This window comes from Allorhizocola rhizosphaerae (genome assembly GCF_003426775.1).
Lineage (GTDB): Bacteria > Actinomycetota > Actinomycetes > Mycobacteriales > Micromonosporaceae > Allorhizocola > Allorhizocola rhizosphaerae.
In genome coordinates this window covers 1-55,403 of sequence record NZ_QJUG01000014.1, presented here as the reverse complement: position 1 = coordinate 55,403, position 55,403 = coordinate 1, and the positions used below count along the sequence as shown (strand labels likewise).

Genomic DNA, 55,403 nt, shown 5'->3' with positions numbered 1-55,403 from the left:
GCCACGAGCGTCTGCGCGAGGTCGGTCTGGGTCGAGCCGGTAAGCCTGCGGCCGTCGCGCCACGCGCCGTGCCCCCGGGCCGCGGTCCACACCCGGCCCGTGGCCGCGTTGTGCACGACCCCCGCGACGACCTCGCCGTCCAGCTCGGCCGCGATCGAAATGGCGTACTGCTCGATGCCGTAGAGGTAGTTGACTGTCCCGTCGATCGGGTCGACGATCCACCGCACCTGGCTGTCGCTGGACGCCGTGCCCAGGTCCGTGCCGAGCTCCTCGCCCAGCATGGCGTCGCCCGGCCGCACGGCCCGCAGGGCGTCGCTGATCAGGCGCTCGACCGCCGTGTCGGCGGCCGTCACGACGTCGGTGATGGTGCTCTTGGTGCCGAAATCGGTGATCGCCTCGGCGCGCATTCGCTGCGCCATGGCCGCCGCCTCGGCCGCGATCGGTACCGCTATTCGCAAAAGCTCTTGTTCGCTCAGGCCCACTCTTGCCATCCTGGCAAAACTGGGCGGGCCGCGCCGCCGTCAGTTACCTACGACACGGCGCTACAATTCACGCCTGCCAAGTGCTCACGCAGAAATCGCCTCGCCTCGGAAGGTCATCCGTGACTGAAGCTCGCCAGATCGGCGTAGACGTACGCTCGCTCACCGACATGCTGATCGCCCAGGCCGCAGGCCATGGCGGCAGGCTGACCCCGGCGCAACTGGCGAGTTCGGTGGAGGCCGCCGCGGTGACCCCCGCACAGACCAAGAAGTTGCTGCGCGCCCTTTTGGAGGCCGGCGTGACCGTCGAGGTGGACGACTCGTCCAACAACAACCGTCGCAAGGTGGCCGCCGCTCGCGCTGCCACGCCGGCGTCCAAGGCGACGACGGCCAAGACAACCACACCGAAGCAGGCCAAGTCGGCCGCCGGAGCGCCGGGCGCGCCCGGTGCCGCCGTCGAGGACAAGCCGGAGAAGCCCGTCAAGGCCGACAAGCCGGCGAAGGCGACCAAGGCCGCGGCCAAGAAGACCGCCCCCGCCGCGGAGAAGGGCGACAAGCCCGCCGACGCCGACAAGCCGGCCAAGGCCGCGGGCGACAAGCCCCTGAAGGCCGTCAAGGCCCCGGCGAAGAAGGCGGCCAAGGCGGCGACGCCCAAGTCCGACAAGGTGGAGAAGAAGGCCGACGAGGCCGGTGCGCCGAAGCTCGAGACCGACGAGCCCGACGGCGCGGAGCTCGATGTCGAGGATCTGGCCGCCGAGCTCGAAGACGTGGTGGTCGACGAGCCCGCCGAGCTGGTGCAGGCCGCCGAGGCCGACGCCGAGCAGTCCGACGACTTCGAGTGGGACGCGGAGGAGTCCGAGGCGCTCAAACAGGCGCGCAAGGACGCCGAGCTGACCGCGTCGGCCGACTCGGTGCGCGCCTACCTCAAGCAGATCGGCAAGGTGCCGCTGCTCAACGCCGAGCAGGAGGTGGAGCTCGCCAAGCGGATCGAGGCCGGTCTCTACGCCTCGGAGCGGCTGCGAGTGTCCGATGAGGAGGGTGTCGAGCTCTCCCGTGAGCTGCAGCGCGATCTCATGTGGGTGTCGCGCGACGGCGAGCGGGCCAAAAACCATCTGCTGGAGGCCAACCTGCGCCTCGTGGTGTCGCTGGCCAAGCGTTACACGGGTCGCGGCATGGCGTTCCTGGATCTGATCCAGGAGGGCAACCTCGGCCTGATCCGCGCGGTGGAAAAGTTCGACTACACCAAGGGCTACAAGTTCTCCACCTACGCCACGTGGTGGATCCGCCAGGCCATCACCCGCGCCATGGCCGACCAGGCCCGCACCATCCGCATCCCCGTGCACATGGTCGAGGTCATCAACAAGCTCGGCCGCATCCAGCGCGAGCTGCTCCAGGATCTCGGGCGCGAGCCCACCCCGGAGGAGCTGGCCAAGGAGATGGACATCACGCCGGAGAAGGTCCTGGAGATCCAGCAGTACGCTCGCGAGCCGATCTCGCTGGACCAGACGATCGGCGACGAGGGCGACAGCCAGCTCGGTGACTTCATCGAGGACTCCGAGGCCGTGGTCGCCGTCGACGCGGTGTCGTTCTCGCTCCTGCAGGATCAGCTGCAACAGGTGCTTCAGACCCTTTCGGAGCGTGAGGCGGGGGTTGTCCGTTTACGCTTTGGGCTTACCGATGGACAGCCGCGCACGCTTGACGAGATCGGCCAGGTTTACGGTGTGACCCGCGAGCGGATCCGCCAGATCGAGTCGAAAACCATGTCTAAGCTGCGGCATCCCTCGCGCTCGCAGGTGTTGCGCGACTATCTCGATTAGTCCGTCAGGCGTATCGACCAAACGTACCGATCTCGCGACTGAGCGTATGTCCGCTCGCGGGTGGAACCCGTATCGGCTCGCCATGTGATCGTTGACGTGGCACGCTTGTGGGGCGGCAGACTGTCCGCAAAGCAACACCCCAGGTAGGCTTCCGGTTCGGTACCTGCCGACCCAGGCTCCACCTGTGACCTAGGTCCCCCGTGGTCATATTGGGAAGTCGTTCAGTAGCACCGATGTTGAACGATGCGTGGGTAGGAGCAAGCTGATTGAGATCTTGAGCAAATCATCGGTGACGACCAGAGGAGGAAGGCGATGACCCAGACCCTCACGCCGCCGCCAGAGGCGACGGCCATCCCTGCCGCCGATGAACGGTGCGACCGCTGCAACGCGGCGGGCAAGTTGCGCGTGAAGCTGGCCGGTGGGGGCGAGCTGGTGTTCTGTGGACACCACGCGAACAAGTACGCAGACGACCTAGTCAAGATCGCTGTCGAGGTTTCGGCAGACCCCGAGTTCACCTGGCGTGGCTCCAACAACTGATCTTGAGGCTTGACGCAAGGGCGTGTCCTTCCCCAAGGACACGCTCTTGCTGTTTCCACAGCGGCTGAGGTTGAACGCTTCACGATCAACCTCAGCCGCGTCAAGATCACGGCTTCGCCTGAATACCAAATCTGCGGGAGTCGCAGCAGGGCCTATAGCCAGCGGCCGTCGCGCATAAGGTCTCGGTCCTTGAGCTCGTTGACCTCGCGCCACGCCTGGATCAGCCGTGGCCTGACCCGGAAGTACGGGTAGTCGCCCTTCGCCTGGCGCGGGTCGAATCCGGCCTTCGCGGCGAACGCGTCGCCGAGCTCAGTGGGCATCTCGTGCCGCTCGATGGTCTGCACGGTCCCCTCGATCAGGACCACGTCGCGCACCAGCCCGATACCGATCCGGACCAGCCCGCTGGAGCGCAGGTTGCGTGCGGTCGGGTTCTTCACGGCCGTGGACAGCAGGAGCGTCGAGCCATCCCACAGGAACGACAGCGGCATCAGATAGGGCGTGCCGTCGGGTGAGGCCGTGGCGATCCACCCGTCGACGTCGTGTTCGAGCCGGTGGAGCGTGTCTTGCTTGCGTTGCTGGAGCGTGCGGGGCGGAGGGTTCACGTTTCGGATCATGTCACATGCGCCCCGGCCGATCTGTCAGTAGTTCTGCGAGCGCGGGCCGGAGCGGGCCGACGAGGTGTGCCCCGAGCAGGACCGTGCTCGCCGACTCCGTCGGGCTGGCCCTGCTCGTCGTGCTGGACACGCTGGAGCCCGCGGAGCGCCTGGCATTCGTGCTGCACGACATGTTCGCGGTCCCGTTCGACGAGATCGCCACGATCATCGGATGCCGCCCGGCCGCCGCCCGGCAGCTGGCCAGCCGGGCTCGCAGGAGGGTCCAGGGCGCCCCCAGAGCCCGACCAGCGCGCCAGCGCCGGGTCGTGGACGTGTTCCTGGCGGCCTCGCGCCGCGGGCAGTTCGACACGCTGCCGGCCTGCTCGACCCCGACGTCGCGTTCCGCCCGGCCGCGGCGGCGCTCATGGGCGGCCCCGGCCAGGCACGCGGCGCCGAAGCGGTCGCGGGCTTCTTCTCGGGTCGTGCGCAAGGCGCCGAACTCGCGATGTTCGACGGCGGCGTCGGCGAGCTCGTCCGCACGCCCGCCCACGGGCAGCGTCCGCATCGCCCTGCGGTTCACGGTCCAGGACGACCGCATCATCGCCGTCGATGTCACGGCCGACCCTGAACATCTGTTCAATGTGGACTACACGGTGCTTTGATCTCGCACGGAAATTACAGCGACTGGATCATCGCGATGCGCTCTTCGAGTTGCTCGATGGTGGCCTGCGCGCTGGGCGGGCCGCCGCATCGGGTGCGCAGCTCGGAGTGGATTTTGCCGTGGGGCAGGCCCGTGCGGTGGTGATGCGCGGCCACGAGCGCGTTGAGCTGCCGTCGCAAGTGGACACGGCGCTCCGCCGCCGACATGTCGCGCACCATTTCCCGCTGTGGCTGCGCGGGTGCGACCGTCTTTGAGCGCCGCACGGAGGCCGCCTGCTCGGCCTGGCGCTTGGCCAGGAGCACTGCCACCTGCTCGGCCGTGAGCAGGCCGGGCAGGCCCAGGAACTCCTCCTCCTCGCGCGTGCCCGACTGCGCCGGCAGGCCGAATGTCGCGCCGTCGAAGATGACCTGGTCGAGCTCAGCGGTGGCGGACAGCGCCTCCCAGCCCTTGGTCAGCTCGTCGCTGGCCTTTTCGGCCTTCTGCGCCTGCTCGAGAAGGAGATCTTCCTCCTTCTTCGACGGCCCGCCGAGCACGTGATCGCGCGCGACCTCCATTTCGCTTGCCAGGCCGAGCAACTGCGGCACGCTGGGCAGGAACACGCTCGCGGTCTCACCGGACTGGCGGGCCCGCACGAAGCGCCCGATCGCCTGGGCGAAATAGAGCGGGGTGGAGGCGCTGGTCGCGTACACCCCGACGGCCAATCGAGGGATGTCGACGCCCTCGGACACCATGCGCACCGCGACCATCCACTTCTCCGACGGGGTCGCCGAAAAGGAAGCGATCTTGTCGGACGCGCCCTTGTCATCAGACAGCACGACGACCGGCTTCGCGCCCGTGACCCGCTCCAGCAGCCGGGCGTATGACCGGGCCGCCTGCTGATCGGACGCGATCACCAACCCACCCGCGTCGGGCATGCCACCCGCCCGTAGCACCGAAAGGCGCGCATCGGCGGCCTTGAGCACCTGCGGCATCCAGTCGCCGCCCGGATCGAGCGCCGTGCGCCACGCCTGGGCGATGAGGTCTTGCGTGAGCGGCTCGCCGAGCCGGACCGCCAGCTCGTCACCCGCGCTGGTGCGCCAACGGGTTTCGCCGGAATAGGCGAGAAAGATGACCGGCCGCACGACGCCCTCGGCCAGCGCATCACCGTAGCCGTAGACCGAGTCGGCCCGGCTGCGCAGCACTCCCCCGCCCACCTGCTCGTAGGTCACGAACGGGATCGGGTTTTCGTCGGACCGAAACGGCGTGCCGGTGAGCATCAGCCGCCGCTCGGCCTGCTCGAACGCGAGCTTCACGCCGTCGCCCCAGCTGCGCGAGTCGCCGGCGTGGTGGATCTCGTCGAGGATCGCGAGCGTGCGCCGGGTGAGCGTCCGTCGCAAGTGGACCTGCGGGGCCATGCCGACCTGCGCATAGGTCACGACAACCCCGTGGAAGTCGGACGAGGTGTGCACGTCGGCGTTGCGGAAGTTGGCGTCGAGCTGGATGCCCACCCGTGCCGCGGCCTTGGCCCACTGCAACTTCAGGTGTTCGGTCGGGGCCACGACCGTGACCCCGTCGACCGTGCCGTCGGCGAGCAACTCGGCCGCGATGCGCAGCGCGAACGTCGTCTTGCCCGCACCGGGCGTGGCCACCGCGAGGAAATCTGGGCTGCGCCGCCTCAGGTACTCGAAAAGGGCCTTACGCTGCCAAGCACGAAGGGGCGGAAAGGATTCGAGCACGAGGAGGGAGTCTACTGGTCGGCGGTCGCGTCGGTCGCACCGCTCAGCCGGGGGCGCTGGGCTGACCAGCCGCGCAGCAGCGCAGTGAGGCGCACCACGAAGATGAGCACGCCGGCCAGGTCGGCGATCAGCAGTGCCCAGCTCCGACCGTCCACTTGCGAGAAGTTACCCGGGGGTGGTCAGGTAGGCGCGGATGTTGGGCAGGCTGCTGTCCGTGACGCCGTAGAGTGCCCAGGGTTTGGTCAGCACCTGCCGGTCGGGCCCGTTCATGCCCATGAGCAGGCGGGCGAAGCGGGTCGCGGCACGGCCGTCAAACATGATCCAGTCCACGTAATGGTCGCCCGGGTAGAGCTCCGGCACGAGGCAGTCCCACTCCGGGTCGTTGGCGTACCCGAGCACCCACACCACATTGGTGACCTCAAGCTCCTCGAACCGCTCCCGCACGCGCTGCCACATGGCACGATATTCGGCGGCGGTGCCGGCCTCGCCCGGCTGGTCGTCACACCCGTCCGCCCTGGTCACGCCCGACTCCGGGGCGTGGTGCAGGGCCAGGAAGATCTTCTTGGGCGCGATCGACTCGATGGCGGCGGCCGCCTCGTCAATTTGCTCCGGCGTCACGTCGGCCCACCTTTCGGTGGGGCGCCAATTGATCAACAGGTGCGCGTCTTCCGTGGTGGTGATGATCGACGGAAACTCGCCCTCGATCGCATCGACCCATCCGATGTCGGAGGCCGGCCAGGGGCGGCAGGAGTTGACCAGAATCGCGCTGGTCACGCACGTGGTCGTCGTCGCCGCGGCCGGAGCGGGCGGGATCGGCTCCGGCTCCTCAAGCAGAGGTGGAGGGGTGGTCGCGGTGGTCGCGCAGCCTGCGGTCAACGTCGCGATCAAAATCGTGATGAGGGGGTACCGGCGGAGCACTTGACTTCCTCTCGCAGCCCTCCGGGGCCAGGGCTGCGATAAGGAAGTTACCTAAGTTAAGCGAAGTTGACCAGGCCCTACTCGGAAAGCGACTCGTAGATTTCCTTGCACTCCGGACAAACCGGGAATCGATTGGGGTCGCGGGACGGCACCCACACCTTGCCGCACAGGGCGACACAAGGCGTGCCCTCGATCATCGCCTGCATGAGCTTGTCTTTATCGGTGTAGTGCGACAGCCGCTCGTGATCACCTTCGTCGAGCCGATAGTCGACACGCTCTTCAAGGATGGTGCCTGTATTGGGCGAAGAAGTTGGCGTAGTCACTCACACATTCTCTCAGGTCGGCGCCTCAACTCCCAGTGTGATTCGATGGAGTCATGATCCAAGTCGCTGATCACGTCGCGGAGGTCCTGCGCGCGGGCGGGCCGGTCGTCGCGCTCGAAAGCACGATCATCTCGCACGGCCTGCCCCGCCCGGACAACCTGCGCATCGCGCACGAGATCGAGGATGAGGTGCGCTCGCATGGGGCGGTGCCCGCGACGATCGGCATGGTCGAGGGCCGCATCGTCGTCGGGCTCTCCGCGCACGAGCTGGAGCGGCTGGCGAACTCCGACCACGTGGCCAAGCTTTCCGTGCGCGATCTGGCGATCGCCGCCGCCACGAAGGCGGACGGCGCGACCACCGTGGCGAGCACGAGCGCGATCGCCCACGCGGCCGGGATAAGGGTGTTCGCCACCGGCGGGCTGGGCGGCGTGCACCGGGAGGCGTTCGACGAGTCGGCCGATCTGGTCACGCTCGCCCGCACCCCCATCGCCGTGGTGTGCGCGGGGGTGAAGTCGATCCTCGACATCGGCGCGACGCTCGAACGGCTGGAGACCCTGGGCGTCGGCGTGGTCGGCTACGGCACGAACCGCTTCCCGGGCTTCTTCATCACCGACAGCGGGCACCCGCTGGACTGGAGCCTGGACACGCCGGGCGAGATCGCTTCCGTGCTGCAGGCCCAGGCCGCGCAGCGGGTCAACGGCGCGGCGCTGGTGGTTGCCAACCCGCTGCCGGACAGCGAGCAGCTCGATCCGGCGCTGCACGACCGGGTACTGGCCGAGGGTCTGTCCATTGTGGAGCGCGACCGGGTGACGGGCAAGAACGTGACGCCCGTGCTGCTTTCGCATTTCCATGCGGCCACGCAGGGCGCGAGCCTCGCGGTGAACGTGCGGATCATCCTGCGCAACGCGGCGCTCGCGGCCCAGATCGCCGTGGCCCTCGCGACGTCTTCCAGCAGCGGGTCTGCCCGGATCGCTGCGCACCCGGACACACCCGCACAAGAGCACGGCTTCGCCTGAACTGTGTTTCCGCAGCGACAAGCGTCGGATCGCTTCGCGCCCGATCCTTGTCGCACAAGAACACAGCTTCGCCTGAACGGAGTTTTTCGCATGATCGTTACGGTCGGGGATCTCGTCACGGACGTGCTGGCCGTGTTGCGCGCGCCGCTCGCTCCGGGCTCGGACACGCCCGCCACCATGCACGTCTCCGGCGGTGGGCAGGCGGCCAACACGGCGGCCTGGCTGGCGTGGCTGGGGCAGCCCGTGACGTTCGTCGGCGCGGTCGGCGACGACCAGGCGGGCCGCGACCGGTTGGCCGAACTGCACGCGGCCGGGGTGGGCACCCAGGTCAGCGTGCGGCCGGGGGCGAGCACGGGCAGTATCGTGGTGCTCACCTACCAGGGCGAGCGCACGATGATCAGCGATCGCGGGGCCAACCTGCTGCTCGCACCGTCCGATGTGGACGCTGCACTGGAAATGGGCGCGACCCATCTGCATCTGTCCGGATACACGCTGCTGGACCAGGCCTCCCGCCCCGCGGGCCGGGCCGCGCTGGCCGCGGCGCAGGCCCGAGGCGTACGCACCAGCGTCGATGCGTCGTCGGCCGCGCCTTTGCTTGCGGCGCAAGGGTTCCTGGAGTGGGTACAGGGCGTGGACCTGCTGATCGCGAACGAGGACGAGGCGGCGGCGCTCATCGGCAGTGAAGATCAGGCCGCCAAATTGGCACACGCCATCGGCGCCTCGGCCGTCGTCAAGCACGGCCCACGCGGCGCCACCTGGGCCGGGCCGGAAGGAGTCATGCACCTGCCCACCGAACCGGTCCACGTGGTGGACGCCACGGGAGCGGGCGACGCCTTCGCCGCCGGACTGCTCGCGGGCTGGTCATACGCCAACAGCGTCGAGATCGCCCTGCGCGAAGGGTGCCGGCTGGGGGCCCAGGCGGTAGGGCACGTGGGTGCCCGCCCGCCACATGAGTGACAGTATGAAAGGTATGAAGCGGGCCGCCCCCATCCTGATCACCGACGCGAAGATCTCCCAAGAGGAGGAGCTCCGCCGGCGGGAGCGGCGCTACATCCTGATGATGGGCACGCGGGCGCTGTGCCTGATCCTCGGCGCGGTGCTGGTCATGCTGAAGGTCCCGCTGCTGGGTCTGTGGCTGCCGCTGTGCCTGGTGGGGATGGTCCTGCTGCCCTGGCTCGCGGTGATCCTGGCCAACGACCGCCCGCCCAAGGACCAGCACCGGCTCAAGCGCTACCGCAACAACACGGCTCCCTCAAACGCGCTGCCCAGCCAGGCGAGCGGCCGCACGATCGACGCCGACTGACGGTCAGGCCGCCTGGCTCGTCAGCCGGCCCGCCAGACGATCGGCGCGCTGGGACCGCTTCTCCTCGAAACGGGTGGCGCCCTGGTCAAGCTCGGCCATGAAGCCGGCCAGCTCCTCGCGCGCCGCCTCGCCGTCGCCGCTCAGGCCGGTGCGCCCGAAGATGTCGAGCTGGCGCAGGATCGGTGTGAGCACCTCGTCGTGGTGGATCCGGAGGTCATAGATGCCCGCGAGGGCGATCTGGACCGATTTGCGAGCGAAGTTTTCGATTCCATGGCCCGGCATCTGGAACCGCGTGACCACGTCGGTGATCGCTCGCATGGTCGCGTCGGGTGCGAGCTCGAACGCGGCCGTGAGCAGGTTGCGATAGAACAGCATGTGCAGGTTTTCGTCCGCCGCGACCTTGGCGAGCAGCTGGTCGCAGATCGGGTCGCCGCTGACCCGCCCGGTGTTGCGGTGTGAGACGCGGGTCGCGAGCTCCTGGAACGAGACATACGCGATGGAGTGCAGTGCGCCGCCCGTGTGGTCGGAGGTGAACCCGCCGCCCATGTGCACCATGCGGGCCCGCTCCAGCGCGATCGGATCCACCGCGCGGGTGGTCAACAGGTAGTCGCGGATCGCGATCCCGTGCCGGCCCTCCTCGGCGGTCCAGCGGTGCACCCACGTGCCCCACGCCCCGTCGCGCCCGAAGAGGACCGCGATCTCGTGGTGGTAGCTGGGCAGATTGTCCTCGGTGAGCAGATTGACGATCAGCGAGGTGCGGGCGACCTCGGACAGGGTGGACTGGCCGGGCTCCCACGCCTGCCCGCCGAGCACGCCGTCGAAGTCGCGCCCCTGGCTCCACGGCACATACTCGTGCGGAAACCACTCTTTGGCGGTCGCAAGATGGCGGTTGAGGTTGGTTTCGACGACGGGTTCAAGCTCGCGCAGCAGGGCTGGGATCATGCTAACCAACGGTACCGTAACCTACGGTCCCGTAGCCACCTGTTCCCGGGCCTGATCCAAGAGTTTGGCCATCCGTTCACGCAGCAGCGGCGTGGCGTCCTCGCGCCGGCTCACCGCCAGCGGCTCGCCGACGACGATCGAGATCGGCACATGTCGCTGGAGCAGGTTGCGTGGCCTGCCCTTGGTCCACAGCTGTTGCGTGCCCCACAGCGCCATCGGGATCAGCGGGACCCCTGCAGCGCCCGCCATCCGGGCGGCCCCGCTCTTGAGCTCCTTCACCTCGAACGTCTCGCTGATCGTGGCCTCAGGAAACACACCCACCACCTCGCCCGCCTTGAGCGCGGCCAGCGCGGCCTTATAGGAGGCGAGACCGGCCTCGCGGTCCACCGGGATGTGGTGCATCGCGCGCATCAGCGGGCCGGCGATCCGATTGGCGAAGATCTCCTGCTTGGCCATGAACCGGACCAGGCGCTTGGACGGCTGCGCGGCGAACCCCGCGAAGATGAAGTCGAGATAGCTCACATGGTTGCTGGCGAGCACCGCGCCGCCCGCGCGCGGGATGTGCTCGCCGCCAGTCACCGTGATGCGCAGATCCATGACCCGGAACAGCGTTTTGGCCAGCCCGATGACCGGCGGATAGACCAGTTCTGCCATGGTGTCAGACCAGCCTGACCCGCACGCGGCGGTTGGCCTTGCCCTTGCTCTCCACCTTCACGATCTCAAGCTTGCCGATCTGCTTGGTCGACGCGACGTGCGTGCCGCCGTCGGCCTGCACGTCCAGACCGACGATGTCGACGATGCGGATCTCCGTCTCGTCGGCCGGGATCAGGTTGGACTGGGTGCGGATGATGTCGGGCAGCGCCAGCGCCTCGTCGCGCCCGAGCACCTTCGTCACGACCCGGCGGTCCTCGGCGACCTCCCGGTTGACGAGCTCTTCGAGCCTTGCTTTGAAATCGGGGGGTACCTCGGGGAGGTTGAAGTCCATCCGCGCCTCCCCCGGCTCCATGTTGCCGCCGGTCACCAGGGCGCCAAAGTCACGGAACACGACCCCGCACAGCACATGCAGACCCGAATGCGTCCGCATGAGCAGGCTGCGCCGCGTGTCCTCCACCGCGCCGACGACCTGCGTGCCGACCGGCGGAACCGGGTCGCCCTCGGCGGGGATCAGGTAGAGGTCGTCGCCCTTGCGCGTGCCCACGATGCGGGTCTCGACGCCCTGCCACAGCAGCACACCGTGGTCGGGTGGCTGCCCGCCGCCGCCCGGATAGAACGCCGACTTGTCCAGCACGATGCCCTCGTCGTCGGCGTGCACGACCGTGCAGGCCCACTCGCGCAGCGTCGGATCGGCGAGGTCGAGCCGCTCGGTGCGGCCGTGATGCGTGACTCCCATGCGCCTGACACTACTGCGACCCGGCTGGTCGCCCTCCGGCGCGGCTTGACAGCCTTACGGCGTAAGGTACCCTTACAGCGTAAGAGGGGTGAAAGATGAGAGCGATTATCCAAGACCGATATGGAGCACCCGAGCAGGTGCTCAAGCTGCAAGAGATCAAGCGCCCACCGTTGCGCGAGGAAGACGTGCTGATTCGGGTGCGCGCCACCAGCGTGAACACGCCCGACTGGGCAACGGTGGCCGGGATTCCCTATGTCCTGCGGCTGCGGTCGGGGCTTCGGCGGCCGCCCAACCCGGTGCGCGGCACCGATGTCGCCGGCATCGTCGAGGCCGTGGGCGCCAGGGTGAGCGATCTGCGGCCGGGTGACGAGGTGTTCGGTTCCCTCTGGGACGGCACACCGACCGTCGGTGGCGCGTTCGCGGAGTTCGCGGCCGTTGCGGCGACCCAGGTCAGCAAGAAGCCCGCAGGGCTCACGTTCGAGGAGGCTGCGGGATCCGTCATGTCGGGGCTCACCGCGTTGCTCGCCATGCGTGACGTGGGCAAGGTCGGGTTGGGGACTCGGGTCTTGATCAACGGCGCGTCGGGCGGGGTCGGGACATTTGCGGTGCAGATCGCCGCGGCGCTGGGCGCTGAGGTCACCGGCGTGTGCAGCACCAGAAACCTCGATCTCGTGCGCTCGCTCGGGGCGGCCGAGGTCATCGACTACACAAGGGAAGGTCTCGGGGGCCGCTACGACGTCATCCTGGACAACGTGCTGAACCATCCACCGAAGGCGATGGCACGGCTGCTCGCCGCCGACGGGGTGTTCATTCCCAACAGTTTGGGCAACACCGGAGGCCTGTTCGCCGCGTTGCCGAGGATGGCGCGAGCGGCCAGGCTGGGACGGTTCGTGAGGTGTGTGGTTGACCGAGACAATCTGCGGGCGCTCGCTGCCTATCTCGAATCGGGCGCTGTGCGCGTCGTCGTGGACCGGGCCTATCCGCTGCGCGAGGCGGGCGCGGCGGTGAGCCACATGCTGGGGCACCATGCCGTGGGCAAGGTCGTCATCACCGTCTGACGCGGAGCCTTTCCAGACCATCGAGGACCAGGTCGAGCCCGAACTCGAACTCGACCTGGTCGTCGGCGGGGGCCGTGGCCCGATCCACCGCCTCCTCGACCTCGCTCATGATGACGTCGACAACGCCATCGAGCACCGCCTCTTTGTTGGCCACGTGCGCTCTGGAGCGCATCGACATGGCCATACAGCGTAAGTCTACAGTTCGAGCAGTACCGTCCGGGGCCCGACGTTGGTCGAGGAGACCAGCATGTGGGCCCGGAACTGTCCCGTTTGGACAGTAGCTCCGCGAGCACGCAGCGCCTCGGCGAACGCGATGACGAGCGGCTCCGCGTGTGAGGCCGGAGCGGCGGCCTGCCACGTGGGCCGGCGGCCCTTGCGGGCGTCGCCGTACAGGGTGAATTGGCTGACCACGAGCACCGGCGCGCCGATGTCGGAGGCGGACTTCTCGTCGTCGAGGATGCGAAGCTCATACACCTTGCGCGCCAAGTGGGCCGCCGTCATGGGAGTGTCCGTGTGGGTCACGCCCAGCAGCACAAGCAGCCCGTCTTTGATCTCGCCCACGCATGCGTCGTCGACGGTGACGGACGCGTGGCTGACGGTTTGGACTACGGCTCGCACGGGAGAAGGATCCCACGCTCGACGAGGTGCTCCACGATCGGCACCATCACCTCGCGCAGCGCGTCGGGCGCGGCGTCATGCGCCTGCGCGAGCAGCTCTGCGACCGCGGACAGCGGGAGGTTGCCGTCGCAGCCGGACACGATCGACAGGATCAGTGGGTCGATCTCCTCAACCCAGCGCAGGCCGCTGGTCAACGCCAGCAGCTGCCGGTCGACGGCCCAGCCGTCCGCGCCGAACGTCGCCTCCTGGCGCAGCTGCAACCCGGGCGCCTGCCGGAAGCGGGCCGCGAACAGGTCACGGGAGGGCGAGCGCAGCCAGTCGCGCCGGTCGAACCACTCCGCCACAAGCGAACCCATGGGCTGGTCGATCTGCTGGCGCAGGTCTTCACAGACCACATGTGGATCATCCGCGAGACAGCGGCGTGCGGTGACCAGTCCAAAGCCGACGGCCGTGATGTCGTTGGCGTCGAACCAGTCCAGCCATTGCGCGACCCGCTGCGGGTCGTGTTCCTCGGAGGCGTCGGCCGTCCACAGGCGCACGTAATCGAGCGGATCCTGCACCTCGCGCTGGATGGCCCACACGTCCATGCCCGTGCCCGCGAACCATCCGGCGACCCGGTCTTCCCAGTCTTCGCCCCGCACGTGCGCCCAGTTGGCCAGGAATTGCAGCGTGCCGCCGGGGTTGAGCAGGCGCGACCCGACGGCCGCCAGTGAGGCGCACACGGCGTCTCCGGCCCGACCGGAATCGCGGTATGTGTGCGTCGCGAGGCCCGGCCCGACCACGAACGGTGGGTTGCTGACGACCAGGTCGTAGCGCTCATCCGGTACCAAATCGAAAAGATCTTTTTGAAGGATCTTCCACTCCAGCCCATTGAGCGCCGCATTGGTGGCGGCGAAGCTCAGGGCGCGCGCGGAAATATCGGTGACCGTCACGTGCTCGGCGTGCTGCGACAGGTGAAGGGCCTGCACACCGCAGCCGGTGCCGATGTCGAGCGCGGCACCGACCGGGCGGCGGATCGTCGAGTTGGCCAGCGTCGTGGAGGCGCCGCCGACGCCGAGCACATGCTCCTTCGGCAGCGGTTTGACCGGCAGGTCGGCCAGCAGCCACCAGTCGTGGTAGGGCTCAAGGTCCAGGCCCGCCATGTTGCCCTGGATGAGGCCGCAGGCGCGGGCGCTCGAAAGCGGCAGCGGGTGCAAAGCGCGCTCGATGGCGTCTTCGGGCTCGGACGTGCCGCAGATGAACAGGCGGATCAGCGTGTCGAGCCGATCTCCGTCTTTCGTCACGCGCAAGGCCTCGCGATAGTCGCTGCGCACCACGGCATCGGTGGCCGAGGGGCCGAGGCGCTCGGCGATCCCCTCGGACGTGAAGTCCGTCAAAGCTTCACGTAACCGCCGCACGTCTTCCAGGCTCATCAGCACATTCGCCACCGTATCGCGTGGCAGGATGGCCCGATGCAGCGGTTCGTGGTCCCGTGGGTGGTGACGCTCGCGCTGCTGCCCGTCGCCGGGCTCGCGATCGTCCTGTTGCGACAGTGGCGGCCGTCGCGATCATGGCGGAGGTCCGTGGCCGAGGTCGGAATGGTGCTCGGCACCCTGCCCTGGGTGTGGATGATTCTTCTTCCGGTACGGGTTCCGCCCGGCACGAAGCTGGCCCATTGGATCCCGTTGTCGGACGCGATCGAGCAGATCCGTGACGGGCACACCGTCATTCAGGTCGGGGGCAATCTGGGCCCGCTGTTCGCGCTCGGTTTCTTCGCCTCGCTGCGCTGGCCGTTCCTCAAGTGGTGGCACGTCCTGCTCATCGGGGCCGGGTGCTCGCTGCTTTTGGAAGTGCTGCAACGGGTTTTCGTGGCGGGGCGGGTGTTCAGCGTGGACGACATCCTGCTCAACGCGCTCGGAAGCGGGCTAGGTCGGCTAGTTCTGCGGCTAATCCCGCTTCGGGCACCGGGGCCCACGCGTTGACCTCGCCGTCGAGCGTCCACGTGCCGGCGACCCGCCCGTCGACGAGCACGACCGGCCGCAGGAACCCGCCTCCCCGCTGGACCTGCTTGGTGTGGACGGGATCGAGCGTGAAGGACCTGTCTTTATAGCCCAATAGGTACGGGTCGAGGAAGCCCAATAGCTTGACACGCGGCGGTTTGCGGGCCCTATGCGTGCGTTCCGGCCAGCTGGTGGGCTTGATGCCCGCCCATGCGGTGAAGTCGGCCGGTGTCGCTGGGCCGTAGCCGAGTTGGTATCGGCTGACGAGCTCGTCCAAACTGTGCTCTTCTGAAGGAGGCATGCGCACATATGTCTTGCCGCGCAGACACAGTGCGCCGCTCATGCCCGCGTATGCGAGCAGATGCGCCCGCGCCTGCCCTTCCAGGCCCATGCCGTCGAGCAGTTCCGCCCGCGTGCCCGGGAGCCGCTCCACCAGCTGCGGCACGGCCTTGGCGAGGTATTCGTCGGTCAGGCCCAGCTCCAGGCGCCTTCGGGTGAACTTGCGGATGAAGTGCGGCCCGAGCAGGGCCGTGAGCCAGCCCGCATCCTCGGCGGCCACCATGTGCAGCGTGCCGCGCATGAGCCAGTTGACGACGACGTCGCCCGGGTCGGTGTCGCGGGCGCGGGCCCGGATCGCATACGGCGCGATCCATTCGTCTTGCGCCTGCAGCCCGACGAGGCGCCGGACGACCTCGCCGCCCGTGTCGAGCGGTTCGCACAGGGCCTGCGAGGTCATCCGGGCTTCGATCATCGGCTCATTCTCTGATATCTCCTCACCGAGAGGGGGAAGAAGATGACGATGATCACCAGCGGCCAGGCGATCGCGAGCCAGATCGAGTCCTGCCCGCCGGGGTTGCCGAACAGCCAACGGATCGAGTCGACCGTCGCCGTGAGCGGGTTCCACTCGGCGATCTTCGCCAACACCGTCGGCATGTTGCCGGGCGAGACGAACACGTTGGACAGGAAGCTGATCGGCCAGATCAGGATCTGCAACGCCATCACCGATTCCGGGCTGCGCAGCAACAGTCCCAAGTAGATGCCGAGCCACAGCAGTGAAAAGCGGAGCAGCAGAAGCAGTCCGACCGCGGCCGCAGCCTTGACGGGACCGTTGTGCCAACTCCAGCCCATCAGCAGGCCGCACGCCATCAGGACCACCAGGTTGGCGGCCGAGTCCAGCATGTCGGCGCCCGCGCGGCCGAGCACGACCGCCGACCGCGCCATGGGCATCGAGCGGAAGCGATCCGTCACGCCCTTGTTCGCATCGGTGGAAATCGCGGTGAACGTGGCCTCGACACCGAAGGCCATGGTCATCGCGAACATGCCGGGCAGCAGGAACTCCTTGTAATCACCCCCTCCCGGCACGATCATGCTGCCGCCGAACAGGTACCCGAACATCAGCACCAGCATGATCGGGAAGATGAGGTTGACGATGAGCTGAAACGGTTGCCGGGCCCAATGCCGCAGTTCGCGGCCGACCAGAATCCAAGCGTCAGTCATTTCGAGGCACCGCCCGTCAGCTCCAGAAACACTTCGTCCAGGGTGGGCCGGCGCAGGCCGATGTCCTCCACGGCGATGCCCGCGTCCTCCAGCGCGCGGGCGACTTGCGTGAGTGTCGCGAGCCGGTCCTTCACCGGAACGCTGACGCGCCTGTTGTCAACGTCCACTTCGGACTCCGGCCCCAAGATGCCGCGTGTTGTTTCCAAGTCGGACGCGGAGCGCACCACGACGTCGAGGTGATCGATGCCCTTGAGGTCGTCGGGCGTTCCGTTGGCGATCACCCTGCCGTGGTCAATGATGCAGATCTGATCCGCGAGCTGGTCGGCCTCCTCCAGGTATTGGGTGGTCAGCAGGACCGTCGCACCCGAGCCGACCAGCCCGCGGACCGCCTGCCACACCTCGTTGCGCCCGCGCGGGTCCAGTCCGGTGGTTGGTTCGTCCAGGAACAGTACGGGCGGCGCGAGGATCAGGCTGGCGGCCAAGTCCAGCCGGCGGCGCATGCCACCGGAGTAGTCCTTGACCGCCTTGCGCCCCGTGTCCTGCAGACCGAACTGTTCGAGCAGCTCGTCGGCCCTTGTTGCCGCACGTTTCGAGCCGAGGTGATAGAGCCGGCCGAACATGACCAGGTTTTGCCGCCCGCTGAGGATCTCGTCAACGGCGGCGTGCTGCCCGACCAGGCCGATGCGCTCCTTGACCTGGCGGGCCTGCTTCACGACGTCGAAGCCGGCCACCGAGGCTGAGCCACCGTCCGGGCGGGTCAGGGTGGTCAGGATCCGCACGGCGGTGGTCTTGCCCGCACCGTTCGGCCCGAGCAGACCGCACACCGTGCCGCCTTTCACCTCAAGGTCGAGCCCGTCCAGCGCTGCTTTGTCGCCATAGTTCTTGCGTAGCCCTATACACTGTACGGAGTTCATTCCGCGGATTATAGCCGACTACTGGGTGAAGACCAAACTTCCGCCCGGACCCCGCACCGGGGCGTACTTCGCGGAGAAGTAGGCGATCGAGAAGCACACGCCCGGCCCCGTCGCCTTGTTCAGCCGCTGGTTGACGAACGTGACGGAGTTGTCCGCGTTGGAAACCGTGCCGGAGATCGTGTTGAGATTGGCGTCGTACACGCACTGCACGACCCCGAGGACGGTGCACAGCCGGATCGTCGAGCGCAGCGGCGCGCCTGTCAGGGTCATGGACTTGGTGGTGCCGTTGACGCTCACCGAGTACGGCAGGTTGTTGATCACGATGCTCTGCACGCACGTGACGCCCGACACGTTGGCCGTGCAGCTCGTGAAGGTCTGTGCGGTCAGGTTGGCCGTGGCCACGCCGCCCGCTGCCGGGTTGCCGGTCACGGTCGCGGTGAAGGTGGAGACCGTGCACGTGATGCCCGTGCTCCCGGTCGTCGAGTTGAAGAACGTGGCCCTGGCGCCCGCGGCCAGGCCCGACTGGATGACGTCGCCGGTCGCGGCGTTGGCCCCGCCCAGGCTGCCGTAGGTCAGCACGTTCACCGCGGCGGCCTGGCCGGGTGACGCCCAGAGGACGGCCATCACCGTTGCGGCGACGGCGATTGCCCACTTACGCATGTTGTTCTCCCTCCATTGGCTGGCGGCGATGGCGGCCGCCAGGTCCGAGATGCTGCGGTCGAGCGTTCGCTCAGCTGGCGGCAAGCGCCGCCGCCAAGCCCGAGATGCTGCGGTCGAGCCTTCGCTCAGCTGGCGGCAAGCGCCGCCGCCAAGCCCGAGATGCTGCGGTCGAGCCTTCGCTCAGCTGGCGGCAAGCGCCGCCGCCAGGTCCGAGATGCTGGGGTCGAGCGCGAGTGATGTGCTGGTCGGGCGGAAGACCACCTCGTTTTGGCCAGGGCCGGCGTTGTCGAGCCCGAACGCCTTGTTCACCAAGCCGTTCAGCGAACCGAACCAGCCGCATCCGGTCGCGCCCACCGCGCCGAACTCGTTGTCGGACAGGGTCGCGCCGCTGAACGACACCACCGTGGCCTGGAAGCCGTTGGGGTCGGGGAGCACCTCGATCACGCCCGGGTCAACGATTTGCGGTTGAAGCACCAACGGGTTGCGGTCCGAGCCCACGAAGCAGTCGATCCCGAGAATCCCGTTGATCAGCCGCAGTTTGATCGGCAGGCGGAAGACCGGATGGTCCTGCCCGATCGCGAGCGGCACGAACGAGGTGATCGGCCCGGCCAGCTCGACCTGCGCGAAGATGCTCGTGACGCCGGGGATGATGCTGGGCAGCCCGGGGATGGGCACCTCGATCGGGCGGGCGCTCAACGTCTTGGCGCGGGTGGGCGGGACGACCGTGTAGACGTTGGCGGTGGTCCCGTCCGGGAACTCGACCACCGGCGCGGAGCTCGGCCAGTACACGCCGAACTGGAGCGTGATCGGTGACGTGATCGGCACATTGGTCGTGCCGATGCGGAAGCTGCCGCCGCTGGTGACCGATATCAGGCAGCCCACCTGCAGGTGTGTCGGGTCCTGCATTGCCCGTGCGGTGATCGGGCAGTTGCCCATGCCCGTGTAGATGCCGCCCGGCTCACTCATCGCGGTGGGCACGGCGCCCGCTGCCGCGAGCACGACGGCAGCGGCCATCGATGCAATCATGTTTGTGCACTCCTCGAATCAGCTGGGGCCGGTCTGATCGACCCCTCCCGGTCATTCCGCAGCTGATCCGGGGACGGCGAGACACACCATCGAAATAAAAACCTGTGGATGTTATAAACCTAGAAGGGTTCTCAAGTCAAGCGAAGGAGCTCGATGTTGCGATGACCGTCGTACCACCACTGCCGGGAGCCAGAGCGGGGCGAGATCCGTTGCGGGCGATCAAGCGGGGGCCCAGCCGCGTGCCGCCCGACGTCGTCGCGGCCACGCAGCGGGACCGGCTGTACGACGGGCTTGTGCATACGGTGGCGGAGAAGGGATATCCGGCGGCGACCGTTGGCGACATCTGCCGCGCGGCGGGCGTCACCCGGCCCACGTTCTATGCGCTGTTCGAGGGCAAGGAGGACGCGTTCCTGGCCACATACAGGCATGGCACGGGGGTGGTGTGGGACGTGATGACGGCCGCATACCACGAGGCGGGCGGCTGGCGCACCGGCGTGCGCGCCAGCCTCGGCGTGCTGCTGAGCATCCTGTCGAGCGTGCCCTCGTTCGCGGCGATGGCGATCGTGGAGGTGGAGTCGGTCGGCGCGGTGGCCCGCTATGAGCGCGACGTGATGCTGCAACGGTTTCACCGGTTCTTCGAGGACGCCCCACATCGGATGGACGTGCCCGAGGATGTGGTGGGCAGCGTGATCGGCGGGATCTACGCGACGATCTACCGGCACGTGGTCAACGGCAAGGTCGAGTCGCTGCAGGAGCTTTTGCCCACGCTCACCTACTTCGCCGTGGTGCCCTTTGTCGGGCATCGCAGCGCCGCCACCGAGCTCGACCCGGCGTGCCAAATCTCACCGCCACGGGTTGACCCGTGCCGTACTGGACGGTAACTTCAGGACACGCCATCGAAATATCTTGATGGGTTGCCGTAGGCACAGGGATTCATCCGCAGTGAAACACCCGCGCCGAGGACAACTTGCGAACACAGGGAGCCGCCATGTCCTTATCTCGCAAGCGTTTCGCCGCTGCACTGCTCGTCAACGGGGTCGCCGCCGCCGCACTGGTGACGCTGACCGCCAACGGGGTGCTCGCCGCGCAGTTCTCCATCTCGGGACTTCCGTTCACGGTCACCGCCGACCGGTTGGAGGGCAACGGGTTCGAACAGTTTGCCGCGCTCGACACGATGGTGCCCGGCAGCCCCAACGAGGGCGAAACCGGTGGGCAGATCGTGGTGATGGTGTCGGCCATACGCGAGGCCGAGCTCACCAACCTGTGCCAGAGCATCAACATGGGCGGGATGCACATGAAGCTGACGGCCGGCGACAACGGGACACCCGTGCGGGCCACGAATCTCGTGGTCGACTCGGATGTGATCCAGGGCGACGCGTCGTTCACGCAGATCGACATCGGGCAGGACGCGAGCACGCTCGACCAGGTGCCGGGCGTGGTCGGCAACGTCGGTGTGTTCGGCCAGCAGGCGCGCACGGTGGTGATTGAAAACCTGCGGCAGAACAACTATGCGACAACGGCGGCGGCGTTCCGATTGCCGCACCTGCGCATGGCCTTCACGCAGGAGGGTTGTTAGCGTGCCGGCTCCTCGTCCATCGGAGCCTGACGCGGCCATCGCCGCAACGGAGGCTTCTGACGCGGCGGACTGCGGGGCGGACGCCGGGAAGGAAACGCCTCACGGCACCGTCCCCCAGCCGGAGCCGCGCCACGCGGCGGACGCCAGGGCGGAAACGCCCGACGGCACCGTCCCCCAGCCGGAGCCGCGCCACGCGGCAGACGCCAGGGCGGAAACGCCTCACGGCACCGTCCCCCAGCCGGAGGCCCGTCACGCGGCAGCCAGGCGGCCGGGGTGGTGGGCGCGTTTTCGCCAGTGGCGGCGAGGTCGGCCGTTTTGGGGCGGGCTGCTGGTCGTGCTCGGCGGGGCGGAGATCCTCGCGGCCGTGTGGGTGCCGCTGCCGGTGATGATGCAGGTGGGGATGCAGGGCTCCATTGGGTACCTCATCCCCTTCATCATCGTCATATGCGGCGCGCTGATCGTCTTCACGCCGGGGCAGCGCATGCTGAACTCGTGCGTCGCGATGGCGCTCGGCTTGGCGACGTGGCTCACGTCAAACCTGGGCGGGTTCTTCGTCGGCATGCTGCTGACCCTTGTGGGCGCGGCAATGGCGTTCGCCTGGCGGCCGCGCGTCTAGCTCACCGTCGAGAGTGCGGGCTGGTCGGTCGCGGCGGGTTTCGCCGCCGGGGCCGGCTCGCCCTCGGCCCGCTCGTCCATCCGGACCAGCACCACACCGGCGACGATCAGGGCACCGCCCGCGAACTGCATCCAGGTCGGGAGCTGGCCCAGCATCAGCCACGCGAACAGCACGGCGAACGCCACCTCGGTCAGGCCCACGAAGCTCGCGAGCCGCGCGCCCAGGCGCCGGGCCGCGCCGATGCCGGCCACATAGGCCACGGCCGCCGCGACGAGGGACAGACCGATGATGGGGACCAGCCAGTGGACGCGCTGGCCCGCGAAATCGACCGTAGCGGTGGTCGCGTGCATGGGCAGAGCTCCCAGTGCGCCGGCCGCGAGGAGCGCGATCGCACCGATGCTCATGCCCGCACTGGCGAACGTGACGGGCGGCAGCTCACTGTCCACTTTGGAGGACAGCACGAAGTAGGTGGCGAGTCCGAAGGCGGCGCCCAGGCCCCAGAGCACACCGGTCAGGTCCAGGCGGGTCTCGCCGGCCAGATCGAGCATGAACGCGAGACCGGCCACGGCGACGACCGATCCGGCGACGGTCAGCCGGCGCGGGCGCTGGCCGTGCCGCAGCCACATCCAGCCCACGACCAGGATCAGGCCCAGATATTCGAGCAACAGCGCGACCCCCACCGACAGCGTCTGCACCGCGTTGAAGAACGCCACCTGGCAGCCCGCCACGGCGATCAAGCCGTAGCCTGACACCGTGCCCAGACTCCGCCAGAGCGCACCCCAGCGGCCGCGCATCGCGATTGCGGCCGGGATGGCCAGGATCAGCGCCGCCACGCCGACCCGCGCGGCGACCGCCGCGCCGGACGACCAGCCGGCGTCGGTCAGCGAGCGGGCGAACGAGCCGGAGGTGCCGAAGCTTGCGGACGACAGCAGGGCCAGGCCGAGCCCCGCTCCCATCCCGTTGCGCTGGCGCATTGGTCCCCCTGAATGTAATTAGCAAAAATGCGTTATGCTTGTGACAGTACGCGCACCGCTTGACAGGAGTCAAGATGCTTTTTGCCCGTGACACAGAGGTGGGCCTCGCCGCGGCCGCCGCGCTGGTCAACACGCTCGACGGCGACGAGGAAGGGCTGCCCGACATGGCGGCGCTGGACGAGTTCGTGCGCGCGTGGGGCTGGACCGGCTCGCGGGCGCGAACCGACGCCGAGCTGCGTTCGGTGCGCGCGCTGCGGCCACGGCTGCGCGAGGTGTGGACGGCCGCGGCCCGGGACGACGAGGATCGGGCGGTCGAGATCGTCAACCGGATCCTGCGCGAGGCCAAGGCCCTGCCCCAGCTGGCCAAGCACGACGAGTGGGACTACCACCTGCACGCCACCACGCCCAACGCCCCGCTGGACGATCGCATGGCCGTGGAGGCCGCCATGGCCTTCGCCGACCTCATCCGGGCCAAAGAGCTGAGCCGGCTGCGGATTTGCGAATACCCGACGTGCGACTCGGTGGTTGTCGACCTGTCCAAAAACCGGTCCAAACGGTTCTGCGACAGCACATGCGGCAACCGTGCCGCAGTGGCCGCTTATCGCGCCCGTAAAGCCGCGTCACGCTAGCCCACACGGCGGTCTGACACGTAGTCATCAACGTAGTTGATGGTGACCCATCTTTGTAGGGCGCCGGCCGTGCCGCTTGACCGTGGCATCGTGCACACCCTGAATACGCCTCCCGAAGGGGAGGCGGTTCGACCTCCGGGAAAAGCGCGACAGCTGATCTCGTCGGGCGCCGTACGCCCCCACGAGTCGTGCAAGATATGGGCATGACGATTTCCTTGCCGATAGATCCGCAGGCGAACGAGTTGCTCGCCCGCGATCCGCTGGCCGTGCTGCTGGGGATGACCCTCGACCAGCAGGTCACGATGGAGAAGGCGTTCAGTTCGCCCTACGTACTCGCGCAGCGGCTTGGGCACGAGCCCACGGCAGCCGAGCTGGCCAACTACGATCTCGACGCGTTGATCGCGATCTTCGCCAAGCCTCCAGCGCTGCACCGCTTTCCAAAGGCGTTCGCGGCGCGTTGCCAGGATGTCTGCCGGGTGATCGTCGACAAGTACGACGGAGATGCCGCTGCACTCTGGACCGGCGCGAGCACGGGCGCAGAGCTTCTCAAGCGCATCCAGGAGCTTCCCGGCTATGGGAAGCAGAAGGCCCAGATCCTGGTGGCCCTGCTCGGCAAACGCTACGGGGTCCAGCCTGAGGGCTGGCGTGAGGCTGCGGGCGGATACGGCGGCGAAGATGCGTACCGTTCTGTGGCTGACGTCGTAGATGACGAATCCTTGGCGAGGGTCCGCGAGTACAAGAAGCAGATCAAGGCGGACGCCAAGGCCGCCAAGGGCTGAAGCGTCGCTTATGCGGGCTGCGCCCTTCTCACCACCTCGTGCTTGGCGAGCATTGGAAGCTCATGCCAGCGCGTGTGGGCCACGGCTCTATCGCTTGGTGTGCGCGGGCACCTTGGCGCCGCCTCGTGCAGCGCCGAGGTGCCCGCCCCCGTCTAAGGCAGGCCAACGGGCCGGACGAAGTGTGGCCCGTAGAGCATCACGTTTTTGGCGATGTCGTTGTCCGGTGTGCACGGTATGCCGTTGGGCGGGTCGCAGCCGAGCCCGTTGGTGCTGAACACCATCAGGCCCGGGTTGATGACGATGCCGCCGTAGAACCAGCGCGGCTGCGGGAATCCCGTGCCGGCTGGCACGATGTTGACCGGTTGGCCGCTGGCGTCGAGCATCAGCTGCCACGGGCCGGTGGGGCTTGACGACAACCACGCGTGCACTGGCGCGTCGAATGGGCTGGGCCGGCTGGTGCTCAGGTAGCGGTCGCCGTAGCGCATTGTCGCCTGCACCCACGGCGTCGTCGTGCCCGCGCCCGGGAAACTCATCGGCGCGGCGGTCGTGATGTCGTTGGACCAGCCGGAGCCGTTCCAGTATTGCCAGGGTCCCGTGGCCAGTCGTGATGGAGTGGTCCGGGCCACATAGCGGCCCGCCGGATAGGAGCCCGGATCGGTGCGCTCGCACTGGAATCCGGCCGCGTCGCCGTACAGGAAAATGTTCCCTCCGTCGGCGAACAGCCAGGTGCCGAAGCTCGGGACGTTGGTGGCGCTTTGGTTGTAGGGCGCCGCAGCGTCCGCGATAACCTGCAGCCCGGGGAGGGAGAGGGTGAACACACGGACCCCGGCGAGCCGGAACCAGCCGCACTCTCCATTCACGACATGCGTCGCGGTGATGCGCAGCACTGCCGGAGAAACCGTGGTGTCAACATAACCATTTGCCGGCCAGTACCGGTTGCCGCTCGCGTCGGTCATGAACTCCCTGGGCGCCTGCGGCGTTCCACCCATCACCGGGGTGAAGCACGTTCCGGATTGGACGATCACGGAGTTGCTGGGCATGCGCCAGCCCGGGAGAAGCGCGTTGTTCTGATCCACCTGGCCGGCCAGCGTGTCACCGAACAGCCACACCACGCGGCCGTCCGGGAGTGGGATGGGATGCGCGCCGTCGGCGCCGGCCCATCCTCCCCGGCGATAGTTGAAGGCGGCCTCATAGTCGGCCGGGGTCGTGGGCACGTGGTCGGCGCAGTAGCTCCCCCAATCGTGCCGGGTGACATTGTCCACTGTGAACGTGACCGCGGGCGATGTGTGCCGCGCGCCGTCCGGCCCTGTCGCGGTGCACGTGAGGCGATATACGCCGAGCGGCACCCGGGTGGAGTCCCATGTGTACAGCCAGCCATAGATCGTTGGCACCGCCTCACCGAGCGGGATCACGGCAGAGTCCTTGCTGTGTAAGTAATATTCGACCTTTGTGGTGCCGGTTATTGTCGAGGCCGCCGAGAATGTTATGCGGGTACCGGAGACCGGCTCGCCACCGGTTGGCAGCACCACCTGGCATCCGGTCGGATTAGCCACCGTGATCGAGACCGGCGCGGAGGTGGCCGTCTGTCCGTTGGCGGCGGTGGCGACGCACGTCAACGCATGTCTGCCATTGGCGACGGCGGTCGAATCCCAGCCCCACGTCCGGCCGCCGTCGGGAGTGAACAGCCAGCCATAGCCGGTGGGACGGGCCTCGCCGAGATCGGCGCCATCGAGGCGGTACCGCACGGTGGCGGCCTCCTGCGCGGCGGCCGAGAGGGTCACCTGTCGGCCGCTGACCGTTGCATTGGCGGACGGCACGACGACCTGGCAGGTGGGCGACGCCGATGGTGCGGCCGTGGCGGACTCGGCCGGTGCGAGCAGCGACAGCACGAGAACCGCCGCCATCGCGGATCGAAGAATCATCCCTCCACGGTTGAACGCCCGGCGATCGCGGTCAACGCGCGCGCACCTAACTTTGCCTAGATTTGACGTTGTCCTCCATGCCTTGTCCTCCATGTCTTTCAGACGACGATGTCGTCGCCCGGGCGGAGGTCGGCGGCGGCGAAGCGGTCGCCGGAGGCGGCTTGGCGAAGCGGTCGAGTTCGCCGACCTGCCCGCGTAGCACTTCGGCGGCTGTGTTGGCGGCGGCTTCAGGCTCCGCCGCCGTGCGGCACACGCACGGTGCGCCGCACGGCGGACAGGAACTGCCCGTGCGGGGCGGCCGAGCCACGCACATGGGCAAGCCCTGCCCGCGGGCAAGGCCCGCGGGGCTGGCGCGTCAGTTGGTGGCCAGGCTGCCGTCCGAGGAGAAGACCAGGCCCAAGCTGGACTTGCCCGTGGTGAGCTCGGTCTTGGTCTGCGGCCCGCCCGCGTCGGCCTGGTGGAACGAGCCGAACGTGATGCCGTATTTGCTCTGCAGACCCGGCTGGCAGAACGGCCGCACCGGGCACTCGGGCGGCCCGGCGAGCACCGAGGCGGTGCCGCTGCACTTGGCCGCGAAATCCGACAGGGTCTTCAGGCCATGCTGATCGGCGAACGCCTTGGTGACCGCGAACGCGTTTTGGTCCGCAGCCGCCGACGGCTTGCCGAACGTTAGCCCGTATTTGGTGCCGAGCTCGGTCAGCGCCGCCATGGTCGCCGTGATGTCACCGCTCGCCTTGGGCGCCGCGTCCTTGCCGTTGGCCTTCTGGTTGAGGAACTCCGTGAGGGTCGCAGCGTATTCAGGGAAGACCTGAATCTCGCCCTTCTCCAGAGCGGGCTCGTAGATCTCGCGATTGCCCACGGTCTGCACGGTCGCCTGGAACCCGGCCGCGTTGAGCGCAATCTTGTAGAGCTCGGCCAGCGTCTGACTCTCGGTGAAGTTCGCCGCGCCCACCTTGACGGCGCCGCTGCCGCCCGAAAGCCCGGTGGTCAGCCCGGCCGTCGCGGCGAACTCCTGCGCCGCCACGGCCGAGGTCTTGCGGTCGATGTCGACCGCCTTGTTGAGCGCGATCAGCTTGGGCGTGTCGAGCGCGCCGGCCACCTTGTCGACGGCCGCGACAAGCGCCGGGGTCGCCGCCTTGGCATTGATTGCAGCCACTATATTGTCGGAGTTTTGCAGTTTTTTGTCGTCTTCGAGGACCACGAGCTGCTGGCCGGGGACCGGCGCGCAGCCCTGCCCGCTCGCGCTCGGGGGCGCCTGGGTCCCCGACGATCCGGATTGTCCGCAGGCGCCGACGGCCAGGGCCATCGCCCCGGTCAACAGCGTCAACGAGATCTGACGAAGTCGCATCTTCGCCCGCCTTCTGTGTCCCGGCCCGGTCTTCCCGTGCCGCGTGTCCGACGAGGCAAGCAGTTGCCTGCCCACTGATGAACCGTGGAGGCTCACATAGTCATGCTTGCACGACCCTCTGACATTCTGCCCGGCGCTCGAAGATGCCTGGGCGTGACGGCCCGCTCGCCGAGCGCCAGCAAACCCTCTGCGATCAGGCACAGCACGGCGACGATCAAGCCGCCCGCGAGCACCTGCCCGCCGCCCGAGGCCAAACCGAGACCAAATCCCCGACTAATGATCATGCCGAGCCCGCCGCCGTTGACGAAGGCGGCCAGCGTCGCGGTCGCGATGACCTGCACCGCGGCCGTGCGGAACCCGCTGGCCAGGTATGGGACGGCAAGGGGCAGCTCGACCCTGGTCAAAAGCTGACGCCCGGACAAACCCATGCCCAGCGCGGCCTCCTTCACCTGCGGGTCGACCTCTCTTATTCCCAGGTACGCATTTGCGAGCAGCGGTGGCACGGCGAAGACCGCGAGTGCGAGCACGATCGCGCGCTCACCGAACCCGATCGCCGTCAGCGGGAAAATCGTGAGCAGAGCCACGGTCGGCACAGCGCGCGACACGTTCGCGAGCGTGACCAACGCAGCGCCACCGCGACCGTAATGCCCCAGCAACACGCCGATCGGCCAGCCGACAGCGCACGCCAGCGCGACCGCCAGGAGCGTTATCCACAGATGCTCCCGCGTGCGCGCGATGATCCCGTCCGGCAGTGTCCAGTTGAGAGGATCGTTCAGCCAAATGAACGCGTCCTGAATCACACTCACGATTAACTCCGTTCAGGCGAAGCCGTGCTCTTGCGCGGATGAGGCCGACCGCGCCAGCGGCTCGGGCACATCCGCTGCGGACTATTGAGACCGCCTTCGCGTCCAGGGCATCAGCGCCCGCCCGGTCAACGCCAGCAGCGCGTCAAGCACGAGCGCCAGCGCGACGCACGCGAGCGTCGCCGTCATAATCTGTGCACGGTAGAAGTTGTTTCGGAACCCGCCGATGATCAGGTTGCCGAACCCTCCAAAGCCGACGATCTCGCCGACCGTGAGAAGCGCCACGGTCGAGACCGTCGCGATCCGCAGCCCTGTCATGATGCTCGGCAGCGCAAGCGGAAGTTCGACTCGCCACAGCATGGCCAACTTGCCATATCCCATCCCCGAGGCGACTTCCCTGATTTCCGCGGGCACCGTCCTGAGCCCGGTGAGGCTGCCGCGCAGGATGACCAGCAGTGCATAGAGCACCAGCCCGATCAGGACGGTCCCGGGATTGAGCCCGGTGAACGGCGCCAGGAAGGCGAAGAGAGCCAGCGACGGGATCGTGTAGAGCGTGCCCGCCGTAGCCAGGATGGGCCCGGTGAGCCAGTTCTTGCGATAGGCCAAGATAGACAGGGGAATCGCGATCAGTGCCGCGATCGCCACGGAGGCGACCGTGAGCAAGATATGCTCACGCAACGCGGCAAGCAGGGTGTCCGTGTTCTCACGGATGTAGTCCCACGAGAACCAAGGATTGCCAGCCTGGGAGGACATGACGTGAACGCTACCGGTGCGGCGGCGATCCGGCTGGATCAGGTCCGCAAACAATTCGGCGCGACCGTGGCCGTCGAAAACCTGAGCCTTGAGATCCCAGCGGGCGAGCTCGTGGTGCTCATCGGCCCGTCCGGGTGCGGCAAGTCCACGGTACTGCGAATGATCAATCGGCTGATAGAGCCGACGTCAGGGCGCATGTACCTCGGAGCTGAGGAAATCACGAAATCGGATCCGGTGCGGTTGCGCCGGCGAATCGGCTATGTCATTCAAAATGTGGGACTTTTTCCTCATCAGACGGTACGAACCAACGTCGCCACCGTTCCGAGGCTGCTCGGCTGGCCCAGGTCGAGGACGACCTCGCGGGTTGACGAACTGCTCGACCTGGTGGGCCTCGACCCGGCCCGCTTCGCGAATCGCTATCCGCACGAGCTGTCGGGCGGGCAGCGGCAGCGCGTTGGCGTGGCGCGCGCCCTCGCGGCCGACCCGGCCGTGGTGCTCATGGACGAGCCGTTCTCCGCGGTCGACCCGATCGTGCGCGGCCGGTTGCAGGACGAGTTCCTGCGCCTGCAGAGCACTGTGGGCAAGACCATAGTTTTCGTCACGCATGACGTCGACGAGGCCGTCCGCCTGGGCGATCGCATCGCCGTGCTCTCGGAGGGCGGCAGGCTGGAGCAATTTGGCACACCCGCCGAGCTGCTCGCCAAGCCGGCCAATGATTTCGTCGCCGATTTCGTCGGCTCCGATCGCGGGATCAAGCGGTTGGCTGTCACACCCATCCCTCAAGATGGTCTGCAACGGCTTCCCGAGGCGCCCGATTATCCGACGGTCGGCGTCGACGCAAACCTGCACGGCGCACTGGCCGCCCTGCTTGAGGGCGGGACGGGCTGGGTCGGCGTGCGGCGCGGCGACGAGGTGATCGGCGTGCTGACGATGGACGACATTTACCGGACGCTGAGATCGGGGGCGGATGCGAGATGAGCGCGGCGAGCAAGTGTGACGTGGTGGTGCTGGGCCTCGGCGTCGGTGGCGAAGAGGTGGCGGGCCGGCTGGCCGAGGCGGGGCTGTCGGTCGTGGGCATCGAGGGGCGTCTGGTCGGCGGCGAGTGTCCCTACTACGGGTGCATTCCGAGCAAGATGATGATCCGCGCGGCCAATCTGCTGGCCGAGGCGCGGCGCATCCCGGGCATGGCCGGGGCCGCGCAGGCGACGCCCGACTGGGGTCCGGTGCACGCGCGATTGCGCGACGAGGCGACCGACGACTGGAACGATCGCGTTGCGGTGGAGCGCCTGGTGCGCAAGGGCGTCCGGTTCGTGCGCGGGTGGGGCAGGATCGTCGCGCCGGGGCGGGTCGCGGTCGGCGACGAGGAGTTCGAAGCGGCGCGGGGCGTGGTCGTCGGCACCGGCACCAAGGCGGTCATTCCGCCGATCGAGGGCTTACGCGATACTCCATTGTGGACAAACAAGGAGGCGATCGAGGCCGCAGCCCTTCCTGATTCTTTGGTGGTATTGGGCGGGGGCGCCATCGGGCTGGAGCTCGCGCAGGCATTCGCGCGATTCGGCGTGCAGGTCACGGTCATCGAGGCGCTGGATCGGCTGCTGGCGCTGGAGGAGCCGGAGGCGTCCAAGCTTGTCACGGAGGCGCTTGCGGTCGATGGCGTGCAGGTGTTCACGGGCGCACCGGCCAAGCAGGTGTCCTATGTGGACGGCAGGTTCCACGTGATGCTCGACGACGTGGGCGTGGAGGCGGATAGGCTGCTCGTCGCGACCGGCCGCAGGCCCGACCTGTCCGCGATCGGGCTCGATTCGCTGTCCGTCGACGAGCGCATGCGCGCGGGCGAAAAGCTTTGGGCGGTCGGCGATGTGACCGGGCGTGGCGCGTTTACGCATGTGGCCATGTATCAGGCGGGCATCGTCATCCGTGACATCCTCGGCCAGGACGGGCCTGCGGCGGACTATCGCGCGCTGCCCCGGGTGACGTTCACCGATCCGGAGATCGCCTCGGTGGGCATGACCGAAGCACAGGCGCGCAAGGCACTGCCCAATGTCCAAACGGGACAGTCCAATGACTCCACCCGCGTCTGGATACACCGCGGCGAGGAGCTCATCAAGGTCGTCGCCGACGCCGACCGCGGCGTGCTGGTCGGCGCCACCGCCGCCGGCCCGGCCGGTGGCGAGGTGCTTTCCGCGCTTACCGTGGCGATCCACGGCGAGGTGCCCATCGAGCGGCTGATCCACATGATGTATGCCTATCCCACGTTCCACCGGGGCATCCAAACCGCACTCAAATCCCTCGCCTGACGACGTGGTGGCCGTGTCAAGCACGCCTGCACGCTGTCAGCAACGCGATTCGGATGGCCACACGCCGCGGGTTACGCGGTCCGACTTGCCTGCGCGATCAGACCCGGCCGCGCAGTCAGGCGTGGCCGCACTAAGCGGCTGCGCAGCCCGCTGGCGTGGTCAGACCTGCACAGTTTGCCCGGCGACGTGGGTCAGGCGCGGTGCAGGTGTGCGCGGTGGCGAAGCGAAAACGCTCCACGCAGGCGGCCGCCCGACTCGGCGGGCGGGGTTTTGGGGACGCCAGGCGCGATCAGGCACGACCGGGTGCGGGGAATCATGGCATCATGGATGGATGGCGAGCTTGCCCGAGCCGGATGACGCCATCCGGCGCAGCGATGGCCTGGCGTATATGACGGCTGACAGCCCGAGCCCTTACCTGATCGAGTCCGAGATCGCGATGCTTGGCCGATTGGGGCGGGGCGGCACGCCGCGCGCCCGCCTGATGGGCCGGATCGCCGCGATTTTCCTGCTCGCGACGATGAGCCTGGGCATTCTGGCGCAGCTGATGGTGGTTTTCAGCAGCAGATGAGCCCGGACGCCGGCCACCGCGCGCCGAAGGCGCGATGCGCGACATCGGCATCGATTACGCGGTCGTGCTCACCAAGTGTGCGCCCGTGAGCGACTCAACCATGCACCCATAAGGGACCGTGCGCCCGTTAAGTGATGCATTGAAGTGGGTATGGGGCCGCCATGGGTACCCACAAATGGCTTTTTGCCGCCTCGGCGATCCTCCTGATCGGAGCGCCCGCATGCGGTGGCGGCGACCAAAACCAAGGTCCGCAAACGCTTCAAATGTATGCGTTCTCGTCGTCCCCCGCCGAGGACGCCGCGCTCAACGCGGCCATCGCCGCCTACAACAAGCTTGGCCGCCACACGGTCAACCTTAGCCTGCTCCCCGAATATGACACCGCGCTGCAAACCGCGCTGGCCGGTGGCCAGCCGCCGGACGTGTTCTACGTCAACGACAACAAGCTTCCCGACCTTGCCCGTGCGGGTGCGCTCGAACCAATCGGTGACCGCATGGACAACTCGGCCGACTTCCACGAGAGCCTTGTCAAGTCGTTCACGTTCGACGGCGTGAACTACTGTCCGCCCAAGGATTTCTCGACCCTCCAACTGGTGTACAACCCCGACGAGTTCGCCGCTGCCGGAGTCCAGCCGCCGACCACGTGGCAGGAGCTGGCCACAGCTGCCGAGAAGCTGACCAGACCAGGGCGCCCCGGCCTGGCCATGAACCCCGAGTTTTACCGCTGGGGCGTGTTCCTGGCCCAGGCGGGCGCCTGGCCGACCAACGACGACTTCACGGCCATGACCATGGACACGCCGGAGATGCGCCAGGCCCTGCAGTACGTAGCCGACCTGCACCGCAAGGGCCATGCCGCGACGCCCGCCGCGGTCGGAACCGGCTGGGGCGGCGAGGCGCTTGGCAAGGGCAAGGCCGCGATGACGATCGAGGGCAACTGGATCGTGGGCGCCATGAAGACCGACTTCCCGAACGTCAAGTATGCCGTCGCCGAACTCCCGTCCGGCCCGAAAGGCAAGGGCACCATGGCGTTCTCGGTGTGCTACGGCGTGGCGAAAGCCTCATCCAAGCGCGACGCCGCGATCGACTTCGTGAAGTTCATGACCCAACCCGAGCAGCAGCTGGCCTTCACCAAGGACTTCCCCGTGATGCCGTCGCGCCGGTCGCTGTCAGACGAGTGGCTGTCGGGCAAGACCGAACTGAAGCCGTTCGTCGACGGCGCCGCGTACGCCCGCAAGAGCGTTTTCGTGCCCGGCTTCCGCACGGTCATCGACACGCTCAACGATGGGATCCAGGGCCTCGCGGCCGGCAACCGAACCGTCGATCAAGTGATCTCGACGACGCAGCCGGCCGGCAAAGACGTACTCGGAAAATAGAATGAGGAGGGGACAGAACCTCGCCGGATGGCTTTTCACCGCCCCGGCGATCCTCGGGCTGGGCGTGTTCCTGCTCGCGCCGATCATCCTCGCGCTGTGGGTGAGCTTCCGCGACTGGAGCGCGCTCGCGCCGCTGGGCACCTCAACCCCCGTCGGCGTGAAGAACTACCACGACCTGCTCGTGCGCAGCGGCATCGTGCAGACGGACTTCGCCCGAAGCCTGCGCAACAACCTTTACTACGTGCTGGGCGTGGTCCCTGCCCAAACCGCGCTCGCGCTCCTGCTCGCGGTCATCGTCAACGCAAAACTGTTGCGCGGCAAGACCTTCTTCCGTACCGCGTTCTATTTTCCATCCGTGACAAGCTCGATCGCGGTCGCGTTCATCTTCATCTTCCTCTTCAGCCCGAATGGCGTGATCAATGCGGTGCTGTCGGCGCTGCTGCCGGGCACGGTCGATACCGTATGGCTCAACGAGGCCGACGGCGTGCTGCACATCATCGCGGGCTGGCTCGGGATCGAAAGCGGCCCAAGCGGTGGCAACATCATGGGCCTGAGCGCGTGGGACTGGCTGTCCGGCCCGAGCATCGCACTCACCGCCGTGATGATCCTCGCGGTCTGGACGACCACGGGCACCTTCATGCTCATGTTCCTTGCCGGGCTGCAGAACATCCCCGAGGAGCTCGATGAGGCGGCGCTCATCGACGGGGCCAATGCGCGGCAACGCTTCTTCCGCGTGACGCTCCCGATGCTGCGCCCGACGCTCGTGCTCGTCATCACGCTCGGCCTGATCGGCACGTGGCAGGTGTTCGACCAGATCTACGCGATGACCTCGGGCGGCCCGCAGAAGACCACGCTCACCCCTTCGTATCTCATCTATCGCGAGGGATTCGAGAACTCCGCCATGGGCAGGGCGGCTGCCATCGCGTTCATCCTGTTCGTCGTCATCCTGATATTCACAGCCCTGCAGCGACTCGTATTGCGGGAGCGCGACTGAGCCATGAAAGCCATCAGATACCTTCTGCTGACAACCTTTTCCCTTATTTTCGTGTACCCCTTCGTGCTCGCGCTGACGACCACGTTCAAAAGCCGGGCCGACGTCGCGGCGCACCCGGTGCTGCCGTGGCCGCTGGACCCGTCTTCGCGGGCGTGGGAAAACGTGCTCGTACACAGCGACTTTCCACTGTGGACGATCAACTCGATCCTGGTGACCGTGGTGGCCACGCTGCTTCGGCTTTTCCTGGACTCGCTCGCGGGCTATTCTCTCGCCCGCCTCAACTGGCGCGGCCGTAGCCTCGTCTTCGGGTTCGTGCTCGCGGTGATCGCGGTGCCGCCCATCGTGCTGACCATCCCGCGCTTCCTCGTGCTCAAGGAGCTCGGCCTGCTCAACTCGTACGCCGGGCTCATCCTCCCGCTCGCGGTCGACGCGGTCGGGATCTTCATCATGAAGCAGTTCTTCGACGGGCTCCCACGTGAGCTCGAAGAAGCCGCCCGCATCGACGGGGCCAACCTGTTCCAGACGTTCTGGCGGGTCATGCTCCCGATCGCGCGGCCCGGCGTGATCACGCTCGCGATACTGTCCTTCCAGGGCACGTGGAACGAATTCCTGCTCCCGCTGATCGTGGTCCGGGCGAGCCCGTCACACTGGACGCTCCCGTTCGGCCTGTCCACACTGGGGCGCGGCGGCGCGGGCGGGCAAACCTTCGACTACCCGGTCATGCTCGCCGGTTCGATGCTCACGATCATCCCACTCGCGATCGTGTTCATCGTGCTCCAGCGCTTCTTCGTCCGCGGCGCCACCACCGGCGCCATAAAATCCTGACCCCACCCCCACTCAACCCCACCGCCTCTCCATCGCCGTCGCCGAGGCGCTGCCGGGAGGCGTCGCCACGGGAGGCAGCAGCGCAAGGCATTGCGGCGGAAGCGGTGTGGCCGCCTTCCATCGCCGGGAAGGCGTTGACCATGAAGTTGATGCCGCGACACGCCGTCGAACATGGGCTTGAGTTCATGATCGACGAGAAAGGGGGTGGGAGGAGGGGAAGGTAACGAGATGGCAAAGATCTCGATGTGAGGGTTCTGCGATTGCGGGGTCAAAGCGTTCCCTAGGTGCACCCACCATGGAGGGAACCATGCAGATGCATCCACGTAGACGGGGCCTGATCGGTCTCGCAATGGCTAGCGCGCTAACGATGGTCATAACCTCTTGTGCGAGCGGGGGCGGCAAGACCGACGGGCCGGAGAGCTCGGTCGGGTTCGCCGAATGCGCCGGAAAGCCCAACGACTGCAACGGGGGCAAGACCAAACAGGGCGGCACCATCACGTACGCCCTGGGCAAGGACATCAAAGCGTGGAACACGCTGTCCAGCGCGGGCAACACGGTCGAGTATCAGCACGCCCTCTTCGGCGTCGTGCCACGCGCGCACCACTACTACCCCGACCTGTCGGTGCAGGTGAACAAGGATCTGTTGGACTCGGTCGAGATCACGAGCAAGGATCCGATGACCGTGGTCTACAAGATTAAGAAGGAGGCGGTCTGGAACGACGGCACGCCCGTCTCGGCCGAGGACTTCATCTACACCTGGCAGGTGCAGAACTCGCGCGACTGCCCGACCTGCAAGGCCGCGACCACTTCCGGCTTCAAGCAGGCCAACTCCGTCACGGGTTCCGACGGCGGCAAGACCGTCACGGTGGTGTTCAGCGAGCCGTTCCCCGATTGGCAGGCCATGTTCGTCCCGATCTATCCGGGCCACATCGCCAAGCAGCATGGCTCGCTCGCCGACAGCTTCACCTGGCTTGAGCAGAACGTGCCGACCTATTCGGCGGGCCCCTACAAGGTCGAGAAGTACGAGCCGAACTTCGCCGTGACGCTCGTGCGCAACGAAAAATGGTGGGGGAAGCCCGCTCCGCTGGACAAGGTGGTGTTCCGCATCATCACCAAGGATTCCGAACTCGTGCCGGCCATGCGCAACCGCGAGGTCAACGCGATCGCCCCGATCCCCACGCCCGACCTCGTGACCCAGGTGAAGCAGATTTCCGAGGCGCACTGGTATCTGGGCAAGAGCCTGTCGTGGGAGCATTTCGACCTGAACCTGAAGAACCCGTTCCTCGCCGACAAGGCGTTGCGGCAGGCCCTGTTCACCGCGATCGACCGCAAGCAGATCATCGCGAAGACGGTCGGGCAGTACGCGCCGGACACCGCGCCGATCGGCAATCACAATTTCGTCCCCGGGATGAAGGCCTACCAGGATCTCATAACCAAGACCGGCCAGGGCACCGGCGACGTGGAGAAGGCCAAAAAGATCTTGACGGACGCCGGGTACAAGATAGAGAACGGAAAACTCATCACGCCGAAGGGTGAGACCGTCCCGCCGCTGCGGATGCGCCACACCACCGGCAACCAACTGCGCAAGGACAGCTGCGAGCTGTTCGCGAACATGGTCAAGCCGCTGGGCATCGAGGTCCAGGTGGTGCAGACCGACGATCTCGGCGGCACGCTCACCGCAGGCGACTTCGACGTCATCATCTACGCGTGGGTGCTGACCCCGCTGCGCATCGGCGGCGCCCGCCAGCTGTGGCACAGCACCAGTTCCAGCAATTACGGCAAGTGGGTCAACACCGAGTCGGACCGGCTGCTCGACGAGGCGGCGCGCACGGTCGGCGACGACACCAAGGCGCACGACCTGATCAACAGGGCCAACGACCTGATGGCCCAGGACGCCTACGTGCTTCCGCTGTTCCAGCGCGAGTCGTTCCTGTCGGTGAGCAAGCAGTACACCAACCTGCGGCCCAACCCGACCAACCACGGGACCGTCTACAACGTGGGCGCATGGGGCTTACTGGACCAGGCGCAATAACGGAGGTAGCCGGGGGCCCTTTCGCAAGGGCCCCCTCTTCGAAGAGGAGGCATCAATGATCGCCTATGCGATCCGCCGGCTGCTGGTCTCGATCCCGGTGCTGATCGTGTCGTCGTTCCTGGTCTTCGCGATGATCGCGAACTCGGGCGACCCGCTGGAGGCGCTGCGCGTCACCAACCCGCCCACCCCGCCGGAGACCATCGCGCTGGAGGCCAAGCGGCTCTACCTGGACCTGCCCTGGTATGAACGCTACTGGGTGTGGCTGACCAACATCGTGCAGGGCGACTTCGGCCCGTCGGTCAACGCGAGGGAGGACATCAACGCCGAGATCTGGTCGCGGATGTGGGTGACGCTGCGCCTCGTGCTGCTGGCCATGCTGGTCGCGCTGATCCTGGCCATCCTGGTCGGGGTGACTAGCGCGGTCAAGCAATACTCCAAACTGGACTACACGGCGACCTTCTTCGGCTTCCTGTTCCTTGCCACGCCATCGTTCTGGCTCGCCATCCTGCTCAAGGAATTGGGCATCTTCGCCAATCAGGCCGACGGCGATCCGGAGAGCCGCATCTTCTTCACGTACGGGGAACGATCCGTGTTCTTGGAGGACCCGACGGCGTGGAACCAGGCGGTCGACGTCGCCGGGCACATGATCCTGCCCACGATCTCCCTCTCCCTCATCACGTTCGCGTCGTGGAGCCGGTTTCAGCGCGCTTCCATGCTGGAGGTACTCAGCAGCGACTACATCCGGCTGGCCCGCGCCAAGGGCCTGCGCTGGCGCAAAGTCCTTACCAGGCACGGCTTACGCACGGCCCTCATTCCACTCACGACGATCAGCGCGCTCGACTTCGCGGGCATCCTCGGCGGCGCGGTCATCACGGAGACCATCTTCGGCTGGCACGGCATGGGCCAGTATCTCATCGACTCCATCCGCACCCGGGACGTCTACGCGCTCATGGCCTGGCTCCTGCTCGCCGGCGCCATCGTGATCATCGTCAACCTCATCGCCGACCTCCTCTACGGCGTGTTGGACCCCAGGATCCGGCATGAGTGAAACAAAAGAGCGACCAGGGATGGGCGAGATCAAAGAACGCACGCAGTTTCAGATCGTCCGGACCCGTTTTCTGCGCCACCGCCTGGCCGTCGGCAGCCTGATCGCGTTTGGGCTCATCGTGCTCATCGCCTACGGCGGGGCGGCGCTGTGGAAGTACAGCCACACCGACATCACGCCGGACAACTCGCAGCCGCCCTCGCTCGCGCACCCGTTCGGCACCGACAGCATCGGGCACGATGGCCTCGCCCAGGTCCTGCGGGGCATGCAACAGTCGATCAAGATCGCGCTGCTGGTCGCGCTCATCGCCACCGGCGTCGGCACGGCGTGGGGCGCGGTCGCGGGCTATTTCGGCCGCCACGTGGACAACCTGCTGATGCGGCTGGCCGATCTGGTCATCATCCTGCCCGCGATCGCGGTCGCGGCGGCCATGGCCGCGGTCGGCGGGGGCAGCTGGTGGTCGATCGCGCTCATCATCGGCTCCCTGGCGAGTGCCAGCGTGTCCCGCGTCATCCGTGGTGTGGTGCTGTCCCTGCGCGAGCAGGACTTCATCGAGGCGGCAAAGGCTTTGGGGGCAAGCGATTTGAGAATCATAACCCGTCATCTGGTACCGAATGCGCTTGGGCCGCTTATCGTCAACGCCACGATACTCGTGGCGGTCGGCATCCTCGCCGAGACGGCGTTGTCGTTTCTCGGATTCGGGGTGCGCACGCCCGACATCTCACTGGGGCTGTTGATAAATCAGGCCGAGGGTGCGGTGAACACCCGGCCGTGGCTGTTCTACTTCCCGGGGGTCTTCATCATCCTCATCGCCCTGACCATCAACTTCATCGGCGACGGGCTGCGCGACGCGTTCGACCCGCGCCAGACAAGGATGCGCCGATGACGTCCCTACTCGAAGTGGAAAACCTGAGGGTCGACTTCCCCACCGAGGACGGCGTCATCACGGCCGTGCGCGGCGTGTCGTACACATTGGAGCGTGGCGAGGCGCTCGGGATCGTGGGCGAGTCGGGCTCGGGCAAGTCGGTCACATCGCTTGCCATCCTTGGGCTTCTGCCCCGCACGGCGCGCGTCAGCGGATCGGTGCGATTCGAGGGCAGCGAGCTGTTGGGACGGTCCGACAACGAGCTGAGTTCGTATCGCGGCCGGCACATCGCGATGATTTTCCAGGACCCGCTGGCCTCGCTGAACCCCGTGTACACGATCGGCGACCAGATCATCGAGGCCGTGCTGGCCCACCGCGACGTGGGCAAGGACGCTGCGCGCAGGCGGGCGCTGGAACTGCTCGACATCGTCGGCATTCCCCATGCGGCACAACGCATGCACAACTACCCGCACGAGATGTCCGGCGGCATGAAGCAGCGCGTGGTCATCGCGATCGCGATGGCCAACGATCCGGACGTCATCATCGCCGACGAGCCGACGACAGCCCTGGATGTGACCGTGCAGGCACAGGTCTTGGAGGCGCTGGAGGCCGCGCGGGAGGCGACCGGGGCCGCGCTGGTGCTCATCACCCACGACCTCGGGGTCATCGCCGGGCACGCCGACCGCCTGTGCGTGATGTATGCCGGGCGGTTGGTCGAGCAGGGTACCGTAGAAGAGGTCTTCTACACCCCGCGGATGCCTTACACGCTAGGGCTTCTGGGCAGCCTGCCTCGCATCGACGCCAGGACGCACGAGCGGCTCACCCCCATCGTCGGCGCGCCACCGTCGCTTTTGGATCTTCCTTCGGGCTGCCCGTTCCGGCCGAGATGCCCGCTGGCGCAACCGATCTGCGCAGCGGAGGAGCCCGCGCTGTTCGGTGTCGGCAAAGGACACTCGGCGGCTTGCCACTTCCACGAGAAGCTCATCAACGCTGCGGCCCGGGAGATATTCCAATGACGACGGTGCTCGAAGTGCGCGGTCTGGTGAAGCACTTCCCGGTGCGCTCGCGCGGGGTCATCAAGCGCCGCGTCGGCGATGTGCACGCGGTGTGCGGGGTGTCGTTCGACCTGGCCGAGCAGGAGACGCTCGGCTTGGTCGGCGAGTCCGGGTGCGGCAAGACCACGACGGCCCGGCTGCTGCTCAACCTGATCCCGGCCACGGCGGGCTCCGTCCACTATGGAGGGCGGGACCTGCTCAAGCTGAGCCGTTCGCAGATGCGGCCGCTGCGGCGGGACCTGCAGATCGTGTTCCAGGATCCGTTCGCGTCGCTGGATCCGCGCATGACCGTGGCGGAGCTGATCGCCGAGCCGTTGCGGATTCACTCTCTCTTCGAGACGAAGAAAGTCCGGGAGCTGATGCGCCAGGTGGGGCTCAATCCCGAGCACGCCAACCGGTTCCCGCACGAGTTCTCCGGCGGGCAGCGGCAGCGCATCGGGATCGCCCGCGCCCTCGCGTTGCGCCCCAAGGTGTTGCTACTCGACGAGCCGGTGTCCGCATTGGACGTCTCCATCCGCGCGGGCGTGATCAACCTGCTGGCGGATCTGCAGGAGTCCCTCGGGCTGTCGTACATCTTCGTCTCGCACGACCTTTCCGTGATCAGGCACGTCGCCGACCGCGTGGCCGTCATGTACTTGGGCAAGATCGTGGAGCTGGCCCCGACCGACGCGCTGTTCAACCGGGCCGCGCACCCTTACACGCAGGCCCTCATCTCGGCCATCCCGGTCCCGGACCCGCACAAGGAACGCGAGCGCCGGCGCATCATCCTCGCGGGAGACGTGCCGAGCCCGGTCGACCCGCCGTCCGGGTGCCGCTTCCGCACCCGCTGCCCGAAGTTCGCCACACTCACGGCGCAGGAGAAGCAGCGGTGCGTCAACGACGTGCCCGCGCTGCAGGATCGCGGCCAGGGCCACCCGTCGGCATGCCACTACGCCGAGGCGGTGCGCATGCTCTGACTCTTCTGATTGGGCCCAATTTTTAGACCTTTGAATTTTTCTCTCCGTGAGCGAGCGTGTCAAGCTTTGTCCATGAACGACCTAGAGCTCGCGGTGGCACCGGTACAACCCGAGCAGTTCAAGGCGAAGACCGCCGCCGAGCAACTGGTGGACCGGCTGATCACGGCCATCGCGCTTGGTGTGGTGGTACCAGGCCAGAAGCTCCTGCCCGAGCGCGAGTTCGCCGCTCGGCTGGAGGTCAGCCGGGCCACCCTGCGCGACGCGCTGCACCGGCTCGCGTCCATGGGCTATGTGACCATCCGGCGCGGCCGGGCCGGAGGCGTGTGGGTCAACTCGGCCTGGGGCCCGGAGTCGCCCTCACACATCCGCGACATGCTGCTGCCCCGCTGGCAGCACCTGCAGTGGCTGTTCGACCTGGCCAAGGAGATCGTGCCGTTGATCGCGCGCACCGCGGCGCAGCGACGCAACCAGCGTGACATCGAGGACCTGCGCGCGGCCGTGGCGATGTATGCCAAGGCCACCGAGCGCGACGCGATCCGGTCCGCCGACCGGGCCCTGCACCAGTGCATCGCGGCCGCCACGCACAACCCGTACTACGCGAGCCTGGACAACCAGCTGCGCAATCAGCTCTCGTTCGGCACCGGCTCGCTGCCCTACGACCCCGACATCCACCGGCGCGCGCAGCACGATCACGACGCGCTCGCCGAGCTGGTCATCGCGGGCGACAGCGAGCGCGCCGGGCGGGTCGCCTACGCCCACTTCGTCGATTTGGTGGAGACGCCGATGCTCAGGTTGCGGGACCGGGTACTGGCCGGGGAGAGCGAGCGATTGCCGGTTTAGGCCGCATTGGCACCACTTTGCCCGGCCACCAGCTCACCGCCGTTTCACGCGGAGGCCGTCACCCTGTAGTTACGTTTCTCGCTGCAACGGGGAGTTGAGTGATGACCTACATGTTGGATCTGGACGAGGTTGAGACCCAGGGTGCCGCCACCGATCTGGTCCGCGCCTACCTGAACCTCATCGGCCGCACCAAGCTTCTTACGGCCGAGCAAGAGGTCGAGCTTGCCAAGCGCATCGAAGCGGGGCTGATGGCGGCTCACCTCATCGACAACGGAGCGTCCGATCCGGACCTGCGGATCGTGGTGCGGGAGGGCAAGGCCGCCAAGGATCATCTGCTGGAGGCCAACCTGCGCCTCGTGGTGTCGATCGCCAAGCGTTACACCGGTCGCGGCATGGCATTCCTGGATCTGATCCAGGAGGGCAACCTCGGCCTGATCCGCGCGGTGGAAAAGTTCGACTACGCCAAGGGCTACAAGTTCTCCACCTACGCCACGTGGTGGATCCGCCAGGCCATCACCCGCGCCATGGCCGACCAGGCCCGCACCATCCGCATCCCCGTGCACATGGTGGAGCAGGTCAACCGCATGGTCCGGGTGCGCCGCGACCTGGCGACCGCACTGGGTCGCGAGCCGTCCATCGGGCAGATCGCCAAGGCGCTGGAAATCCCCGAATATCAGGTCATCGAGCTTATCTCGTATGATCGCGAGCCGGTCAGCCTGGATCAGAGCGTCGGCGAGGACGGCGAGAGCTGCCTGGGCGACTTCGTCGCGGCGGACTCCCAGATCGAGTCGGTCGTGCAGGGCCAGCTGCGGGACGAGGTCGAGATCGTACTGTCCACGTTGTCGCAGCGGGAGCAGGCCGTGATCCGCCTGCGCTTCGGCTTCGACGACGGCCGCGCACGCACGCTCGACGAGGTGGGCAAGGAGTTCGGCCTGTCCCGCGAGCGCATCCGCCAGATCGAGAAGACCACGCTGCACAAGCTGCGCCACGGCGACCGCGGCACGCGTCTTTCCGCTTACGCCGCTTGACATATCGCCGCTAGACATCAGCTCACCGGCCCCGGGGCATCCGCCCTCGGGGCCGCAAACTTTTCTCGGGTCACACTCCCGGCAGACCTCCACTAAATTCGATCACCTTCTATCCCTCGCGGCCGGCCGGACGGCATGCATGAGAGGTCAGCGCTCAATCCGGACAGTCGGCCGGTCCGGGTTCCCGCGGTCGGCACACCGTCGGTGAGCTTTTGTTTCACCTCTCCACTAAGGGAATTTCGTCCATGTTGCGAAACCGCCATCTATTCAATGATGGGGAAACCTGGCTGGAAGCGCTTCCACCCTTCAGCAACAGGAGGTTGTGCTTGTGAAACCCGAACCAGGCCACGTGAATCGTCGGCGGTTCCTAACAGCCCTGGGCGTCGGCACCGCAGCGGTGGCGCTTTCCCCCACCCAGGCCCTCGCCGCCAGAATCAGAGAAGAGGCAGCGGCCGCTGCCACGCAGCCGGACCGCTTCGGCCGGATGTTCCCGGCGCTGCCCTCATTCATGGCCAGCACGACGGAGCCCGCGTTTCAGCGGACCATCGACGCGATGGTCGACATCGGCGAGTTCGGGCACGTGCTCGACGCTCGGGACCAGCTGGGCCGCGGCCCGGTCGCCCTCATCGCCGACCCGGCGCTGAGCGCCAACAACCAGAACAACCCCAACCACGTCGCCGGCACCACCTTCATCGGCCAGTTCCTCGACCACGACATGACGTTCGACGCACAGTCGCGCCTCGCGGTCGTCACCCCGCCGGAAAACTCCCCCAACACCCGGACCCCCGCGCTCGACCTCGACTCGCTCTACGGCGCGGGCCCTAACGCCTCGCCGCAGTTCTACAGCTCCACCGACCGCGCCAAGCTGCGCATCGAGAGCGGTGGCAGGTTCGAGGACGTGCCGCGCGGCAGCAACAACGTGGCCATCATCGCCGACCCGCGCAACGACGAAAACGTCGTCATCAGCGGGCTGCAGGCCGCATTCATCAAGGCACACAACCGAATCGTCGACCAGGTGCGCGCTGCGAACCCGGGCGGAACCGTCGACGCCATCTTCAACCAGGCCCGGCAGATCCTCACCTGGCACTACCAGTGGATCATCTTGAACGAGTTCCTGCCCCAGATCATCGGTCAGGATCGCGTGAACAACATCCTCAGCCAGGGCCGCCGGTGGTACACGCCGGTCTCCGGGCAGCATTTCATCCCCGTCGAATTCCAAGGCGCGGCATACCGTTTCGGACACAGCATGGTGCGGCCCTCGTACCGGGTCAACCTCGCCGGAAACCCCGACGGCAGCGCATTCTTCGCGATGATTTTCGACCCCAACGCCGACGGACAGGCGGACCCGATCGACATGCGTGGCGGGGCACGCGCCCCACGTCGCTTCATCGGATGGCAGACGTTCTTCGACTTTGGACCGCAGTTCACCGATCCCGGCTCGACCAATCCCGCGATCCGGCCCAACAAGCGGATCGACACCAAGATCTCCACCCCGCTGTTCCGGCTGCCGCTGCGCGCGATCGCGAGCGGCGAGCCGCCGATCGCGCTGCCGGTGCGCAACCTGTTGCGGCACATCACGTGGCAGATCCCGTCCGGCCAGGCCATCGCCCGTCAGATCGGCGCGACCGTGCTCGGCGCATCCAGCTTCCAGGAGCTGACCCGGTACACCATCGGACTGGAGAACAACACCCCGCTGTGGTACTACATCCTCAAAGAGGCCGAGCTGCTGGAGCAGGGGCTTCGCCTGGGCCCGGTCGGCTCGACCATCGTCGGCGAGGTCTTCATCGGACTGTTGCAGCTCGCCCCCGGCTCGTATCTGCGTGACAACCCCGGGTTCCGGCCGTCCCTACCGCGCCGGAACGCGAACACCTTCACCATGGTCGATCTGCTCACCTGGGCTCAGGTCGATCCGACGAGCCGCGGTCAGTAGCCGTCCTCATCAGACGATGCCGGGGTGTCCACTGCGGACACCCCGGCATGCTGCTCAGCTGCCGATCACGCCGCCGTCGTGCTTGCGGATGACCAGCGTGGCCGCGCGCGGACGCCCGTTCGGGTCGAAGTCGGGCCAGTTGCTGACCGCCCGCGGGTTGGCCGGCGTGGGCGTGCCCCAGAAGTTGGTGGCCTCACCCGGGTGCTGCACGTTGACGAACAGCGTGCGGGAGTCGGGCGTGAACGTCAGACCCGTGATCTCGCAACCGCGCGGCCCGACCAGGAAGCGGCGGATCTCGCCGGTCCGCGGGTCGGCCGCGAGCAGCTGGTTGTTGCCGATGCGGTCGTAGCCGCGGTCGGGCCGGTTCTGCGCTGAGTTGGAGATGTCGGTCTGGATCCACAGCCGGCCGTCGCGGTCGAAACCGATCCCATCCGGCGAGCCGAAGATGTTGGTCTCGTCAAGCTCGACGGACGGGTCATACTGCGGGTCGCCCGCGAGCAGGAAAATGTCCCACTCGAATGCGGTGTCACCCTTTTCCAACCATTTAATGATGTGGCCGTACGGGTTGGGCGTGCGCGGATTGGCCGCGTTGCCGCCGTTTCCGTTCGTGAGGGTGACGAACACCTCGTGCGTCTTCGGGTGTACCGCGATCCATTCCGGACGGTCCATCGGGGTGGCACCCACGGCGTCGGCCGCCTGCCGCGTGCGCAGCAGGACGTCGGCCTGGTCGGCCCAGCCGTTGGCCTTGGTCAGCGGGCCCTGGCCGTGCACCAGCGGGAGCCATTGACCGGTACCATCATCATTGAATTTGGCGACATAAAGCGTGCCGTGGTCCAGCGGGCTGCGGCCGAACAGCCGCTGCACGCGCCACGAGCCGCTGCCCACGAACTTGTAGATGTAATCGCCCGTCTGGTCGTCGCCGCTGTAGGCCACGACCCGGCCACGGGACTCCGTGAAGGTCATGCCCTCGTGCTTGAACCGGCCGAGCGCGGTGCGCTTGACCGGCTTGGCGTCCGGGCGGCGCGGGTCGATCTCGACGCCCCAGCCGAACCGGTTGACCTCATGGGGATTGGCCGCGACATCGAAGCGCGGGTCGGCCTCGTGCCAGCGGGCGCCGCCGTTGCGGGAAACGCCGTAGCGGGCGTGCTCGGGCGTGGGCGTCCACGTAGTGCTGGTCGTGCCGAAGTACTGGTTCCAGTTTTCCTCGCACGTCACGTAGGTGCCCCACGGGGTCGGACCGCTGGAGCAGTTGTTGAGCGTGCCCATGGGCGGGTTGTTGGCCCGCAGCTTGGGGTGGTCCGCCGGGACCGGGCCGGAGAACGCGACCGGCGTCGAGCCGGTGATGCGCCGGTTGTAGTGCGAGTCGACCAGGCGCCATTTCCCGTTGACCTTGGCGATCTGCACGACGCTGACGCCGTGTCCGGCAAGGGCCTTGTCGACCTTCTCCTTGGTCAGTACCGCGTCGCCGTCCGGATAAATCATGACCGCGTCGGTGTATTCGTGGTTGACGGCCAGCAGCCCACGGTTGTGCGACAGCGGGAAGTAGGCCATGCCGTCGTGGTTGAAGCCGATCTGCTGCGCCTGCTCGGCCGCGGTGTTGGACGCGTCCTTGCGCCAGGCCGGCCCGTTGGACCGGATCGGTGTCCCCCACGGGATGAGCACGTCCACGCTGTAGCCCTCGGGCACGACCACCGCGTCGGCGCTGCCGGCCGGCACGGCGTCAAAGCCGAGCAGGTCACGCTTCTTGGGCGCGGATGCCGGCGCAGCCTGGGCCGGGGTCGCGGTGAGGAAACCGGCGGCCACGGCCGTGCCGCCCACCACCACGGCACGACGCGAAACGCGGGCCGCCATCACCTCCTGGAACGGGCGGTTGCCCGAGGTGTTGGAGCTTAAGTCATCAGGGTCGAGGGAAGTCATTTCGCGAACCCTAAGGACGGCGGTTAACTGGGCCACAGCCACGAGGTGAACGGTGCACTAAGTTCGTCAGTCGTGGAAGAAGTTGTAGTGCGGCTGGTCAAGCATTCCCGCCCCGATACCACCTATCGGGCGTCGGTCGTCTCAGACGATGGCACGCATGTGGTGGTGCGGGCGCCGTGGAGCGGGCCGGGCACCAGAGACATGGGGTTCGTCCGGTTCGAGGGCGGTGATCTGTTCACCGAACACTTCTGGCGCGATCGCTGGTACTCGATAAAAGAGGTCCACGACTCGGACGGCGGCCTCAAGGGCTGGTACTGCGACATCGCGCGACCGGCCGTGGTGACCGAGGGCGAGATCGTGGTCGAGGACCTGTATCTGGACCTGTGGGTGGGCGCGGACGGATCGATCATCCGGCTGGACGAGGACGAGTTCGCGGCCGCCGGGCTCGATCCGGTCACGGCCGAGCGGGCGGTGCGGGCGCTCGACGAGTTGGAGGCGCACTGTCGTACCCGTGTGATTGGGTATGGGTTGTGGGACGAGCTTTGATTGCCGCTTCGGCTATTCCCGAGCGGGCGACGATTCTCGATGTGCGCTGGCGCCTCGGCGGGCCGCCGGCCATCGATGACTACCTTGCCGGGCACATCCCCGGCGCGGTGTTCGTGGATCTGGAGGAGATGTGCGGGCCGCCAGGCGCGGGCGGGCGCCATCCACTGCCCGATCCGCCTGCGCTGCAAAGGGTGCTGCGGCGGGCGGGGGTGCAGGCCGGCCGGCCGGTGGTCGTCTACGACTACGGCGACGGCATGGCGGCCGCGCGGGCCTGGTGGACGCTGCGGTGGGCCGGGCACCCCGAGGTGTTCGTTTTGGAGGGCGGGTTTCCAGCCTGGGATGGGCCGGTCGAAGCTGGGTCTGACTTTGTGGTCAGGCCCGGTGGCATGCCCGTGCTGAGCGCTGATGACGCGGCACGCGTGGCAAAGGAGGGCGTGCTGCTCGACGCGCGGGCGCCCGAGCGGTTCCGGGGCGAGACCGAGCCCATCGACCCGGTGGCCGGGCACATCCCCGGGGCGCGCAACCTGCCATACGCTTCTCTCGTCGCTGTCGGGCAGGCCGCGCTTCCCCTGGGCGCCAAAGAGATCGGGGCCTACTGCGGGTCCGGTGTCACGGCGGCGCACACCATCCTCGCGCTGCACGAGGCGGGGCGCGACGATGCCGCGCTCTACGTGGGCTCGTGGAGTGAGTGGATCACCGATCCCGACCGTCCGATCGCGACAGGGGACGAGCGATGAAGTCCGTGGTGATGTGGAGCGACGAGCTGCTTAAATATGATCTCGGCGATCACCCGCTCGACCCGGTGCGGGTGGAGTTGACCATCGCGCTGGCCCGTGAGCTGGGCGTGCTCGACCGGCCCGGGGTGGCCGTGCGGGCGCCCGTGCCCGCCACAGAGGCGGAGCTGCTGCGGGTGCACCGGGCCGACTACATCGAGGTGGTGAAGGTCGCGCCCGATGACCCGTTCTTCCAGGGGTGGGGGCTCAACACGGCCGACAACCCGGTGTTCGACCACATGCACGAGATCTCGGCCCTGGTGGCCGGGGCGACCGTGGCGGCGGCGCGGGCCGTCTGGTCCGGCGAGGCGCAGCGCGCGGTCAACGTGTCCGGCGGGCTCCACCACGCCATGCCCGCGCGGGCCGCCGGGTTCTGCGTCTACAACGACCCGGCCGTGGGCATCGCCGACCTGCTGGAGGCGGGCGCGGAGCGGGTGGCCTATATCGACATCGACGTGCATCACGGCGACGGGGTGCAGGAGATCTTCGCCAACGATGCCCGGGTGCTGACCGTCAGCCTGCACGAGAGCCCGCTCTCGCTGTTCCCGGGCACGGGGTTCGCCCAGGAGACGGGAGGTCCCGAAGCCCCGGGGTCCGCGGTCAACGTGGCGCTTCCGGCGGGCACCCGCGACAGTGGGTGGCTGCGGGCGTTCCACGCGGTGGTGCCGAGCGTGCTGCGTGCGTTCCGGCCGCAGATCGTGGTGCTGCAGGCGGGCGCCGATACGCATGCCCGCGACCCGCTGGCCAACCTGCGGCTCACGGTCGACGGGCAGCGCGCCGCGGCACTGGCCGTGCGGGCGCTGGCCGACGAGCTGTGCGAGGGCAAACTGGTGGCCACGGGCGGCGGGGGTTACGCGCTGATGGAGGTCGTGCCGCGCACATGGACGCACCTGCTGGCGCTGGTGACCGGCGACCCGCTCGATCCGCTCACGCTCACGCCGCCGGGGTGGCGGGCTTTGGCGCGCAAGCGTTTTCCCGGGCGGGACGTGCCGCTGCGGCTGACCGATGACGGCGACGTCTCGTTCGAGCCGTGGCAGCCCGGGGTCGGCGGCGACGACCCGCTCGACCGGGCGATCCTCGCGACGCGGCAGGCGGTGTTTCCGTTCTTCGCGCTGGATCCGTTGGATGCCCGGGACTAATTGCTCGGTTGGTGGGTGGGGGGAAGTTAGGGATTCCGGCCGTGGGGAAAAGTTGTGGGGGCAGGTGGAGCCTCCGGGAGCGGGTGGCTCCCGACGGTGCGAGGGTGCGGTGAGCCGGGAAGGCGCCCGAGGCCGGCCGTGAGCCGATGCCCGGCCGGTGAGTGGCTCCCGACGGCGCGAGGGTGCGGTGAGCCGGGAAGGCGCCCGAGGCCGACCGTGAGCCGATGCCCGGCCGGTGAGTGGCTCCCGACGGCGCGAGGGTGCGATGAGTGTGGGAGGTGACATGAGCCGGGCGGCGGATGTATTGCTCGCCGATGGCATGACGGTCCACTTGCGACCGATCGAGCCGTCGGACGCCGATGCGGTCGTGGCCATGCACAGCCGGTTCTCCGAGCGGACGCGTTATATGCGCTACTTTTCGCCCTATCCCCGGATTCCGGCGCGCGACCTGCACCGGTTCGTCAACGTGGACCATCGCGACCGGGAGGCGTTGGTGGTTGCGGCGGGCGACGACCTGATCGCGGTCGGGCGCTACGAGCGGCTCGGCGAGGCGGCGGCCGACGCTGAGGTGGCGTTCGTGGTCGCGGACGCATACCAGAGGCGCGGCGTCGGCTCGGTGCTACTGGAGCACCTCGCCGCAGCGGCGCGCGAGGCGGGCATCGAGCGGTTCGTGGCCGAGGTGCTGCCCGCGAATTCGGCCATGCTCAAGGTGTTCGCCGACGCTGGATATGAGGTGAGTCGGCGCTACGCGGATGGTGTGGTGCACTTGACGTTCCCGGTGGCGCAGACCGAGCGGTCGCTTGCCGTGCAATGGGAGCGGGAGCATCGCACGGAGGCCCGGTCGGTGGCCCGCCTGATGCGCCCGTCGCGCATAGCGGTCTATGGCGCGAGCCGCACGGGGCGGGGTGTGGGCGCGGCGCTGCTGGCACACCTGCGCGCCAGCGGCTTCCCCGGCCCGATCGACGTGATGGCGCCCGGGGAGAGCCCCGCCGGAGGGGTGGCGAGTCGCAGCGAGGGGTCGCGCGGCCACGCGCTGGGCTCCGGCGACCACGCACTGGACTCGGGCGCAGACGCGGCGGGCTCCGGCGACCACGCACTGGACTCCGGCGCAGACGCGGCGGACTCCGGCGGAGAGGCGGCGGGGCGAGGGGGCGAGGCGGGCGGCGCGGGGGCGGCTGATTTGGCGGTGGTGGCGGTGCCTCCGGGGTCCGTTCCGGAGGTGGTGGCGGATGCCGCCGCTGCGGGCGTGCACGGGTTGCTCGTGATAACCGATCTCGATCCGGCACGGCGGCACGAGCTGGTGCAGCAGGCCCGGCAGGCGGGCATGCGGGTGATCGGGCCGGCGAGTCTGGGGTTGGCCAACAACACGGTTCCGCTCAACGTGACGCTCGTGCCGCACCTGCCCCGGGGCACGGGCCTGACGGGCCGGGTGGCGCTGTTCTGCCAGTCCGGGCCGCTGGGGCTGCAGTTGCTGGCCGAGGCCGACCGGCGCGGGCTGGGCATGTCCAGTTTCGTGAGCGTGGGGCGGCGGGCCGATGTGTCAGGCAACGACCTGCTGCAATTTTGGGCCGACGACCCCGACACCGATGTAATAGCCATGTACCTGGAGACGTTTGGCAACCCGCGCAAGTTCTCGCGCATCGCGCGGGCGGTGGGGCGGCGCAAGCCCATCATCGTGCTGGCGGGTGCTGGTGACGCATCGCTTGGCGGTGCTGTGGCAGGGGCAGACCGCCGCGATTCGTCACTTGCATACGAGACCGGCCTGCAGGAGTCCACTTTGGACACCTCGGCGATGGAGGCGTTGCGGGCACGGTCGGGCGTGATCGAGGTGGACACGGTCGCGGAGTTGTTCGATGTGGCCGAACTGCTGGACAGCCAGCCGCTGCCGACCGGTGACCGGGTCGGGATCGTGAGCAACGCCTTCTCGCTCGCGGCGCTGGCCAGTGCGCGGGCGCGCAAGGCGGGGCTGCGGGTGGGCCGGGTGGGTTCGGTGGGCGCCGGGGCGACACCGGCCGAGCTGGCCGAGGCTGTCCGGTCCACTTTGCACAGTGACGACGCCGATGCGCTGGTCATCGTCGTGGCGCCGCCGTTGCCGACCGGGCCGATGGCGGAGGTGGACTTCACGCCGTTTGCCGACGCGCTGGCGGGGGCCGTGGCCGGGGGCGACAAACCAGTGGTGGCAACCTATCTGTTCGGCGATGGGCCCGCGGGTGTGCCCACCTATCGCTCGGTGGAGGAGGCGATCCGCGCGCTCACCCACGCCATCCGCCGGGCGGCCTGGTTGCGTGAGCCTGCCGGACAGCTGCCCGCCCCGGTCCATCCTCCCGAAGAAGGCGCTATCGACGAATTGCTGCGCGCTTATGGCGTACCCACAAAGGAATCGAGGAGAGCGAGGAGCGCGGAGCAGGCGGTCGCCGCGGCGGAGGAGCTCGGTTTGCCGGTGGCGCTCAAGGCCATCGACCATCCACATCGGATAGACCTGGGCGCGGTGCGGCTCAACCTGGGGTCGGCGGAGCTGGTACGCGACGCCTACGCCGATCTGCGAGGGCTCTTTGGGCACGAGGTCGTGGTGCAGGGCATGGCGCCGCCGGGGGTGGCGTGCGTGGTCGAGGCGCTCGACGATCCGGCGTTCGGGCCGGTGGTCGGGTTCGGGCTGGGCGGGCCGGTGGGCGAGCTGGTGGGCGACCGGGCGTGGCGGGCGGCGCCGCTGACCGATCGCGATGCCGCGTCGCTGGTGCGTGCCCCGAAGGCGGCCCGGCTGCTCGACGGCATGGACCTGGACGCGCTCGCGGAGCTGCTGGTCCGGATTGGACAGTTCGCCGATGAGGTGCCGCGGCTCAAGCGGCTCACCCTCAACCCGGTGCTCGTGCACGCCGACGGCTGGACGGTGCTGGACGCAACGGGCCAGCTGGACGAGCCTGGCGCCGCCGCACGGCCGGACACCGGACCCCGCCGAATGAGAAGTGCAACTCCAGGGTTGCACATGTGACACCTTGATGGCATGCGGATCGAACGACACGTGACGATCGCCGCCTCGCTCGACCGTGTCCGGGAGCTGGTCACCGAGCCCCACCTGGTGGAATTGGTCACGACGTCGACCACAGCGGGGTCGACGAGCTCGACGCGCCCGAAGAGGCGCGCCGCAAGGCGGCCGAGGACAACACGGGCGGATGGGAGCACGAGCTTAACGAGCTCAAGCAGCGTGCGGAAAATCTGACGAGTGACAGTTGAGGGCGTGCTCGCGGCGCTGGCCGATCCGCCCCGGCGCCAGGTGCTCGACACCCTCGCGGCGCTTGGCGAGGCGACGGCCACGGCGATGGCCGATCCGCCCCGGCGCCAGGTGCTCGACACCCTTGCGGCGCTTGGCGAGGCGACGGCCACGGCGCCGGCCGCACAGCTGCCGGTCACCAGGCAGGCCGTGCTCAAGCACCGCAAGATGCTGGAGTCGGCCGACCTGGTGACACACGAGCGGAGCCGCCGCGAAGTGCGCTACACCGTCCAATCGCAACAGTTGGCGGCGACGGCACATTGGTTGGCCGGGCTCGCCGACGAATGGGATCGCCGGCTCGCCCGGATCAAGCGCCTGGCCGAAGGCATCCAGCGTGGGTCACGACCTGCGCCCCCGCGCCTGGTCGCGCAGTTGCTCAGCGGTCGGGGTCGTGGTCGCGGTGCCCGGCTTGACATCGCGGGCCTGTGTCCCCGTGCCCGTGTATGCGGGTTGCGACATCCGATCCCCGGCCGGCTTCATGGTCGCCTCCTGTGTGCGAGTCTCGGCCATGCGCCGGGTCTCGCCCTCCGCGCGGTTGAGCATGCGCTCCCAGCGTTCGCGCATCGGCTGGATGAGACCACCACCCAGGCCGACGATGAGGATGCCACCGATCGTGGCCAGCACGGTGATGAGCACCGGCAGGGTGACGGCGGTCGCGATCCCGATCTGGTTGAGCGCGGCGATCGCACCCAGCGCGATGATGACCACCTGCGCCGCACGGGCCAGGAACCGGCCGTACGGGAACTGCGACAGCGCGTTGGCCACGATGTCGAACACGGCGTTGGCGATGGCCACCGCCACGATCGTGATCACAACGGCGACCAGCAGCCTGGGCAACCACGCGATAATCGTGTTGATCACATTGCTGACCGGGTTCGGGCCGAACACGTTGAACGCGATCTGGAACGTGAACAGCAACGCTGTGTAGTACACCAGCTTGCCGACCAGGCCGCTCGGCTCGTATCTGCCGGTCCACCTCCGCATCTGGGTGCGGTCCGCGAGCCGGTTGAACCCGACCCGGGCCAGCACCCGGTCAACCACACGACCCAGGATCTTCGCGATAATCCAACCAACAATGAGTATCGCGAGGAAGCCCAGCGCCCTGAGAGACCAAGTGCCCAATTGGTTGAGCATGTTCTGCCATGTCTCGTTCACGGTTCCTTGCCCTTCCGGCCACTTCCGCTTCCGGACTTTCCGGACTTATCTGTTTTGTACCTCAGTAGGGGTACTACGGGCAGGTCAATCCATTTATTCGGTCGCCAACCCGGCGGCTGTCCAGTCCTCAATACCCTCGCGATATTTACGGACGTTGGTGTAGCCGAGCGCGAGCAAGCGCTGGGCGACCCGCTCGCTGTTGGGGCAGGCGATGTTGGAGCAGTACGTCACGATGGCCGCGCCCCGGTCCGGGAGCAGCCGGGCGGCCTGGGCCGCGACGTCGGCCTCGATCAGCGGGATCGCGCCGGGCAGGTGCTGCTTCGCGTAGTAATCCCCGCCGAGCGCGTCGACGACGGTGACCCCGCCGGCCTCGATGGCCGCGCGCAGCTCTTCCCGGGTAATGAGAGGGGTGGTCATGGTTTCTCCCTTGGTTCGATCTGGACTACAGTCCGGTTATGGATTCATACGGTACCGGACCGCAGTCCGATTACAAGCGGCTTGAGTTGTTGCGTAGCTCACCCCCGCCCGCGGAACGGGCCGATGCCGCACGCAACCGGGCGGCCGTGCTCGACGCGGCGGCCAGGCTGTTCCGCGAGCACGGCGTCGACGGCGTGTCGATGGACGCGATCGCGGCCGAGGCGGGCGTCGGCAAGGGCACGCTGTTCCGGCGGTTCGGCGACAAGGCGGGCCTGGCGGTGGCACTGCTCGACGCGCGGGAACGGGAACTGCAGGAGGCGATCCTGTTTGGACCCGCGCCGCTGGGGCCCAACGGCAAAACCACTGCGGCCCGGAGGCTTGAGGCGTTCGTGTCCGCTTATCTCGACTACGCGCTGGCCCATCTCGATCTGGCGCGCATGTCGGAAACGGCCTCGGCCGGAAACCGGTACCGCCTAGGCGCTTACAGGTTTTGGCATCAGCACGTCGCGCTGCTGCTGGCCGACCACTCGCCGGACCCGGAATCCGACGCGCACACCCTGCTCGCCCCGCTGGCGGCCGAGCACCTGCGAGCGGTCCTCGCGGAGACCGGCGAGAAACGATTGCGAAAGTCCATGCTCCGAAACGCCGCGTCGTACGTGGAATATCCGCAGCCCAGGCGGGCTTGATGCTGCTGACGACGGTTTTGTCGGGGGCACCCAATAGAATTGCCGCCAGCTGCATGGAGAGGGCGCCGCGATGTCACACGATCTGATCGACACCACAGAGATGTACTTGCGTACCATCCTCGAGCTCGAGGAGGAGGGTGTCCCACCGCTGCGTGCCCGCATCGCCGAGCGGCTGCACCAGAGCGGGCCGACGGTGAGCCAGACCGTCGCCCGGATGGAGCGCGACGGGCTGGTCAACGTCGTCGAGACCGACCGGCATCTCGAGCTCACGGCCAACGGCCGAGCCCACGCGGTGGCCGTGATGCGCAAGCACCGCCTGGCCGAGCTCCTGCTCGTCAACGTGATCGGCATGCCATATGAGGAGGCCCACTCGGAGGCCTGCCGCTGGGAGCATGTGATGAGCGACGCCGTCGAGCGGCGGGTCTATGAGCTGCTCAACCGGCCGACCCGCTCGCCTTACGGCAACCCGATCCCGGGGCTTGACGCGCTTGACGTCGCCATCAAAGACGAGTCCGGTGCCGTGCCGCCGCCGGTCGAGCGCAATCTCGCGTTCCCGGGTCTGAGCGGGCAGGTTGTCGTGCGGCGCATCTGCGAGTCGGTGCAGACCGACGCCGAGGTGCTGCGCCAGCTGCACGCGGCGGGCATCGACCCGGGCACCACCGTCAGCGTGGCGCAGGAGCGCGACAGCGTGCGCATCGACCAGGGCGAGGGCCAGATCCGGCTGCCGCGCGAGGTCGCCTCACGCGTGTTCGTCACGGCCCGCTAGGCACCCAGCCCTGCCACGAGCGGCGCCCGCGCGGTCGGCTCGCGCGTGTGGCGCGCTGAGCACCCGCGGCCCCTACGGGCGGCGC

Annotated in this window: 58 protein-coding genes and 1 pseudogene (1 of these 59 running past the window's edge); 33 read left to right on the top strand and 26 right to left on the bottom strand. The window is 67.8% G+C overall.

The genetic code is table 11. From position 1 onward, the window contains the following. Nucleotides 1–491, bottom strand: the 5' portion of a protein-coding gene (locus tag DM816_RS04640; protein WP_117208799.1) for an inositol monophosphatase family protein. Its footprint begins 331 nt before the window's first position; the window shows 491 of its 822 coding nt (coding positions 1–491); it begins with the start codon at nt 489–491; its stop codon lies off the left edge, out of view. Between the two features lie 110 nt (nt 492–601). Here DM816_RS04640 and DM816_RS04635 point away from each other — a divergent pair, with 110 nt between their 5' ends. Further along, a complete protein-coding gene (locus DM816_RS04635; RefSeq protein ID WP_117208798.1) occupies nt 602–2,296 on the top strand; it encodes an RNA polymerase sigma factor in 1,695 nt (564 codons plus the stop codon). Between the two features lie 312 nt (nt 2,297–2,608). Further along, nucleotides 2,609–2,833, top strand: coding sequence for a DUF7455 domain-containing protein (locus tag DM816_RS04630; RefSeq protein ID WP_117208797.1), 225 nt, complete (start codon nt 2,609–2,611; stop codon nt 2,831–2,833). A gap of 152 nt (nt 2,834–2,985) precedes the next feature. On the opposite strand, the gene DM816_RS04625 is transcribed toward DM816_RS04630, so the two are convergent. After that, nucleotides 2,986–3,435, bottom strand: a complete 450-nt coding sequence (locus tag DM816_RS04625) for a pyridoxamine 5'-phosphate oxidase family protein (protein WP_117208812.1) — start codon at nt 3,433–3,435, stop codon at nt 2,986–2,988. A gap of 95 nt (nt 3,436–3,530) precedes the next feature. Here DM816_RS04625 and DM816_RS45130 point away from each other — a divergent pair, with 95 nt between their 5' ends. Continuing rightward, nucleotides 3,531–4,088 carry a sigma factor-like helix-turn-helix DNA-binding protein gene (locus DM816_RS45130; protein WP_281274291.1) on the top strand — a complete coding sequence of 186 codons (558 nt, stop codon included), beginning with the start codon at nt 3,531–3,533 and terminating at the stop codon, nt 4,086–4,088. Between the two features lie 13 nt (nt 4,089–4,101). On the opposite strand, the gene DM816_RS04615 is transcribed toward DM816_RS45130, so the two are convergent. From DM816_RS04615 to DM816_RS04605, 4 genes are all read right to left on the bottom strand, one after another. Beyond that, entirely contained in the window at nt 4,102–5,802 is a 1,701-nt protein-coding gene (locus DM816_RS04615) for a DEAD/DEAH box helicase (protein WP_117208796.1), read from the bottom strand. Between the two features lie 11 nt (nt 5,803–5,813). Further along, nucleotides 5,814–5,957, bottom strand: a complete 144-nt coding sequence (locus DM816_RS42200; RefSeq protein WP_162907114.1) for a hypothetical protein — start codon at nt 5,955–5,957, stop codon at nt 5,814–5,816. 10 nt (nt 5,958–5,967) lie between these two features. Then, nucleotides 5,968–6,720 (bottom strand): hypothetical protein, encoded by a 753-nt coding sequence (locus DM816_RS04610; RefSeq protein WP_117208795.1) that lies wholly within the window; start codon nt 6,718–6,720, stop codon nt 5,968–5,970. 77 nt (nt 6,721–6,797) lie between these two features. Further along, nucleotides 6,798–7,043, bottom strand: coding sequence for a DUF3039 domain-containing protein (locus tag DM816_RS04605; protein WP_117208794.1), 246 nt, complete (start codon nt 7,041–7,043; stop codon nt 6,798–6,800). A gap of 53 nt (nt 7,044–7,096) precedes the next feature. Here DM816_RS04605 and DM816_RS04600 point away from each other — a divergent pair, with 53 nt between their 5' ends. The 3 genes from DM816_RS04600 (at nt 7,097) to DM816_RS04590 (ending at nt 9,362) form a co-directional block, all read left to right on the top strand. Then, nucleotides 7,097–8,059, top strand: coding sequence for a pseudouridine-5'-phosphate glycosidase (locus tag DM816_RS04600; protein ID WP_117208793.1), 963 nt, complete (start codon nt 7,097–7,099; stop codon nt 8,057–8,059). Between the two features lie 90 nt (nt 8,060–8,149). After that, on the top strand, nt 8,150–9,016 hold the full coding sequence (locus DM816_RS04595) for a carbohydrate kinase family protein (protein WP_117208792.1): 867 nt from the start codon (nt 8,150–8,152) through the stop codon (nt 9,014–9,016). 13 nt (nt 9,017–9,029) lie between these two features. Then, on the top strand, nt 9,030–9,362 hold the full coding sequence (locus DM816_RS04590; protein WP_117208791.1) for a DUF3099 domain-containing protein: 333 nt from the start codon (nt 9,030–9,032) through the stop codon (nt 9,360–9,362). Between the two features lie 3 nt (nt 9,363–9,365). On the opposite strand, the gene DM816_RS04585 is transcribed toward DM816_RS04590, so the two are convergent. From DM816_RS04585 to DM816_RS04575, 3 genes and pseudogenes are all read right to left on the bottom strand, one after another. Further along, a complete protein-coding gene (locus DM816_RS04585; protein ID WP_117208790.1) occupies nt 9,366–10,304 on the bottom strand; it encodes an acyl-ACP desaturase in 939 nt (312 codons plus the stop codon). 24 nt (nt 10,305–10,328) lie between these two features. Beyond that, a pseudogene (locus DM816_RS04580) lies at nt 10,329–10,958 on the bottom strand (lysophospholipid acyltransferase family protein); the annotation flags it as partial. Nucleotides 10,959–10,962: 4 nt separating this feature from the next. Then, nucleotides 10,963–11,694, bottom strand: coding sequence for an alanyl-tRNA editing protein (locus DM816_RS04575; protein ID WP_117208788.1), 732 nt, complete (start codon nt 11,692–11,694; stop codon nt 10,963–10,965). A 95-nt stretch (nt 11,695–11,789) separates the two neighbouring features. Between DM816_RS04575 and DM816_RS04570 the strand changes: the two genes are divergently transcribed. Beyond that, nucleotides 11,790–12,752: an NAD(P)-dependent alcohol dehydrogenase gene (locus tag DM816_RS04570; protein ID WP_117208787.1), complete on the top strand. Its 963-nt coding sequence runs from the start codon at nt 11,790–11,792 to the stop codon at nt 12,750–12,752. Here the strand turns inward: DM816_RS04570 and DM816_RS42195 are convergent. Genes DM816_RS42195 through DM816_RS04560 form a run of 3 tightly spaced genes read right to left on the bottom strand, consistent with a single transcriptional unit; the run spans nt 12,742 to nt 14,782 of the window. Continuing rightward, the gene (locus tag DM816_RS42195; protein ID WP_162907113.1) at nt 12,742–12,930 is read right to left on the bottom strand and encodes a hypothetical protein; all 189 of its coding nucleotides are present in this window, start codon (nt 12,928–12,930) and stop codon (nt 12,742–12,744) included. The genes DM816_RS04570 and DM816_RS42195 overlap by 11 nt on opposite strands. A gap of 17 nt (nt 12,931–12,947) precedes the next feature. Then, nucleotides 12,948–13,370, bottom strand: a complete 423-nt coding sequence (gene dtd, locus DM816_RS04565) for a D-aminoacyl-tRNA deacylase (RefSeq protein ID WP_117208786.1) — start codon at nt 13,368–13,370, stop codon at nt 12,948–12,950. Beyond that, on the bottom strand, nt 13,358–14,782 hold the full coding sequence (locus DM816_RS04560; protein ID WP_117208785.1) for a DUF7782 domain-containing protein: 1,425 nt from the start codon (nt 14,780–14,782) through the stop codon (nt 13,358–13,360). The genes dtd and DM816_RS04560 overlap by 13 nt, the downstream gene beginning before the upstream one ends. Nucleotides 14,783–14,821: 39 nt before the next feature. Between DM816_RS04560 and DM816_RS04555 the strand changes: the two genes are divergently transcribed. Continuing rightward, nucleotides 14,822–15,331, top strand: a complete 510-nt coding sequence (locus tag DM816_RS04555) for a VanZ family protein (RefSeq protein WP_117208784.1) — start codon at nt 14,822–14,824, stop codon at nt 15,329–15,331. Here the strand turns inward: DM816_RS04555 and DM816_RS04550 are convergent. From DM816_RS04550 to DM816_RS04530, 5 genes are all read right to left on the bottom strand, one after another. Further along, nucleotides 15,255–16,100, bottom strand: a complete 846-nt coding sequence (locus tag DM816_RS04550) for a DNA glycosylase AlkZ-like family protein (RefSeq protein ID WP_117208783.1) — start codon at nt 16,098–16,100, stop codon at nt 15,255–15,257. The genes DM816_RS04555 and DM816_RS04550 overlap by 77 nt on opposite strands. After that, nucleotides 16,097–16,846 carry an ABC transporter permease gene (locus DM816_RS04545; RefSeq protein WP_117208782.1) on the bottom strand — a complete coding sequence of 250 codons (750 nt, stop codon included), beginning with the start codon at nt 16,844–16,846 and terminating at the stop codon, nt 16,097–16,099. Before DM816_RS04545 ends, DM816_RS04550 begins: the two co-directional genes overlap by 4 nt. Continuing rightward, nucleotides 16,843–17,760: an ATP-binding cassette domain-containing protein gene (locus tag DM816_RS04540; RefSeq protein WP_170318777.1), complete on the bottom strand. Its 918-nt coding sequence runs from the start codon at nt 17,758–17,760 to the stop codon at nt 16,843–16,845. The genes DM816_RS04545 and DM816_RS04540 overlap by 4 nt, the downstream gene beginning before the upstream one ends. Before the next feature lie 18 nt (nt 17,761–17,778). Then, on the bottom strand, nt 17,779–18,420 hold the full coding sequence (locus DM816_RS04535) for a Tat pathway signal sequence domain protein (protein ID WP_117208811.1): 642 nt from the start codon (nt 18,418–18,420) through the stop codon (nt 17,779–17,781). A gap of 180 nt (nt 18,421–18,600) precedes the next feature. Further along, nucleotides 18,601–19,434, bottom strand: a complete 834-nt coding sequence (locus DM816_RS04530; protein ID WP_117208780.1) for a hypothetical protein — start codon at nt 19,432–19,434, stop codon at nt 18,601–18,603. Nucleotides 19,435–19,607: 173 nt separating this feature from the next. On the opposite strand from DM816_RS04530, the gene DM816_RS04525 reads away from it, so the two are divergent. The 3 genes from DM816_RS04525 to DM816_RS43625 all read left to right on the top strand — a co-directional run bounded on the left by DM816_RS04525 (nt 19,608) and on the right by DM816_RS43625 (nt 21,638). Beyond that, on the top strand, nt 19,608–20,327 hold the full coding sequence (locus tag DM816_RS04525; RefSeq protein ID WP_117208779.1) for a TetR/AcrR family transcriptional regulator: 720 nt from the start codon (nt 19,608–19,610) through the stop codon (nt 20,325–20,327). A gap of 107 nt (nt 20,328–20,434) precedes the next feature. Continuing rightward, a complete protein-coding gene (locus DM816_RS04520; RefSeq protein WP_246001555.1) occupies nt 20,435–21,022 on the top strand; it encodes a DUF6230 family protein in 588 nt (195 codons plus the stop codon). A 1-nt stretch (nt 21,023) separates the two neighbouring features. After that, nucleotides 21,024–21,638 (top strand): DUF6114 domain-containing protein, encoded by a 615-nt coding sequence (locus DM816_RS43625; RefSeq protein ID WP_211588543.1) that lies wholly within the window; start codon nt 21,024–21,026, stop codon nt 21,636–21,638. Here the strand turns inward: DM816_RS43625 and DM816_RS04510 are convergent. Further along, complete coding sequence (locus DM816_RS04510) at nt 21,635–22,612, bottom strand: EamA family transporter (RefSeq protein WP_117208778.1); 978 nt, start codon at nt 22,610–22,612, stop codon at nt 21,635–21,637. The genes DM816_RS43625 and DM816_RS04510 overlap by 4 nt on opposite strands. Nucleotides 22,613–22,686: 74 nt before the next feature. Between DM816_RS04510 and DM816_RS04505 the strand changes: the two genes are divergently transcribed. Next, nucleotides 22,687–23,241: a CGNR zinc finger domain-containing protein gene (locus tag DM816_RS04505; RefSeq protein ID WP_117208777.1), complete on the top strand. Its 555-nt coding sequence runs from the start codon at nt 22,687–22,689 to the stop codon at nt 23,239–23,241. A gap of 203 nt (nt 23,242–23,444) precedes the next feature. Next, nucleotides 23,445–24,020, top strand: a complete 576-nt coding sequence (locus DM816_RS04500) for an HhH-GPD-type base excision DNA repair protein (RefSeq protein ID WP_117208810.1) — start codon at nt 23,445–23,447, stop codon at nt 24,018–24,020. 152 nt (nt 24,021–24,172) lie between these two features. Here the strand turns inward: DM816_RS04500 and DM816_RS04495 are convergent, their stop codons facing one another. From DM816_RS04495 to DM816_RS04480, 4 genes are all read right to left on the bottom strand, one after another. Further along, nucleotides 24,173–25,942, bottom strand: coding sequence for an Ig-like domain-containing protein (locus tag DM816_RS04495; protein ID WP_162907112.1), 1,770 nt, complete (start codon nt 25,940–25,942; stop codon nt 24,173–24,175). A 355-nt stretch (nt 25,943–26,297) separates the two neighbouring features. Beyond that, nucleotides 26,298–27,290: a glycine betaine ABC transporter substrate-binding protein gene (locus tag DM816_RS04490; RefSeq protein WP_117208775.1), complete on the bottom strand. Its 993-nt coding sequence runs from the start codon at nt 27,288–27,290 to the stop codon at nt 26,298–26,300. Nucleotides 27,291–27,382: 92 nt separating this feature from the next. Beyond that, entirely contained in the window at nt 27,383–28,096 is a 714-nt protein-coding gene (locus tag DM816_RS04485) for an ABC transporter permease (protein ID WP_117208774.1), read from the bottom strand. A gap of 81 nt (nt 28,097–28,177) precedes the next feature. Then, nucleotides 28,178–28,846 (bottom strand): ABC transporter permease, encoded by a 669-nt coding sequence (locus DM816_RS04480; RefSeq protein WP_117208773.1) that lies wholly within the window; start codon nt 28,844–28,846, stop codon nt 28,178–28,180. On the opposite strand from DM816_RS04480, the gene DM816_RS04475 reads away from it, so the two are divergent. The 14 genes from DM816_RS04475 (at nt 28,760) to DM816_RS04410 (ending at nt 44,651) form a co-directional block, all read left to right on the top strand. Next, nucleotides 28,760–29,824: an ABC transporter ATP-binding protein gene (locus DM816_RS04475; RefSeq protein WP_117208772.1), complete on the top strand. Its 1,065-nt coding sequence runs from the start codon at nt 28,760–28,762 to the stop codon at nt 29,822–29,824. The genes DM816_RS04480 and DM816_RS04475 overlap by 87 nt on opposite strands. Then, the gene (locus DM816_RS04470; RefSeq protein WP_117208771.1) at nt 29,821–31,143 is read left to right on the top strand and encodes a dihydrolipoyl dehydrogenase family protein; all 1,323 of its coding nucleotides are present in this window, start codon (nt 29,821–29,823) and stop codon (nt 31,141–31,143) included. The genes DM816_RS04475 and DM816_RS04470 overlap by 4 nt, the downstream gene beginning before the upstream one ends. A 331-nt stretch (nt 31,144–31,474) precedes the next feature. Then, entirely contained in the window at nt 31,475–31,711 is a 237-nt protein-coding gene (locus DM816_RS04465) for a hypothetical protein (protein WP_117208770.1), read from the top strand. A gap of 161 nt (nt 31,712–31,872) precedes the next feature. Further along, nucleotides 31,873–33,081, top strand: coding sequence for an ABC transporter substrate-binding protein (locus tag DM816_RS04460; protein WP_117208769.1), 1,209 nt, complete (start codon nt 31,873–31,875; stop codon nt 33,079–33,081). 1 nt (nt 33,082) lies between these two features. After that, complete coding sequence (locus tag DM816_RS04455; protein WP_117208768.1) at nt 33,083–34,075, top strand: carbohydrate ABC transporter permease; 993 nt, start codon at nt 33,083–33,085, stop codon at nt 34,073–34,075. Nucleotides 34,076–34,078: 3 nt separating this feature from the next. Beyond that, on the top strand, nt 34,079–34,900 hold the full coding sequence (locus DM816_RS04450; RefSeq protein ID WP_117208767.1) for a carbohydrate ABC transporter permease: 822 nt from the start codon (nt 34,079–34,081) through the stop codon (nt 34,898–34,900). A 367-nt stretch (nt 34,901–35,267) separates the two neighbouring features. Beyond that, a complete protein-coding gene (locus DM816_RS04445; RefSeq protein ID WP_246001552.1) occupies nt 35,268–36,932 on the top strand; it encodes an ABC transporter family substrate-binding protein in 1,665 nt (554 codons plus the stop codon). A gap of 55 nt (nt 36,933–36,987) precedes the next feature. Then, complete coding sequence (locus tag DM816_RS04440) at nt 36,988–37,980, top strand: ABC transporter permease (protein WP_117208766.1); 993 nt, start codon at nt 36,988–36,990, stop codon at nt 37,978–37,980. Beyond that, nucleotides 37,973–38,863, top strand: a complete 891-nt coding sequence (locus DM816_RS04435; protein ID WP_117208765.1) for an ABC transporter permease — start codon at nt 37,973–37,975, stop codon at nt 38,861–38,863. Before DM816_RS04440 ends, DM816_RS04435 begins: the two co-directional genes overlap by 8 nt. After that, complete coding sequence (locus tag DM816_RS04430) at nt 38,860–39,858, top strand: ABC transporter ATP-binding protein (protein ID WP_117208764.1); 999 nt, start codon at nt 38,860–38,862, stop codon at nt 39,856–39,858. The genes DM816_RS04435 and DM816_RS04430 overlap by 4 nt, the downstream gene beginning before the upstream one ends. Beyond that, nucleotides 39,855–40,853 carry an ABC transporter ATP-binding protein gene (locus DM816_RS04425; protein ID WP_117208763.1) on the top strand — a complete coding sequence of 333 codons (999 nt, stop codon included), beginning with the start codon at nt 39,855–39,857 and terminating at the stop codon, nt 40,851–40,853. The genes DM816_RS04430 and DM816_RS04425 overlap by 4 nt, the downstream gene beginning before the upstream one ends. A gap of 72 nt (nt 40,854–40,925) precedes the next feature. Then, nucleotides 40,926–41,693 carry a FadR/GntR family transcriptional regulator gene (locus DM816_RS04420; RefSeq protein WP_117208762.1) on the top strand — a complete coding sequence of 256 codons (768 nt, stop codon included), beginning with the start codon at nt 40,926–40,928 and terminating at the stop codon, nt 41,691–41,693. Between the two features lie 101 nt (nt 41,694–41,794). Next, the gene (gene sigB, locus DM816_RS04415; protein WP_117208761.1) at nt 41,795–42,721 is read left to right on the top strand and encodes an RNA polymerase sigma factor SigB; all 927 of its coding nucleotides are present in this window, start codon (nt 41,795–41,797) and stop codon (nt 42,719–42,721) included. Between the two features lie 328 nt (nt 42,722–43,049). After that, nucleotides 43,050–44,651 (top strand): peroxidase family protein, encoded by a 1,602-nt coding sequence (locus DM816_RS04410; RefSeq protein WP_162907111.1) that lies wholly within the window; start codon nt 43,050–43,052, stop codon nt 44,649–44,651. 54 nt (nt 44,652–44,705) lie between these two features. Here the strand turns inward: DM816_RS04410 and DM816_RS04405 are convergent, their stop codons facing one another. Next, complete coding sequence (locus DM816_RS04405; protein WP_117208759.1) at nt 44,706–46,568, bottom strand: PhoX family protein; 1,863 nt, start codon at nt 46,566–46,568, stop codon at nt 44,706–44,708. Nucleotides 46,569–46,640: 72 nt separating this feature from the next. On the opposite strand from DM816_RS04405, the gene DM816_RS04400 reads away from it, so the two are divergent. The 4 genes from DM816_RS04400 to DM816_RS04385 all read left to right on the top strand — a co-directional run bounded on the left by DM816_RS04400 (nt 46,641) and on the right by DM816_RS04385 (nt 52,015). Continuing rightward, nucleotides 46,641–47,114 carry a ribonuclease FAU-1 family protein gene (locus DM816_RS04400; RefSeq protein ID WP_211588542.1) on the top strand — a complete coding sequence of 158 codons (474 nt, stop codon included), beginning with the start codon at nt 46,641–46,643 and terminating at the stop codon, nt 47,112–47,114. Then, complete coding sequence (locus tag DM816_RS04395) at nt 47,099–47,851, top strand: sulfurtransferase (RefSeq protein WP_117208758.1); 753 nt, start codon at nt 47,099–47,101, stop codon at nt 47,849–47,851. The genes DM816_RS04400 and DM816_RS04395 overlap by 16 nt, the downstream gene beginning before the upstream one ends. Next, entirely contained in the window at nt 47,848–49,026 is a 1,179-nt protein-coding gene (locus tag DM816_RS04390; protein ID WP_117208757.1) for an acetoin utilization protein AcuC, read from the top strand. The genes DM816_RS04395 and DM816_RS04390 overlap by 4 nt, the downstream gene beginning before the upstream one ends. Before the next feature lie 283 nt (nt 49,027–49,309). Beyond that, the gene (locus DM816_RS04385) at nt 49,310–52,015 is read left to right on the top strand and encodes a GNAT family N-acetyltransferase (protein ID WP_246001549.1); all 2,706 of its coding nucleotides are present in this window, start codon (nt 49,310–49,312) and stop codon (nt 52,013–52,015) included. Between the two features lie 204 nt (nt 52,016–52,219). Here the strand turns inward: DM816_RS04385 and DM816_RS45460 are convergent, their stop codons facing one another. The 3 genes from DM816_RS45460 to DM816_RS04370 form a co-directional block, all read right to left on the bottom strand. Further along, on the bottom strand, nt 52,220–52,456 hold the full coding sequence (locus DM816_RS45460; RefSeq protein ID WP_162907110.1) for a hypothetical protein: 237 nt from the start codon (nt 52,454–52,456) through the stop codon (nt 52,220–52,222). A gap of 177 nt (nt 52,457–52,633) precedes the next feature. Further along, nucleotides 52,634–53,428: a mechanosensitive ion channel family protein gene (locus DM816_RS04375; protein ID WP_281274293.1), complete on the bottom strand. Its 795-nt coding sequence runs from the start codon at nt 53,426–53,428 to the stop codon at nt 52,634–52,636. Between the two features lie 114 nt (nt 53,429–53,542). Further along, complete coding sequence (locus tag DM816_RS04370) at nt 53,543–53,866, bottom strand: rhodanese-like domain-containing protein (RefSeq protein ID WP_117208754.1); 324 nt, start codon at nt 53,864–53,866, stop codon at nt 53,543–53,545. A gap of 38 nt (nt 53,867–53,904) precedes the next feature. On the opposite strand from DM816_RS04370, the gene DM816_RS04365 reads away from it, so the two are divergent. Next, nucleotides 53,905–54,552: a TetR/AcrR family transcriptional regulator gene (locus DM816_RS04365; protein WP_117208753.1), complete on the top strand. Its 648-nt coding sequence runs from the start codon at nt 53,905–53,907 to the stop codon at nt 54,550–54,552. 70 nt (nt 54,553–54,622) lie between these two features. Next, on the top strand, nt 54,623–55,318 hold the full coding sequence (locus tag DM816_RS04360; RefSeq protein ID WP_117208752.1) for an iron-dependent transcriptional repressor DtxR: 696 nt from the start codon (nt 54,623–54,625) through the stop codon (nt 55,316–55,318). The last annotated feature ends 85 nt before the right edge of the window (nt 55,319–55,403 follow it).

Excerpts from the sequence above, each read along its gene's own strand:
- DM816_RS04465 (WP_117208770.1), top strand. The coding sequence starts at position 31,475 with ATGGCGAGCTTGCCCGAGCCGGATGACGCCATCCGGCGCAGCGATGGC.
- DM816_RS04420 (WP_117208762.1), top strand. The coding sequence starts at position 40,926 with ATGAACGACCTAGAGCTCGCGGTGGCACCGGTACAACCCGAGCAGTTC.
- DM816_RS04550 (WP_117208783.1), bottom strand. The coding sequence starts at position 16,100 with ATGATCGAAGCCCGGATGACCTCGCAGGCCCTGTGCGAACCGCTCGAC.
- DM816_RS04405 (WP_117208759.1), bottom strand. The coding sequence starts at position 46,568 with ATGACTTCCCTCGACCCTGATGACTTAAGCTCCAACACCTCGGGCAAC.
- DM816_RS04505 (WP_117208777.1), top strand. The coding sequence starts at position 22,687 with ATGCTTTTTGCCCGTGACACAGAGGTGGGCCTCGCCGCGGCCGCCGCG.
- DM816_RS04365 (WP_117208753.1), top strand. The coding sequence starts at position 53,905 with ATGGATTCATACGGTACCGGACCGCAGTCCGATTACAAGCGGCTTGAG.
- DM816_RS04435 (WP_117208765.1), top strand. The coding sequence starts at position 37,973 with ATGAGTGAAACAAAAGAGCGACCAGGGATGGGCGAGATCAAAGAACGC.
- DM816_RS04445 (WP_246001552.1), top strand. The coding sequence starts at position 35,268 with ATGGTCATAACCTCTTGTGCGAGCGGGGGCGGCAAGACCGACGGGCCG.
- DM816_RS04470 (WP_117208771.1), top strand. The coding sequence starts at position 29,821 with ATGAGCGCGGCGAGCAAGTGTGACGTGGTGGTGCTGGGCCTCGGCGTC.
- DM816_RS04600 (WP_117208793.1), top strand. The coding sequence starts at position 7,097 with ATGATCCAAGTCGCTGATCACGTCGCGGAGGTCCTGCGCGCGGGCGGG.
- DM816_RS04430 (WP_117208764.1), top strand. The coding sequence starts at position 38,860 with ATGACGTCCCTACTCGAAGTGGAAAACCTGAGGGTCGACTTCCCCACC.
- DM816_RS04440 (WP_117208766.1), top strand. The coding sequence starts at position 36,988 with ATGATCGCCTATGCGATCCGCCGGCTGCTGGTCTCGATCCCGGTGCTG.
- DM816_RS04555 (WP_117208784.1), top strand. The coding sequence starts at position 14,822 with ATGCAGCGGTTCGTGGTCCCGTGGGTGGTGACGCTCGCGCTGCTGCCC.
- DM816_RS04540 (WP_170318777.1), bottom strand. The coding sequence starts at position 17,760 with ATGAACTCCGTACAGTGTATAGGGCTACGCAAGAACTATGGCGACAAA.
- DM816_RS42195 (WP_162907113.1), bottom strand. The coding sequence starts at position 12,930 with ATGTCGATGCGCTCCAGAGCGCACGTGGCCAACAAAGAGGCGGTGCTC.
- DM816_RS04375 (WP_281274293.1), bottom strand. The coding sequence starts at position 53,428 with ATGCTCAACCAATTGGGCACTTGGTCTCTCAGGGCGCTGGGCTTCCTC.
- DM816_RS04370 (WP_117208754.1), bottom strand. The coding sequence starts at position 53,866 with ATGACCACCCCTCTCATTACCCGGGAAGAGCTGCGCGCGGCCATCGAG.
- DM816_RS04385 (WP_246001549.1), top strand. The coding sequence starts at position 49,310 with ATGAGCCGGGCGGCGGATGTATTGCTCGCCGATGGCATGACGGTCCAC.
- DM816_RS04535 (WP_117208811.1), bottom strand. The coding sequence starts at position 18,420 with ATGCGTAAGTGGGCAATCGCCGTCGCCGCAACGGTGATGGCCGTCCTC.
- DM816_RS04490 (WP_117208775.1), bottom strand. The coding sequence starts at position 27,290 with ATGCGACTTCGTCAGATCTCGTTGACGCTGTTGACCGGGGCGATGGCC.
- DM816_RS04455 (WP_117208768.1), top strand. The coding sequence starts at position 33,083 with ATGAGGAGGGGACAGAACCTCGCCGGATGGCTTTTCACCGCCCCGGCG.
- DM816_RS04560 (WP_117208785.1), bottom strand. The coding sequence starts at position 14,782 with ATGAGCCTGGAAGACGTGCGGCGGTTACGTGAAGCTTTGACGGACTTC.
- DM816_RS04425 (WP_117208763.1), top strand. The coding sequence starts at position 39,855 with ATGACGACGGTGCTCGAAGTGCGCGGTCTGGTGAAGCACTTCCCGGTG.
- DM816_RS04545 (WP_117208782.1), bottom strand. The coding sequence starts at position 16,846 with ATGACTGACGCTTGGATTCTGGTCGGCCGCGAACTGCGGCATTGGGCC.
- DM816_RS04530 (WP_117208780.1), bottom strand. The coding sequence starts at position 19,434 with ATGGCCGCTGCCGTCGTGCTCGCGGCAGCGGGCGCCGTGCCCACCGCG.
- DM816_RS04525 (WP_117208779.1), top strand. The coding sequence starts at position 19,608 with ATGACCGTCGTACCACCACTGCCGGGAGCCAGAGCGGGGCGAGATCCG.
- DM816_RS04575 (WP_117208788.1), bottom strand. The coding sequence starts at position 11,694 with ATGGGAGTCACGCATCACGGCCGCACCGAGCGGCTCGACCTCGCCGAT.
- DM816_RS04475 (WP_117208772.1), top strand. The coding sequence starts at position 28,760 with ATGCTCACGCAACGCGGCAAGCAGGGTGTCCGTGTTCTCACGGATGTA.
- DM816_RS04460 (WP_117208769.1), top strand. The coding sequence starts at position 31,873 with ATGGGTACCCACAAATGGCTTTTTGCCGCCTCGGCGATCCTCCTGATC.
- DM816_RS04390 (WP_117208757.1), top strand. The coding sequence starts at position 47,848 with ATGAAGTCCGTGGTGATGTGGAGCGACGAGCTGCTTAAATATGATCTC.
- DM816_RS04510 (WP_117208778.1), bottom strand. The coding sequence starts at position 22,612 with ATGCGCCAGCGCAACGGGATGGGAGCGGGGCTCGGCCTGGCCCTGCTG.
- DM816_RS04360 (WP_117208752.1), top strand. The coding sequence starts at position 54,623 with ATGTCACACGATCTGATCGACACCACAGAGATGTACTTGCGTACCATC.
- DM816_RS04570 (WP_117208787.1), top strand. The coding sequence starts at position 11,790 with ATGAGAGCGATTATCCAAGACCGATATGGAGCACCCGAGCAGGTGCTC.
- DM816_RS04500 (WP_117208810.1), top strand. The coding sequence starts at position 23,445 with ATGACGATTTCCTTGCCGATAGATCCGCAGGCGAACGAGTTGCTCGCC.
- DM816_RS04480 (WP_117208773.1), bottom strand. The coding sequence starts at position 28,846 with ATGTCCTCCCAGGCTGGCAATCCTTGGTTCTCGTGGGACTACATCCGT.
- DM816_RS04585 (WP_117208790.1), bottom strand. The coding sequence starts at position 10,304 with ATGATCCCAGCCCTGCTGCGCGAGCTTGAACCCGTCGTCGAAACCAAC.
- DM816_RS04450 (WP_117208767.1), top strand. The coding sequence starts at position 34,079 with ATGAAAGCCATCAGATACCTTCTGCTGACAACCTTTTCCCTTATTTTC.
- sigB (WP_117208761.1), top strand. The coding sequence starts at position 41,795 with ATGACCTACATGTTGGATCTGGACGAGGTTGAGACCCAGGGTGCCGCC.
- DM816_RS04520 (WP_246001555.1), top strand. The coding sequence starts at position 20,435 with ATGTCCTTATCTCGCAAGCGTTTCGCCGCTGCACTGCTCGTCAACGGG.
- DM816_RS04595 (WP_117208792.1), top strand. The coding sequence starts at position 8,150 with ATGATCGTTACGGTCGGGGATCTCGTCACGGACGTGCTGGCCGTGTTG.
- DM816_RS04630 (WP_117208797.1), top strand. The coding sequence starts at position 2,609 with ATGACCCAGACCCTCACGCCGCCGCCAGAGGCGACGGCCATCCCTGCC.
- DM816_RS04495 (WP_162907112.1), bottom strand. The coding sequence starts at position 25,942 with ATGATTCTTCGATCCGCGATGGCGGCGGTTCTCGTGCTGTCGCTGCTC.
- DM816_RS04590 (WP_117208791.1), top strand. The coding sequence starts at position 9,030 with ATGAAGCGGGCCGCCCCCATCCTGATCACCGACGCGAAGATCTCCCAA.